Annotated in this window: 55 protein-coding genes and 1 other annotated feature (1 of these 56 running past the window's edge); of the genes, 15 read left to right on the forward strand and 40 right to left on the reverse strand. The window is 33.5% G+C overall.

Going from position 1 to position 57,671, the window contains the following annotated elements; genetic code table 11:
- Nucleotides 1–192: 192 nt before the first annotated feature.
- Together IAI10_RS16860 and IAI10_RS16865 are read right to left on the reverse strand one after the other, a co-directional pair.
- A complete protein-coding gene (locus IAI10_RS16860; RefSeq protein ID WP_315674472.1) occupies nt 193–1,464 on the reverse strand; it encodes a dockerin type I repeat-containing protein in 1,272 nt (423 codons plus the stop codon).
- A 74-nt stretch (nt 1,465–1,538) separates the two neighbouring features.
- The gene (locus IAI10_RS16865) at nt 1,539–2,795 is read right to left on the reverse strand and encodes a X2-like carbohydrate binding domain-containing protein (protein ID WP_315674473.1); all 1,257 of its coding nucleotides are present in this window, start codon (nt 2,793–2,795) and stop codon (nt 1,539–1,541) included.
- 299 nt (nt 2,796–3,094) lie between these two features.
- Between IAI10_RS16865 and IAI10_RS16870 the strand changes: the two genes are divergently transcribed.
- Nucleotides 3,095–3,574, forward strand: a complete 480-nt coding sequence (locus tag IAI10_RS16870) for an S-ribosylhomocysteine lyase (RefSeq protein ID WP_315674474.1) — start codon at nt 3,095–3,097, stop codon at nt 3,572–3,574.
- A 104-nt stretch (nt 3,575–3,678) separates the two neighbouring features.
- On the opposite strand, the gene IAI10_RS16875 is transcribed toward IAI10_RS16870, so the two are convergent.
- From IAI10_RS16875 to IAI10_RS16895, 5 genes are all read right to left on the reverse strand, one after another.
- Nucleotides 3,679–4,242: a zinc dependent phospholipase C family protein gene (locus IAI10_RS16875; RefSeq protein ID WP_315674475.1), complete on the reverse strand. Its 564-nt coding sequence runs from the start codon at nt 4,240–4,242 to the stop codon at nt 3,679–3,681.
- Nucleotides 4,243–4,370: 128 nt separating this feature from the next.
- Nucleotides 4,371–5,720, reverse strand: a complete 1,350-nt coding sequence (locus IAI10_RS16880) for a radical SAM protein (RefSeq protein WP_315674476.1) — start codon at nt 5,718–5,720, stop codon at nt 4,371–4,373.
- A gap of 129 nt (nt 5,721–5,849) precedes the next feature.
- The gene (locus IAI10_RS16885) at nt 5,850–6,644 is read right to left on the reverse strand and encodes an EFR1 family ferrodoxin (RefSeq protein WP_315674477.1); all 795 of its coding nucleotides are present in this window, start codon (nt 6,642–6,644) and stop codon (nt 5,850–5,852) included.
- A gap of 309 nt (nt 6,645–6,953) precedes the next feature.
- Nucleotides 6,954–9,662 (reverse strand): glycoside hydrolase family 48 protein, encoded by a 2,709-nt coding sequence (locus tag IAI10_RS16890; RefSeq protein WP_315674478.1) that lies wholly within the window; start codon nt 9,660–9,662, stop codon nt 6,954–6,956.
- A gap of 66 nt (nt 9,663–9,728) precedes the next feature.
- Entirely contained in the window at nt 9,729–12,443 is a 2,715-nt protein-coding gene (locus tag IAI10_RS16895; RefSeq protein WP_315674479.1) for a glycoside hydrolase family 9 protein, read from the reverse strand.
- 188 nt (nt 12,444–12,631) lie between these two features.
- On the opposite strand from IAI10_RS16895, the gene IAI10_RS16900 reads away from it, so the two are divergent.
- From IAI10_RS16900 to IAI10_RS16920, 5 genes are all read left to right on the forward strand, one after another.
- Nucleotides 12,632–12,940: a hypothetical protein gene (locus IAI10_RS16900; RefSeq protein WP_315674480.1), complete on the forward strand. Its 309-nt coding sequence runs from the start codon at nt 12,632–12,634 to the stop codon at nt 12,938–12,940.
- A gap of 62 nt (nt 12,941–13,002) precedes the next feature.
- Nucleotides 13,003–13,875: a hypothetical protein gene (locus IAI10_RS16905; protein ID WP_315674481.1), complete on the forward strand. Its 873-nt coding sequence runs from the start codon at nt 13,003–13,005 to the stop codon at nt 13,873–13,875.
- Nucleotides 13,876–14,025: 150 nt separating this feature from the next.
- Nucleotides 14,026–14,553, forward strand: coding sequence for a hypothetical protein (locus IAI10_RS16910; RefSeq protein ID WP_315674482.1), 528 nt, complete (start codon nt 14,026–14,028; stop codon nt 14,551–14,553).
- A 36-nt stretch (nt 14,554–14,589) separates the two neighbouring features.
- Nucleotides 14,590–15,240 (forward strand): class D sortase, encoded by a 651-nt coding sequence (locus IAI10_RS16915; RefSeq protein ID WP_315674483.1) that lies wholly within the window; start codon nt 14,590–14,592, stop codon nt 15,238–15,240.
- 25 nt (nt 15,241–15,265) lie between these two features.
- Entirely contained in the window at nt 15,266–16,147 is an 882-nt protein-coding gene (locus tag IAI10_RS16920; protein WP_315674484.1) for a hypothetical protein, read from the forward strand.
- 113 nt (nt 16,148–16,260) lie between these two features.
- On the opposite strand, the gene IAI10_RS16925 is transcribed toward IAI10_RS16920, so the two are convergent.
- From IAI10_RS16925 to IAI10_RS16945, 5 genes are all read right to left on the reverse strand, one after another.
- Entirely contained in the window at nt 16,261–18,060 is a 1,800-nt protein-coding gene (locus IAI10_RS16925; protein ID WP_315674485.1) for an ABC transporter ATP-binding protein, read from the reverse strand.
- The gene (locus IAI10_RS16930) at nt 18,060–19,802 is read right to left on the reverse strand and encodes an ABC transporter ATP-binding protein (RefSeq protein WP_315674486.1); all 1,743 of its coding nucleotides are present in this window, start codon (nt 19,800–19,802) and stop codon (nt 18,060–18,062) included. The genes IAI10_RS16925 and IAI10_RS16930 overlap by 1 nt, the downstream gene beginning before the upstream one ends.
- Before the next feature lie 277 nt (nt 19,803–20,079).
- Nucleotides 20,080–21,075, reverse strand: coding sequence for a serine hydrolase (locus IAI10_RS16935; protein WP_315674487.1), 996 nt, complete (start codon nt 21,073–21,075; stop codon nt 20,080–20,082).
- Between the two features lie 10 nt (nt 21,076–21,085).
- Nucleotides 21,086–21,802 carry a hypothetical protein gene (locus IAI10_RS16940; RefSeq protein WP_315674488.1) on the reverse strand — a complete coding sequence of 239 codons (717 nt, stop codon included), beginning with the start codon at nt 21,800–21,802 and terminating at the stop codon, nt 21,086–21,088.
- A 127-nt stretch (nt 21,803–21,929) separates the two neighbouring features.
- A complete protein-coding gene (locus IAI10_RS16945) occupies nt 21,930–22,196 on the reverse strand; it encodes a CD3324 family protein (RefSeq protein WP_315674489.1) in 267 nt (88 codons plus the stop codon).
- 333 nt (nt 22,197–22,529) lie between these two features.
- Here IAI10_RS16945 and IAI10_RS16950 point away from each other — a divergent pair, with 333 nt between their 5' ends.
- The 4 genes from IAI10_RS16950 to IAI10_RS16965 all read left to right on the forward strand — a co-directional run bounded on the left by IAI10_RS16950 (nt 22,530) and on the right by IAI10_RS16965 (nt 27,455).
- Nucleotides 22,530–22,889, forward strand: coding sequence for a VOC family protein (locus tag IAI10_RS16950; RefSeq protein ID WP_315674490.1), 360 nt, complete (start codon nt 22,530–22,532; stop codon nt 22,887–22,889).
- Between the two features lie 135 nt (nt 22,890–23,024).
- Nucleotides 23,025–23,906, forward strand: a complete 882-nt coding sequence (locus IAI10_RS16955; protein ID WP_315674491.1) for a hypothetical protein — start codon at nt 23,025–23,027, stop codon at nt 23,904–23,906.
- A gap of 94 nt (nt 23,907–24,000) precedes the next feature.
- The gene (locus IAI10_RS16960; protein ID WP_315674492.1) at nt 24,001–25,731 is read left to right on the forward strand and encodes an ABC transporter ATP-binding protein; all 1,731 of its coding nucleotides are present in this window, start codon (nt 24,001–24,003) and stop codon (nt 25,729–25,731) included.
- Nucleotides 25,728–27,455: an ABC transporter ATP-binding protein gene (locus tag IAI10_RS16965; protein WP_315674493.1), complete on the forward strand. Its 1,728-nt coding sequence runs from the start codon at nt 25,728–25,730 to the stop codon at nt 27,453–27,455. Before IAI10_RS16960 ends, IAI10_RS16965 begins: the two co-directional genes overlap by 4 nt.
- Before the next feature lie 76 nt (nt 27,456–27,531).
- Here IAI10_RS16965 and IAI10_RS16970 read toward each other — a convergent pair whose 3' ends face one another.
- From IAI10_RS16970 to IAI10_RS17085, 24 genes are all read right to left on the reverse strand, one after another.
- Nucleotides 27,532–28,332 carry a sugar nucleotide-binding protein gene (locus tag IAI10_RS16970; RefSeq protein WP_315674494.1) on the reverse strand — a complete coding sequence of 267 codons (801 nt, stop codon included), beginning with the start codon at nt 28,330–28,332 and terminating at the stop codon, nt 27,532–27,534.
- 28 nt (nt 28,333–28,360) lie between these two features.
- A complete protein-coding gene (locus IAI10_RS16975) occupies nt 28,361–28,921 on the reverse strand; it encodes a hypothetical protein (protein WP_315674495.1) in 561 nt (186 codons plus the stop codon).
- 12 nt (nt 28,922–28,933) lie between these two features.
- On the reverse strand, nt 28,934–29,404 hold the full coding sequence (locus IAI10_RS16980; RefSeq protein WP_315674496.1) for a flavodoxin domain-containing protein: 471 nt from the start codon (nt 29,402–29,404) through the stop codon (nt 28,934–28,936).
- Nucleotides 29,405–29,704: 300 nt separating this feature from the next.
- Nucleotides 29,705–30,340 (reverse strand): TetR/AcrR family transcriptional regulator, encoded by a 636-nt coding sequence (locus tag IAI10_RS16985; protein WP_315674497.1) that lies wholly within the window; start codon nt 30,338–30,340, stop codon nt 29,705–29,707.
- A gap of 206 nt (nt 30,341–30,546) precedes the next feature.
- Nucleotides 30,547–31,377 (reverse strand): energy-coupling factor transporter transmembrane component T, encoded by an 831-nt coding sequence (locus IAI10_RS16990; protein ID WP_315674498.1) that lies wholly within the window; start codon nt 31,375–31,377, stop codon nt 30,547–30,549.
- Entirely contained in the window at nt 31,374–33,077 is a 1,704-nt protein-coding gene (locus IAI10_RS16995) for an ABC transporter ATP-binding protein (protein WP_315674499.1), read from the reverse strand. The genes IAI10_RS16990 and IAI10_RS16995 overlap by 4 nt, the downstream gene beginning before the upstream one ends.
- A gap of 127 nt (nt 33,078–33,204) precedes the next feature.
- Nucleotides 33,205–33,759 carry an ECF-type riboflavin transporter substrate-binding protein gene (locus IAI10_RS17000; protein WP_396334405.1) on the reverse strand — a complete coding sequence of 185 codons (555 nt, stop codon included), beginning with the start codon at nt 33,757–33,759 and terminating at the stop codon, nt 33,205–33,207.
- A gap of 189 nt (nt 33,760–33,948) precedes the next feature.
- Nucleotides 33,949–34,500, reverse strand: a complete 552-nt coding sequence (locus tag IAI10_RS17005) for a hypothetical protein (protein ID WP_315674500.1) — start codon at nt 34,498–34,500, stop codon at nt 33,949–33,951.
- Between the two features lie 14 nt (nt 34,501–34,514).
- Nucleotides 34,515–35,438 (reverse strand): DUF4097 family beta strand repeat-containing protein, encoded by a 924-nt coding sequence (locus tag IAI10_RS17010; RefSeq protein WP_315674501.1) that lies wholly within the window; start codon nt 35,436–35,438, stop codon nt 34,515–34,517.
- Between the two features lie 5 nt (nt 35,439–35,443).
- Complete coding sequence (locus IAI10_RS17015) at nt 35,444–36,100, reverse strand: permease prefix domain 1-containing protein (protein WP_315674502.1); 657 nt, start codon at nt 36,098–36,100, stop codon at nt 35,444–35,446.
- A gap of 1 nt (nt 36,101) precedes the next feature.
- Entirely contained in the window at nt 36,102–36,434 is a 333-nt protein-coding gene (locus tag IAI10_RS17020; protein ID WP_315674503.1) for a PadR family transcriptional regulator, read from the reverse strand.
- Nucleotides 36,435–36,714: 280 nt separating this feature from the next.
- Nucleotides 36,715–37,890, reverse strand: a complete 1,176-nt coding sequence (locus tag IAI10_RS17025; protein WP_315674504.1) for a cation:proton antiporter — start codon at nt 37,888–37,890, stop codon at nt 36,715–36,717.
- Between the two features lie 46 nt (nt 37,891–37,936).
- Nucleotides 37,937–37,995, reverse strand: a sequence feature (sodium ion sensor (DUF1646 type); this cis-regulatory element may regulate processes involved in with the transportation of sodium ions).
- 57 nt (nt 37,996–38,052) lie between these two features.
- Complete coding sequence (locus IAI10_RS17030; RefSeq protein WP_315674505.1) at nt 38,053–38,616, reverse strand: GNAT family N-acetyltransferase; 564 nt, start codon at nt 38,614–38,616, stop codon at nt 38,053–38,055.
- Nucleotides 38,617–38,807: 191 nt separating this feature from the next.
- A complete protein-coding gene (locus IAI10_RS17035; RefSeq protein ID WP_315674506.1) occupies nt 38,808–39,707 on the reverse strand; it encodes a GNAT family N-acetyltransferase in 900 nt (299 codons plus the stop codon).
- A gap of 14 nt (nt 39,708–39,721) precedes the next feature.
- Complete coding sequence (locus IAI10_RS17040) at nt 39,722–40,564, reverse strand: hypothetical protein (protein ID WP_315674507.1); 843 nt, start codon at nt 40,562–40,564, stop codon at nt 39,722–39,724.
- A gap of 89 nt (nt 40,565–40,653) precedes the next feature.
- Nucleotides 40,654–41,217: a phosphotransferase gene (locus tag IAI10_RS17045; RefSeq protein ID WP_315674508.1), complete on the reverse strand. Its 564-nt coding sequence runs from the start codon at nt 41,215–41,217 to the stop codon at nt 40,654–40,656.
- Between the two features lie 215 nt (nt 41,218–41,432).
- Nucleotides 41,433–42,356: a haloacid dehalogenase-like hydrolase gene (locus tag IAI10_RS17050; RefSeq protein WP_315674509.1), complete on the reverse strand. Its 924-nt coding sequence runs from the start codon at nt 42,354–42,356 to the stop codon at nt 41,433–41,435.
- A gap of 40 nt (nt 42,357–42,396) precedes the next feature.
- Complete coding sequence (locus IAI10_RS17055; RefSeq protein WP_315674510.1) at nt 42,397–42,609, reverse strand: hypothetical protein; 213 nt, start codon at nt 42,607–42,609, stop codon at nt 42,397–42,399.
- A gap of 48 nt (nt 42,610–42,657) precedes the next feature.
- Nucleotides 42,658–42,948 carry a putative quinol monooxygenase gene (locus IAI10_RS17060; protein ID WP_315674511.1) on the reverse strand — a complete coding sequence of 97 codons (291 nt, stop codon included), beginning with the start codon at nt 42,946–42,948 and terminating at the stop codon, nt 42,658–42,660.
- A gap of 51 nt (nt 42,949–42,999) precedes the next feature.
- Nucleotides 43,000–43,506, reverse strand: coding sequence for a nitroreductase family protein (locus IAI10_RS17065; RefSeq protein ID WP_315674512.1), 507 nt, complete (start codon nt 43,504–43,506; stop codon nt 43,000–43,002).
- 24 nt (nt 43,507–43,530) lie between these two features.
- Nucleotides 43,531–43,959 carry a MarR family winged helix-turn-helix transcriptional regulator gene (locus IAI10_RS17070; RefSeq protein WP_315674513.1) on the reverse strand — a complete coding sequence of 143 codons (429 nt, stop codon included), beginning with the start codon at nt 43,957–43,959 and terminating at the stop codon, nt 43,531–43,533.
- A 230-nt stretch (nt 43,960–44,189) separates the two neighbouring features.
- Nucleotides 44,190–45,353: an iron-containing alcohol dehydrogenase gene (locus IAI10_RS17075; protein ID WP_315674514.1), complete on the reverse strand. Its 1,164-nt coding sequence runs from the start codon at nt 45,351–45,353 to the stop codon at nt 44,190–44,192.
- 108 nt (nt 45,354–45,461) lie between these two features.
- Nucleotides 45,462–47,333 carry a ribosomal protection-like ABC-F family protein gene (gene abc-f / locus IAI10_RS17080; RefSeq protein ID WP_315674515.1) on the reverse strand — a complete coding sequence of 624 codons (1,872 nt, stop codon included), beginning with the start codon at nt 47,331–47,333 and terminating at the stop codon, nt 45,462–45,464.
- Nucleotides 47,334–47,561: 228 nt separating this feature from the next.
- Nucleotides 47,562–47,708 (reverse strand): hypothetical protein, encoded by a 147-nt coding sequence (locus IAI10_RS17085; RefSeq protein ID WP_315674516.1) that lies wholly within the window; start codon nt 47,706–47,708, stop codon nt 47,562–47,564.
- Between the two features lie 240 nt (nt 47,709–47,948).
- Here IAI10_RS17085 and IAI10_RS17090 point away from each other — a divergent pair, with 240 nt between their 5' ends.
- From IAI10_RS17090 to IAI10_RS17105, 4 genes are all read left to right on the forward strand, one after another.
- Nucleotides 47,949–48,326 (forward strand): hypothetical protein, encoded by a 378-nt coding sequence (locus IAI10_RS17090; protein WP_315674517.1) that lies wholly within the window; start codon nt 47,949–47,951, stop codon nt 48,324–48,326.
- Between the two features lie 70 nt (nt 48,327–48,396).
- Nucleotides 48,397–49,458, forward strand: a complete 1,062-nt coding sequence (locus IAI10_RS17095) for an ABC transporter permease (RefSeq protein ID WP_315674518.1) — start codon at nt 48,397–48,399, stop codon at nt 49,456–49,458.
- 11 nt (nt 49,459–49,469) lie between these two features.
- On the forward strand, nt 49,470–50,729 hold the full coding sequence (locus IAI10_RS17100; RefSeq protein WP_315674519.1) for an ABC transporter permease: 1,260 nt from the start codon (nt 49,470–49,472) through the stop codon (nt 50,727–50,729).
- Nucleotides 50,729–51,394 (forward strand): ABC transporter ATP-binding protein, encoded by a 666-nt coding sequence (locus IAI10_RS17105; protein WP_315674520.1) that lies wholly within the window; start codon nt 50,729–50,731, stop codon nt 51,392–51,394. The genes IAI10_RS17100 and IAI10_RS17105 overlap by 1 nt, the downstream gene beginning before the upstream one ends.
- Nucleotides 51,395–51,440: 46 nt before the next feature.
- Here IAI10_RS17105 and IAI10_RS17110 read toward each other — a convergent pair whose 3' ends face one another.
- The 3 genes from IAI10_RS17110 to IAI10_RS17120 all read right to left on the reverse strand — a co-directional run bounded on the left by IAI10_RS17110 (nt 51,441) and on the right by IAI10_RS17120 (nt 53,774).
- Nucleotides 51,441–52,043, reverse strand: coding sequence for an NUDIX hydrolase (locus tag IAI10_RS17110; protein WP_315674521.1), 603 nt, complete (start codon nt 52,041–52,043; stop codon nt 51,441–51,443).
- 32 nt (nt 52,044–52,075) lie between these two features.
- Nucleotides 52,076–52,918 (reverse strand): AraC family transcriptional regulator, encoded by an 843-nt coding sequence (locus IAI10_RS17115; protein ID WP_315674522.1) that lies wholly within the window; start codon nt 52,916–52,918, stop codon nt 52,076–52,078.
- 292 nt (nt 52,919–53,210) lie between these two features.
- Nucleotides 53,211–53,774, reverse strand: coding sequence for a putative ABC transporter permease (locus IAI10_RS17120; protein ID WP_315674523.1), 564 nt, complete (start codon nt 53,772–53,774; stop codon nt 53,211–53,213).
- Between the two features lie 106 nt (nt 53,775–53,880).
- On the opposite strand from IAI10_RS17120, the gene IAI10_RS17125 reads away from it, so the two are divergent.
- Nucleotides 53,881–55,659: a M3 family oligoendopeptidase gene (locus tag IAI10_RS17125; RefSeq protein WP_315674524.1), complete on the forward strand. Its 1,779-nt coding sequence runs from the start codon at nt 53,881–53,883 to the stop codon at nt 55,657–55,659.
- Between the two features lie 142 nt (nt 55,660–55,801).
- Here IAI10_RS17125 and IAI10_RS17130 read toward each other — a convergent pair whose 3' ends face one another.
- Nucleotides 55,802–57,671 carry the 3' portion of an SNF2 helicase associated domain-containing protein gene (locus IAI10_RS17130; protein WP_315674525.1) on the reverse strand. The gene runs 1,382 nt beyond the window's last position, so the window shows 1,870 of its 3,252 coding nt (coding positions 1,383–3,252); the start codon falls outside the window, past its right edge; the stop codon is at nt 55,802–55,804.

Below are 57,671 nucleotides of genomic sequence, written 5' to 3' on the forward strand. Positions count from 1 at the left end.
AGAAAAAGGGAAGAGCACGAAATATTTTACTAAATCGTGAAATGCTTCGTGCTCTATTTAGCATTTAGCTAAATTCTTCATGAAAAAGCGAAGCTTTTTCAGTGGCCTCGGTTTGGCAGGCTATGTTTTTAAAAAGCTGTATCCCAAATATTTATCATATTTGAGATACAGCTCATTATACACTCACTTTATTTAACTATTTGCAATAGACTTTTCAAGCAAAATATAATCCTGAACATTAACCTTACCATCATTATTCATATCCAAAACAGTAGTATCATAGTTTTGTGAAGGATTCAAAATATATTGCTTTAAAAGAGAAACATCCGAAGCATCTACCTTGCCATCACCATTTAAATCACCTTTTAAAGAGTTGCTTCCAGGCTTATCTATATTAAGTTCTGGATGTGCCTTCTTAAAGTTGTCAAAATCCGGAGTAGTTTTACCTACACAATTTGTATTGCTATCAGTCCAAGCCCAGAGCAAATACCCGCTATAACCATTCTTAACAAGACCCTCCAGCACCTGCTGATGAGACATTTTTAAGGAGGAATTCATAGTATCAGGCATCATCTCTCCTATAATTACAGGCTTGTCCAATTTAAGCGAAGATACTGGAGTAGTCAGCGGATTAAACCAAGGAGTTGCCCAATCATACCAATGAAAATCATAAAAATCTAATCCTAACCCTGACCAGAAGTTATACTGTGCACCAATCCACTTCATGCTTGCACTTCCAACACTCACAGGCTGTTTAGCATATTTATGAATGGTATCCACCATATCTTTAACAAAGGATCTTACAGTGCTAAGAGGGAAACCAACTATGCTTTCTCCAGGGCTTCCACCATCTGCGCTAGCTATCATCCACTCTGGTTCATTGACAACATCCCAGCCCATTACACCTGGATTTGTTCCAAGTGCTTGTACAACAGGAACTACCGCATTATCTATAAAGCTTTTACGTACAGTAGGATCATCTATAATACTGCCATGGTACCAAGAATTGTTTGTCTTAGCAACATCAAAACTTGTGAAGGTAAAATAAATCTTCATATTCTTTGAATTTGCATAATCTGCAGCCTGTTTCATGTGAGTTACCCAATTAGTAGGCAATCCGGTACATAATCCTTTACCATCTGTGCTTGAGAAAAGCGGTGATGCCCACATATTGCAGTAAACCCACCATCTAACAGCATGTACTCCTTGTGAACTCATCTGATCAAAGGTTGATTTTATAGTAGTAAATCTTGAATCCCAACCGTTATCGCTAAAATCATAATCCCAATCCTGCCAAGCATAATTAGCTCCCAATGGAAAATAATTAGTATTATTCATCCAATTTATTCCTGGTTTGCTGGCAGTAGTAGTACTAGTATCTGCTTTAGTATTTAATTTGTTTTGACAAACTAAGCTGCCTAAAAGAAATGCAGATACAAAAATAGCTAGCATCTTTTTTTTCATAATCTTCACTCCCTATAAAATTTATTTACAAGATTTCTTTATCACTACAGGCTATGTTTTAAAATATAGCCAATTTATTTAGTTATAGTAACAGATCCATCAGCTGTAGTGGCACTTATGGCATCAGCATTTATATCTGCTACCGTTTCATCAGCTACTGTTACTGGCACTTTTACAGCTGAAGTTCCTTTAATGTTAAAAGTAAGATTAGCAAAGACCCCATTACTAGTTATAAGATTACTTCCAAAGCTTTCGTCACAAAATAGTATATTAACTCTTCCAGCTACTGAAGTGTCATAGGAAAAATTAACAGAAGCATTCTTTACTATATCCCCACTAGCTACAGAAGCTAATTCCAATTGGGCTGAATCATAGCTTATGGATAAATTTGCTCCTAGAATACTCTTGTTTATACTTCCAAAGTTAATTGGAACTAAAACGTTTCCAGTGCTGCCCTGGACATTTCCTACAGTTATATTCATGCTAAGTAACGGTTTAACTGATATATTTAGTAAAGCATCTGAACCAGCACTGAATTTAAATGTAAGATTACTACTTCCATCCGGAAGAGAAGAAAGGTATGCTTTTCCTATAGTAACCGTGCTTCCGTTTAATGTATAATCAATTCCTGATTGTAAAACAGAAGTCCCATTATCTATTTCTTTAAGTATATTCCCATTAAAGGTTATATTGGCTTCTAAATCTGCAGGAGAATTTTTGTCAAAGCTCAAACTTGAATGGCTTATAGTTGAATTAATCACAGCTGTAGGTGAAGGCTCCACACCATAAACAAGTGCTCCGTTTATGTATGCTGTGATTTTACTCCAATCTACATAATTAGCAGCTGCAGTGTTAAAAGAATAATCATTAGTCTGTGTATAATTACTCCAATCTGATTTAGCTACTCTGATTTGCAATTCTAAAGTTCCGTTAGCGGGTAAAACATCTTTAGAAAAAGAAATCTGAAAATAGCTGTCAGCAGTTGAGGTTGGATTGGATAGTTTTCCGAAGTCTGCACTTACATTCTTAGTTTCATCTGAATAGCCTGAGCTATAAGTCATGGATGCATAGTCACACCAAAAACTTTGAGTCTGGCTTCCCTCCGATGTATAATAATATCTAAGTTTTAAATCTGAAAGATTTATAGAACTTGTCCCATTATTAATTATTTTAATTTTAGGATTTATGGTGTTTGTACTGGAAGCTGTACCCACATTATACATTTGTACGTTCAAACCTGTTGTATCCGCTGAAACTTTATGCCAGCTTGAAAAGCCTAGAGCCATTATAATCATTAGTACCAAGGACAATACTTTCTTTTTAATATTCATTTAATATCTCCTCCCTAATTTAATGCTGTGCTTTAAGCTGCTATACAAATCACCCCCCTAGTGCAATTTGCAGTAAACGTATACTTAAGCATTTCATTTTTAGTAAAGTAAAATATCTTATTTACATTAAATATAGCATTATCCATACACCGTGTCAATATATTATTCCATATTTTACAATATATTGTTTTACATTTTTATTCTATTCTTGACTATTAATATATCAAATGCTAAAATACAATTAAATCTATTGGAATAGTAAAAAACGGCTGTATGCCTTAAAATTGGGGGTTTTTATAATGGAAAAGATCGCAAGTTTCACCATCAATCATTTAGAGCTTGTTCCTGGAATTTACGTTTCAAGAAAAGATAAATTTGGAGATACTGTTCTCACTACTTTTGATTTAAGAATGACAAGACCAAATTGCGAACCTGTAATGAATACTGCAGAGGTTCATGCAATAGAACATTTAGGTGCTACCTTTTTAAGAAATCACAAGGAGTATGCTTCAAAGACAGTATACTTTGGACCGATGGGATGCAGAACTGGCTTCTACCTAATTCTTGGAGGAGATTACGAGTCAAAGGATATAGTTTCTCTTATAACAGAACTATATACCTTCATAGCAAATTATGAGGGCGATATACCTGGAGCTTCTGCTAAAGACTGCGGAAATTATCTAGATATGAATTTACCTATGGCAAAATATCTTGCAAACAAATATCTCAATGAAGTTCTTCTTAAAATCACTGACAAAAATCTTTATTATCCTGATTAATAGGAAAGGCTATACTCTAGAAATATTTTTTTCTAAGGTACAGCCTTCTTCACAATCCTTGATGATCAAAGTTTTTATCAACATTCTTTTAAATCATAGCTTTATTATAAAGCTTGAGCATCCTCTTCAGCTTTTCTGTAATAGACGGCAGATTCTACACTCCAAATTGCCGCTTCTAATGCATTATTTATATCTCTTGTAAAACTAGGTATTTCCTTAAAATATCTTTCTCTCATCACTGAAATTATAGTTTCAATATCATGATAGGGAAGATTCTTAAATTTAGTTATTTTAATCTTTCCTCCAAGCAATCTAGCTATAAAAACCATATGAAGCCTTATCTCATATAAGGTGTGAACAAAAGAATTTTTTTTAACATATTCTTTTGTATGAAAAATACAAAAGAAATCACATATATAGTGACACATCATTCCTAGAATTAATGAAAACTCCCTATTTTCAAGTTCTCCGCTTGTTAGCTTAGCATAATATACTTTAACAATATCCGCACTGTCTTCTACTGAATGCTCATTCTGCTTACATTCTTTTGAAATGTCTGGCTTTATATTTCCATACATGAACACTCCTCTATTCAGCTTTATATTTAATTTGTTTGTGCAGTATTCATAAATAATTTTAGAGAATAATATATGTGAACCTGAAATCATTATCAATCCCGCTTTCATGAATTATTTCTACTTATATATTAAGCATTATTGACAATTCACGAAACCTTAATAACGTTAATTTTTGTTTAAGTATTAGCTATTTTAAATATATGCTTATGCAAGGTTAATCACTTAAAATTCTTCCAAGCTTTATCAGCTTCATAAAAGAAATCATTAGCTATCTCATCAAGTTTCTTTTGAAATTCTTTATCTTCTATCATTTTTCTTCCGCCTTCATCTGTAGGCTTAGCACCTGTTTTAGCTACTATTTCTCTTATTTGATTAGTATTATCAATCATCATACAAGGCATCAATAAATTATTGTTATATGGTTGTCTGCTTCTAATTTCTTTAAAAAAATCAGAGTTAAAAGCCTCTATAAAGCTTTTATTTTTTAAATTCTCTGCTGAAAAGTGAGAAAATATGCAGGGTTCTAATTCTTCCTTAGAATTAATGTGGCAATATTCTTTTCCAGCAATGCATCCTCCTACATAAGGTGCATCATTAAAAAAGTCTATAGCAAAATAAGGTTTATTAGCCCTTATTTGCCCCACTCTTTCCCCTAAATGAATTCTCTGTTTAGGAGAAAGCATGAGATTTACTTCAGGATTTTTTCCTACTGGCATAAATATAAAATACCAGCTTATTCTTGAGCCCTTTTCTACAAGCATATCTATAAAGCTATCCGAAACTACAGTATCTATATTGTTTTTACTTACAGCAGTCGATACTCCAAACATAACTCCTCTTTCCTTTAGGAGCTCCATACCCTTCATAACCTTCTGAAATACTCCTTTTCCCCTTCTTGCATCCGTGTCTTTTTCAAAGCCTTCAAGAGAGAACATAGGAACAACATTGGCAAGCTTTACTAGCTTATCAGAAAGCTTTTCATCAAAAAGAGTACCATTTGTGAAAGGAACAAATATGCAGTCATTAAACTTTTCATAAAGCTTCAGCAGATCATATCTGAAAAATGGTTCTCCTCCAAGTATTATAAAAAAGTATAAACCTAAATCTCTTGCCTCGCTGACTATTCTCTCTAATTCCTCATAAGGTATATCCTCCTCTTTGCTATAGCTAGATGCATAACAGCCAGTACATTTTAAATTGCACCTCATAGATGGGCTTATCAAAATCACAAAAGGAGTATTAAGTCCTTTTTCAGCAGCAAGCTTATCTCTTTTAGGAATACCATACCAAATATTATTAGCAAGAAAATTGCTAAAAAAGGTTTGAAGGCATTTCTTATCCGTTTCCTTAAGCATATCTATAATATATTTATGAGTTGCCTCATTGTTATGATATACATCCCTTACCACCTGTACTTTTTTTAAATTCTCTTCATCCTTTCCAATGGCTTTTTCCACCAAATCAAAAAGCTTCTCAAAATTTTCTTCCGGGGATTTGCTTAACAAAGCCACAGCATTTTTTACCATAGTTTCCTTAGCTGATTTTTCAAGCAACTCTATAGCCTTCATAATAGCTACACCTTCCTACATTAAATGCAAAATTACTATATTTATATAATATGTATTTGAATATCCTAATTAGAACAAAAAAAGCGGCTTATGCCGCTAATTAAATACAATAGTTAATATAAGTATCTATTATTTTATAATTTTTAACTCTTCAAGGCTTATATTAGGATTCCTATATCTTCCTTTACTTTCTGTATTTTTTCCATACTGAATTGCTTTAGCAGGACATAAATTTATACAGGCCAGACACTGCAGGCACTTATCACCCCAAACTGGCTTTTTATCTACTTTTATAGTACCGGAATTACATACTTTTTCACAGAGACCACAGCCAGTACATTTATCAGTTACATAAAACTTTTTAGTGTTGATAGCTTTGTTAAATAGAGGATTTATTATTGCTGTAGTTACCCAAGGTAAATGCCCTTTTTCTACATCATACATTCCTTTCACTCTCTTACTTATTGCTTCGTTTATATCTTTTAATTCTATTTCTACTGATGATAATTTTTTATTTTGAGCTTCTTCGGATTCAACATTTCCCATTATTATGTAGTTGCTTGGCATAGCTACAGAAAAGGCACTATTGAGTTCTATGCCTTTACCCTCTAAAGCTTTTTCTATAGTTTTTACAGTGTTTCCTACATTCGCTCCGCAAGTTGCTATTGTAAATGTATAATTTTCCTTGTAATTTTTTAGATTCAGCTTTTTAATAAATTCTATAACCATCTTTGGAGGTGCCCAAGCATATATTGGATAAACAAAACCCACAACTTCATCTTCATCTTCATCTAAAGTATATTCATAGCTTGCCTTATTTTCGCGCACCAAAGCAGAAATAGAAATTATTTTTTCATTACTATTCCTTGCCACATCCTTTGCCACATATAAAGAATTTCCTGTACCTGAAAAATAAAATATCATATATTTCTCCCCCTAAAAAGTAAAATAAATAATTTTACGCATTTTCGCAACTTTATATTACTTTTATTCCATTAATTACCATTATATTAAAAATTCGTTTTTTTGTCTACCTTTATTGAAATTAATTTGTTCTTAGTAAAATTCTAAACCTAATTATACATCAAATTTTAATGAGTAAACATTAAAACCTTCATTGTTAACGATTTATTAAAGAATGCTTACATTTAAAGCCATTTAAAACAAATCCTAAAGTAAAAGCTGCTGCACAGCTAACTTATTTATAAGCTGTACAGCAGCACTTATAGATTTTTAAGCTTCTACTCCACTAACCAGTATACCTTTAATATATACTGTAATCTTGGTAGATGCATTGTAATTGGAGGATGCAGCATCAAAAGAATAATCATTAGTTTGAGTGTAATTAGACCAGTCACTCTTAGCGAACCTTAATGCCATTTCAGCATTTTGACCTGGCTGAAGAGTCCCTGCTCCTGTTATAAATCCTACCTCCACATAATAATCTGCATTAGGCTTCACTGTAGAAAGTTTTACAAACTTACCCGTTACATTGCCAGAACCTATATTAGCCCAATCGCACCATAAAGTTTGAGACTTCTCTCCGTCTATAGTATAGAAATATCTAATAGTAACATCAGACAGGGCTATATTGGTAGCGCCTGTATTAGTTATCTTAATTTTAGGTGAAATAGAGTTTGTTGTTGATGATACATTGGCATTAAAGGCAACTAAGGATAAATTTCCACTTGGTAAAATCTTTATAGGCAGTTTAACCTTTATATTGACTTTACTTGATACAGCGACTAATCCATTAGCATCTGTAGCTTTTGCTGTAAGTACCATATTTTCAATACCATCTGAGTTCTGCGTATAGCCGCTAGGAGTCCACTGCACTGTATATGGGCTTGTATCAGCCTCTCCAACCTTGTTATCATTAACAAAGAATTCAACCTTGCTTATAGTTCCACCGTCCTCCGCAGCATTAGCAGTTAATGAAATAGGAGAATAAACTGCGCTATCATCAAAAGCTTGTCCTTCTATGGGAGAGGTTATTGAAACTGCAATATTATTAACTGGTTGGGGCACATTTTCAAATAATATGCCATACATGGCATTAGCTATAGCTATATCACACTGAGCCCAGAATCTATGATAATTAAATACTGGAGCTTCTCCTTTGTCATAGGCAGCTTTAACCTTAGCATAATCAGGATCAGCTTCATACTTTGTACGTATATCTATAAATTTTATGCCTGGTTTTATGACATCTCCATTAGGCATCTTTCCATTGAAGGTACTTGGTACATATACTTCCTGATCGAACATTCTATGATAATCGCTCCTGGCTTCTGACACTGATAATCCCTGATTATCTTTATATAGTGTCCACATTCTATCCAATAATTCCTTAGCCAGCGCTCTGGCATCATCATCCGCATTACTAGGCGTATATTTGGTGGTAGCAGCACTATAGAACAAAAGTGCATTGGATAAGGAAGCTGTAACTCCTAAATCTGTAGAATAATTTACTACTATCACGTGAAGGTTTGGATTTCCAGTATAAGTTCCCGTCCAAGTATCTGGCTGACCATTCCAATCCAAGGTAGATGGAACTTGAAAGGTTCCATCAGAGTTCAATTTAACTACTGATTTTACCCACTTTGCCCATTTATCCAATATATTCTTAGCTCTTGTATCTCCTGAATTATAATAATACTCTGCCATACGCTGCATGGACCATGCCTGCATACCAAACCAAGTGTTGCTTCCTGGGTCAGCATAAACGGGATTTTCTTGGTATGCCATTCCATAGAATGTGGCGGTACCTGCTGGATACTTTTCATATCTTCCATTATAAGAATTTGTTGCACCTCCAGCTATAGCACCCTCTGCAGATTGCAGCCATTGATAGAACTCTAGCTGCCTATCAAGGCTCTTTCCCCAGTCTCTCGCTCCATTTGCTGATTTAGGCTTCATATCTGTATCTGTAGATAAAACCCAAGCTGCTGACGGATTTTGGTATCCAAAATGGCAGTGACTGCAGCCTATTATCCAAGCCCAGTTAGCGCCTAAGCCTCCACCCCACGCATAATACCAAGATAGCAGATAATGGGCTGCATCATATCCAGTTCCTCCCGCACTATTAACATCTTGACAGCCTATCTTTTTAAAGTATTTATCAAAGAATACATATCTTTCATAATCTCCTAATTTAGATGCCTTGCTCACCAGATCTGATACATCACTTCCCTGAGCTTTAGCCCATTGCTTTGCCCAGTACACAGCCTGTATTGCACGAGCATCAGCATCTGGGGCTTCTGTATATTTCCACTGTTTTGAGTAAGAACTATCCTTAGTGAACAAGTCTAAATATCCATTTGGCCCGCCATACTTAAAATTCTCATAGCAAGGCTGAGGTATTGTTTCCCAAACAGATTCTTGTTCTCCTCTCTGGAAGGTATTTATATAAGCTGGAGCTGTTACACCATCTTCTTTAGCTCCATAGCCATACCAATTGTCAACATCAAGAAGCCAATGCATTCCGTATAATTCGCTAGTACCATAGGCGCTCTTTAATTCTTGAAATAAGGGGTCACTTCCCACTGGTACAGAGGTCATAAGCTGACTTGGATATTGATCCGGTGTTTCATATTCCCCTGCATATGTAGCAGGTTTTGAAGGATTATATGCTCCTATAGTAGGCTGATCAGTTGTACCTGGAATAATATATTTTTCCATTGCACTCCAAGCAGTTCTAAGTGGTGCCCAATCTCCTGTAAATCTTCCATGTACTGCTTCAAGCCATGCATAATAGCTAAAAGCTTCACTGGTAGTTTCATGCCCATAATCTGGTGCCTCGCACATAAGAGTTTCAATAGAATGATATGGGATACCTTTTGCATTAAAATATCCGTTGGCAGAATCATGAATTTTGTTGTACATCTCAGTAAATCTTGCTTGATATTGGCTTGTGGCAGCACTACTGACTTGTTTCTCCATTTAAAAAATCCCCTTTCAAATTTAAATTTGCTTATAGCATAATCTTATTTAGTCTTAATGCTTTTCCTAAGAAGGTTCCACGCCTGAAATCAAATTGCCAGAGACATAACTAGTAATTAACTTAGAGTCAGCATAGGAGGTATCTTTTGCATCAAAAGAGTAGTCATTTGTCTGAGTATAATTGGACCAATCAGATTTAGCAAATCTAATGGTAAGCTCTGTGCTCTGTCCAGGTGCCAATGTTCCAGCACTGCTTGTAAAGCCTATTTGAAAATAATAATCCGCAGTAGCGGTAGGACTTTGCATCTTAACAAAGCTCCCTGTAACATTAGAAGCTCCTGCAGTAGCCCAATCACACCAAAAGCTTTGTGATTTTTCTCCGTCTATAGTGTAATAATATCTTAAGTTAACATCTGATAGGTTTATGGCGTTGGTACTATTGTTAGTGATTTTTAATTTTGGATATATTGAATTGGTTATATTTTGTGTGTTGCCATTAAAAGCTTGCACAGAAATATTAGCAGCTGGTGCTGGTTTTATTGGAAGTTTTACTTTTATAGTTACTGGAGCTGAAATTTGAGAATTTCCATCAGCATCAGTAGCTTTTGCAGTTATAGAATATGTTTCTATTCCATCAGTTTTGGTACTGCTCTGTGGAGGTGTCCAGTCATATTCATAAGGAGCTGAAACTGCTTCCCCTACTTTTGCATTGTTAACAAAGAATTCTAGCTTGCTTATGCTGCCAGCGCTTACAGAAGCATCTGCTTTTATGGCTATAGGTGTGTTCACTGAGGTATTATCCAATACTGCCCCATCCTGAGGCGAGGTAATCGCAGTTTTTACCACGACTCCTTCGCTAGGTTCATTGCCGTATACTTTTACTCCCGCATCATACACAGGTATATTATTTGCTTTTACCACTGTGCTGTTAGAAGATATCCCCTGGAAGGAGAAATCATTAGTATTATCCCATACTACTCCTGAAGGAGCAGCCATTCTAAACTGTACCTCTTTCTTGTAAGCAGATTGACCTCCGGGATAGATTTTAGTGCCTGAAAAATCTACAAGCACATAATATAAATTTTTAGCTTTATCTGCTGCTATTGGCTTAGAGACAGTGGCACCTTGATTGTAATTAGTACTTATAGTTATATCATCTGCTGTATATCCTGCCTTTATGACTTCAGATAAATCGATGTAGTATCTGAAGGATAATTTATCTGTAACTCTTGCAGGCCATCCAGTTTTATTGTTTATATCTGCTTTAATCTCAACAAAATTTGTGCCTGAAGCATTTATTCCAGCTTCTACATAGAATTCATCATTAGTCTTTTGCTCTACAGCGTTAAAATTAGCTATAGGATCTCCGCCATAATCTTCATAAAGCTCTGCTAAAGCTCCAGTGTATCCAGCATTATAATCACAGGCTACTTCATTGTTAGTATAATTGCTTATAACATCTTGATAGCTATCGTCTGCTCCGGGTCCACCTACTAAGGCCCCATATAATACATGTCTTTCATTTACTGGATCAGAAATATTGTCACTCCAAGAGCTATGAGCAGTTCTGTGATGAGGATGCTGAGGAGAACTTGTTCCAAAGCCTACTACGAAGCTTCTTCCAGTGCTCCCTAGAGCGTAATCTATTTGTGACTTTGCAAAATTTAAGTAAATACTAGTTTTACTTTGCGTACAGCCTGTCCATTTTGCATATACGCTGGCTAAAAAGGCAGTAGTAGTAGCATATCTTAGTGAACCCCAATCAGAAAGCCAAGCTAATCCTTGTGGAGTGTACTTAACTTTTTCTCCGTTATAGCCTGTAGTCCAGTAGTCTAAATATCTTTCCATGCTATCCTTATATATGGATTTGTTTGTAATCTGTGCCAGCATAAGCTGTGCACCATAATGTACATCATCCCAGCATTGAGTCCATTTATATGATAGGGTGCTGCTTTGAGGTTCTGTTCCCCAATTCGGCACGTAGGCTTCTGCCTTATTTAAATATGCGGAATCGTTGGTAGCCAGATATAACCATACAGCTGCCCATGAAAGATCATCATAAAAACTTGAGGAATTATAAAAACCGCTTGCGGCAGTGTAACCCTTATCACTTTTAGCTGTGTCAGCAAAGTTAAATAAATCCTTTGCATGTTTTAAATAGACTGCAGCAGTGTCAGGGTCCGTGTCTTTTAGCACTACATAAGCTGATGCCAGTGAAGCTGCAGTTTCTGCAGTTACTGATGACCCGGGATTATTTATATCCAGCTTATAGGAAGGCCTGTTCATTTGCATAACTTCTGCAGGTCCCCACCAGCTGTGATCCGTTCCTCCATCTCCAACCTGATAGTAATAAACATTGGGTGAAGGATTACACTTAACAAAATAATCATTAGCCCATTTAATATCATTCATCATATAGGTAAGTTGTCCACTTTTTACATATGCATCTTTTGATTCATAGAGACTCCAGGCTAACATAGCAGCTGAATAGGACATTGGAAGATTAAATTTCACATGATCACCGGCATCATACCAGCCTCCCGTAAGATCTAATCCAGAATCTTGTCCATCTTGCATGCCAGAATCGCCTCGCCAGTTATCTCTTTTATCATTGGGAAGTTTGCCTGACCTTTGAAGTTCATAGAAAAGTAAAGATTTTTGAAGAGCCTCTCCATAGTTGTAATTGGCTTGATTTGCTGCTGCAGAAACAGAAATCTTAACAGGTGCAGTAACAGTGCCTGCAACAGCTAATGTTAAAACTAAGCTGAGGATTTTTTTCATTTTTTCCATCTCCTTCTCTAATTTTAACTAGCCTCTATTTTCTGTACAGTTATATTGTAGCACTATTTACATTATTTGTAAACGTTTTTGGTAAAAATTTCTTCTTACTTTTTTTATGTTTATAAAAAATAATATTTGGAAAACTAAAATTATAAATAAAAGTATGATTTGAAAGGGATGATATTGTTTTGTACTTAAATGAATCAATAATTTGTCCAAAATGTAAAAGTAAGAATTTATCAATAAAAAGAGAAGCTACTTATTTATATACCTACCAAATAAGCCAAAATAAAAAAGAAAGCTCTAACAAAGATGAAGCTCTGCCATTTTTATTTGATAATAGAGCTAAAATAGATTCTAAGGAATACTTACAATGTGAAAGCTGCGGTGGAAAATATCCCTGCAAATTAGATGAGTTCAGTGGAAAAATTGATTTTACAATACTTCAGAAGGCAATAAGAGCAGATAATCAAGAAACTCCTGAATTTCTAGGATAAAGATATATTTAAAATCAGCATTTATTTAAAGCAGATTTAAATGATAAATGGAGGTGGCAATATTGAAGGCATTAAAATTTATATTCTCACTTTCTGTGAGTCTTTGTCTTACATTAGGACTATTTATTGTACAATTCTCATTTTTTACACATATGAAATTGCTTAAACCTGAGCTTTATACTAATAGGCTTGAAAGTTTGACACTATATTCTGCCATAGATGCTTCCATAAAAAGTGATCTTGCAGCTATAGCAAAAAGCTGTAATTTCCCTAAGGATATTTTTAATGATATTGTTTCATATAACTGGGTAAGAGATCAAATAGTTGCTTCCACTTACCAAACTATAGATTATATGAGTTTTAAAAAAGCTTCTGTTCCTAAAGTGGATACCAGCTATGTTAGTGAAAAGCTTATATCAAATATAAACAATTATTTAATATCTTCTAATATACCAGTTAATGAAACTGCAAAAAAAGACTTAGATGAGCTTAATAGAGAAATTCAAACCTCTATTAAAAATAATATAAATGCTTTTAGTGTTAATAAACTCTCAAATTCAGGTTATTTTCAAAATTTCAGACTGCACGCTTACTGGCTGTATGCTTATAAAACTTCAATTATAATTGCTAACTTGTTTTTAATTTTAATATTGCTAATTATAAACATTAGAAGCTTTAGTTTATTTGCTTCTTGGTGCGGATACTGCTTTATAGCAGCTGGTCTTTTAGCATTGCTTCCTTCACTAGTTTTCATAATATCCAAATCAACTGACCGCATATTTTTTTCTTCAAATATATTAAAGCTGCTGGCTGTGCCTACTATTCTGGATTATATAAACTTTTTTGTATATACAGGTATTGGTTTTATTTCAATAGGAGCTCTTCTCATACTTTTGTATGGTCTATTGGAAGCAAGAAAAAGGAATGTAAAATGACTTAATAATTTATTACAATAAGTAATAAATCAATTACCATTTATGATATAAAACCGTTTATTCCAGTGAAATACCATTGCATTGCCTGCTTTTTATGTGCTATACTTTAATTTGATAATAATATTAATTTAAGTAAGGGGGATATTAAGTATGAAATTAAGAAAAGGTCTATTTAGCGCTGCTACAGCTGCTGCACTAATTCTTGGAACTTCACTACCAGCATTTGCTGCTACTAACTCAGATGTAATAACAGCTTTAAACAATACTGGTGCTGCTCAAAGCTATGTAAGTGAAGCTCAAACTTATTTAAATCAGCATTCAGTTAGTGCTGCTACTCTGGACACAGTTGTTAGCAACATTAATGCTGCTGCACCAAAGATAAAGGCTGCAGGTGGAGATTTATCCAAATTATCTGCTGCTGATAAGGCTTCAGTTAAATCAAATATTTTAGCTGCTGCTAGTGCTCTTGGTCTTACTGCTAATTTTGAAGGTGGCAACAAAGTAGTATTAAAAGATTCTACTGGTGCTACTGTTTTCAGTACTGATTCTTCACAGCCTACAGGAACTAGTATGGCTCAGACAGCTACAAACTATGGCAATCTAATTGCTATAGGAGCATTCCTAATAGTTGCAGCTGCAGGATCTACAGTATTAATGAAAAAGAAAAGTTTAGCATAAACTTTTCTTTAAAAACTTACTTAAGGAGTTTTTAACATGGTAAAAAATGATTTTATTCATAAAAACCATAATGCAAAAACTTCTAGTAGAAGAAAAAAGGGAATTCTTTTTGGAATTCCTCTTCTTCTTTTTTTATGCGGTTTTGCATTAATTAGTTATGCTAGTTTAGGTTTACTAAAAGAGGCTTATTTTTGGGGAAGCATATTCATTAATAAACCTGCCCAACAAGTAGGTTATAGTAAATTTGCTGTGCAAGATAAGAAATTTCAATATCCACAAATCGATAGTAATATAGGAACCATAGTTATTCCTTCGATTTCCGCGGATATACCTATTATCCAAGGTGTTAGTAATGCTGACTTAGCTGAAGGGGTAGGGCACCATATAAACACTGCACTTCCTGGACAAAATGGCAACGTAGTTCTTGCTGGTCATAGAGATACCTCCTTCATAAAATTAGGTGATACTAAGATAGGAGATATCATTACCCTTAAAACCTACTATGGTACTTTTAATTATAAAGTTAGGGGTTTTAGAATCGTAAATGCCGATGATAAAACAGTAGTAGTGCCTAGCGATAAAGAAATGTTAACTATATATACCTGCTATCCTTTTACCTTTATAGGACATGCCCCTAAAAGATACGTAGTATTGGCTGATTTTGTAGATTCTACTTTAAATAAATAACCATAGGAGGAGTGAAATAGCTGTTATGAAAATTATTAAAGCCATTTTAACCTTTATCGTGAGTTTATGTTTAGTATTAACTTTATTTGTGGCACAATTTTCACTTTTCACTGTAAACAAACTTTTTGATTCTGATCTTTATATTAATAAATTTGAAAGTGCTGGGCTTTATCCATATATTGAAACATCCTTAAATAAAGATTTTGCAACTATTGCCAGAACATGCAATTTTCCTAAAAGTGTTTTTGATGGTGTTATTCAGACTAATTGGATAAAATCACAAGTTATTGATTCCACTAGAAAAACTATTGACTACATGAACTATACAAGTGATTCGTTACCTCAAATAGACACTACTAGTATAGGTAATAACTTTAGTGCAAATTTAGATAAGTTTATAAATTCTTCCAACTCTACTGTTGGAAGTGCCAGTGATTTAGCTGAGTTAAAAACCGACGTACAGAGTACAATTAATAACGATATAAATCTAGTAAGTTTCAATAAAATAAGTAAATTATCCTTTTTTCAAAAGTTTAGACATGCTCTTAATTTACTTTACAAATATAACAGTATAATAATGTTATCAATTTTACTTTTAATATTAATTTTATTTTTTATTCAATATAAGGATTTATCCTATCTTGTTGCTTGGCTTGGTTGTTCCTTTGTAGCTGGAGGTTTGTTGACTTTTATCCCATCTATTGTTGGAATTTTATCTAAGTTTACACAAAATATAGCTATAGGTGTTCCTATGCTAAAAACATTGACAGGATCCATTATAAATGAATATATAAGTTTTTTTGCCTATACCGGAGGAACTTTAATATTTACAGGTATTATTCTATTAATACTCTATTCTAAATTTGGAGCAAAAAAAGAAACACATAGGCATAGACACAGTCATTAAAAAAAATTAATTAGTATAATTTTATATTTTTATCTATATAGAAAAATAAGTTTTAAATAAGTGCAGCTTTTTACACTTATTTAAAACTTTTATACTTTAATTATAAATTGTATTTATCCCCAAATAGCCTGCAGCTCATCGCAGCTTTCAAGAAGCTCTTCAAGGCTTCCCTTAGCATAAATTTTGCCGTCCTTCATAACAATTATTTGATCTGCCTGCTTTAGAGCAGTTTTTTTATTAGATACTACTAAACAGGTAGCTTTACTCTTTTCAAAGATTCTTGACCACAGCTTATTTTCTGTTGCAACATCTAAAGCACTGGATATATCATCAAATACCATTAAATCAGCTTTTCTAAGGAACATTCGAGCTGCTGCTACTCTCTGTATCTGACCTCCGGAAAGCTTCATGCCCTTAGGTCCTATAATGGTATCCATGCCATTTTCCAATTCTTTAATATCCTCATCCATTACTGAAGAGTATATCGCCTCCTGCAGCTTCTCAGCATTTTCCTCCAAGCCAAAAAGTATATTATTTTTTATGCTATCGCTTACCAAATTAGGAATTTGAGGGGTATAAGCACTGTGAGGAGAGGCAAAAAAGTCCTGTGGCTTTTCTACCAGTTTCCCGTTCCAATACACTCCTCCGCTATCAGTAGTCAATAGTCCGATGATAGCCTTTATCAAAGTGGATTTGCCAGAACCTACTCTTCCTGTTATCACTGTGAAGGAGCCTTTTTTCATGGAAAAATTTATATTATCTATCCCATTATCCGAGGAATTATATTTATAACTAAGATTTTTTATTTCCATAGACTCTAAAGGTTCATAATTAGCATTTTCTTTGTCCTCTTTTTTCATATTTTCAGCATAAATATACAGCGGATTATGCTTAACCACCTCTTCAGCTTTAGGCTTTTGCATCAAATCTGCCATTCTTTTAAAGGCAATCTTAGCTTGACGGTTATGTGCTATAAATTCCCCAAAGAAGCTGGTAAAATCAGCTACAAAATTCAGATAGTATATAAATAATGATAGTTCTCCTACGGTCAAAGCTCCATTTCTCATAAGTGCTGCTGCCAAAAGCAATATAAAGCCTGTGCCTAAACTTACAGTGTTATAAAAAATAGAATCCAAAAGCTGCATTAAGAGCTTATCCTTAACCATAAATTTATGTCTGTTTTTATTTAAACCATCTATATAGTTAATTACATTTCCTTCTTCACCTGCTACTTTTATAGCCTGTACAGAAGAAAATATTTCTCCCATAGCTCCTGTTACAAGTCCTGTAGCTTCTCTTGCATCTCTCCTATATTTTTGCAGCTTTGAACTAAGCATTTGTACCACAGCCACCACCGCTACAAGAGGAGTGAATACCACTAAGGTTATTCTCACATTTATACTCATAAGTATGAAAATAGCCACTAATGCAAAAACTACATTGCCTATAAAATCTAGAGTCCAGCTTATAGAATCCTCTATCATTTCTGCATCATCCCTAAAGGAGTTCAGTGCCTCTCCTGAGGAGCAGGGTATCGCCTGCGCCCCTGGCTTTTCCAGTATGCTCTCAAAAATATTTCTTCTAATAAGCCCGCTCATTATGAATCTGTGAAGATTGTCTACTTTTGCACCTACGTATATATTAGCCACTCTCATTACAGCATATAAAAGCATGCCCAATACTACCTCAGAAAGATTAAAAGCAAATTTTTCTCCATGGTTTAAAACATCAAAGAATTCTTTAAACAAAACCCCTAACAGCAGTGGTTCTACGTGTATGAGAATCCATAAAAAGCAGTTCCAGGCATATAAGCCTTTTTTGTATGTCATCATTGACCAGAAAAGCTTAAGTACACTGATCTTTTCTTCCTTATTCTCTTTATTTATTATATTTTTATTTAAACTGGTTTCCATTACGCCATCACTTCTTCCATACCATACTTTAATAATTCATTAAATTTAGAATCTTTTTTCTCTATAAGCCCCTTCCTATTTCCATATTCCAGCACTGATCCATTCTGAAGTATCAATATATCATCAGCTCTTTCAATGGTAGCTAATCTATGGGCAATTATAATGCAGGAACGTCCTTCTATAAGCTTATTTAATGCTTTATCTACAAGTTTTTCTGTTACAGGATCCAGTCTAGAGGAGGCCTCGTCTAAAATTATAAGCTTAGGAGCTTTTAAAAACACTCTAACCAATGAAAGCAGCTGAGCTTCACCGGAAGACATGCCTGTACCTCCTGGGTTTACTGTGGTATCTAACCCGTCGCCTAATTTTTCATACCACTCTTCAAGTCCCATATCATAAATAGTATTTAGTATTGTTTCATCCTTAATATTTTCATTAAAAAAGGTGATGTTATCCCTTACAGATGCATTAAATAACTGAACATCCTGAGTAACATAAGCTATATTTTTTCTCAAAGCTCTTATTGAAAGAGTTTTTAAATCTTTATCATTAATATAAATATTTCCTGAATTCACATCATAAAATCTCACTAGAAGTCTCGATAAGGTAGTTTTTCCGCTGCCTGTACGTCCCAATACACCTAAAATCTTTCCATGCTTAAGATGAAAGGATACATCATTGAGCACCGGAGTATCCTCAACATACTGAAAATCAACATTTTTAACCTTTAAATCCAAAACATCAAATATGTTTTCCTCTGTTCCATCCTGAAGCTTTGATTTAGTATTAAATAATTCCTCAATACGTACTATGCTGGCAGTAGATTTTTGCATGTCCTGAAGCTGATTTCTAAGCTGTCCCAGAGGTTTTTCCAAAAGTTGAATATAATTAACCATAAGATAAACTATACCAAGGCTTATCTTGCCCTTATACCACAGTATTCCACCTAAAGCAAATACCGCAGCATCGCCAATACCAAACACTACCTCTAAGGTCATCCAAATTCTATAGCCGGATAAATTTGCTTTCAAGGCTATGGGAAGCCATTTCTGAAGAAGTGCATAAAATTTGTTCATCACATATTTTTTAGCGCCATTAGCTCTGATGTCCTCAGTACTTCCTATGTGCTCTCCTAAAAAGCCATAAAATTTTGCGGTTATTTCTCTATTCTTTTTAAAATTCCCCACAGCCTCTCCCTGAGCTTTCCAAATAGCTATAAAGGAGAACACCAAAAATACAGCAAATGCTAAGCCTATTATTATATTTTGGAAGGCTAAAATCACTACTATTCCTGCTACTAAAAGTCCATTATTTATTAAACTTATAAGCAGCTGAGAAAAAAAGTTAAATAGTGCATTCACATCTCCATCTATCCTTTCTACTAATTCACCAGATTGATGTTCCTTGAAAAAAGTCATATCCAGTCCTATGCAGTGCTTAATAAGATCCAGTCTTAATGCGTTAGTTGCACTCCAACCTATATTTTGACTTAAATAGGTTGAAAGCAGTGCCAAAAGCTGCTGTGCAAAGGCAGCAATTATAAATACTATTGCTGCTATAATTAAATCTTTTACAGCTTTTTTGCTTTGTACCCCATCTATAAAATAGCTAACAATGGTTGGATTTATAAGCTGAATAGCTATACTTATTCCCATGACTAAAGCAAGACCAGCTATTTTTAATCTGCTTTGCTTTAAATACTTTGACAAAAGCTTTATATATTTTTTTGTATTAGAATTCATTTCTTTCACCCCTTGCTTAAAACATGACCAAAAAAGGCGCAGATTTATGCTCTGCGCCTAAAAAATAAAAATAATTAAAAAAGCCGCAGGTATAACACAACCTGCAGCTTGAAGTTTCTTTTATACTTTAAGGTTCAATCGCTCCTGCTAGGACGGTCATGTTAAATGTTGTATTAATTTCTGATTGTTTGTTTAAAATAGTATTTCTCATATTATGACCTCCTTCCGCTTTCATTTTTTACTTACTTTGCTAGTATAACATGTATTTTACTATTTTTCAATAGGCTATATTTCTATTGTACTTCCATACATTGCAATTCTCATTGCTCATTATAACTGCTTTTATATTACTAGCTTCCTCTACAAAAGAATTGAAGCTGACTCCAGGATCCGAACCCATAAGATAATATATGTATCCATCCTGCTTATTCTTCTTAAGCCACACTCCATACCCATATAAACTGCTGTCGTCTCCAGCTTTAGGCGAAAGCATTTCCTTTGTAGTTTCTTTTGATAATAATTTATATTCTAAAAGGCACTGCCAGAAGCTCATCATATCATCAACCGTGGAAAAAGCCCCACCAGCTCCTGTTCCCTTTACATCCACACTATAGATATTAGTTCTGAAGCTGTCTTCAGTCTTATCATATATATAGCTATTAGCACAGTTTCCAGGCATTCTATCAAATTCAAAATATCCGCTGCCTAGCATATTACAAGGCTTAAATATATTTTCCTGTACGTACTCATCAAAGGCCCTTCCGCTTATTTTCTCTATTATAAGTCCAAGCATAACATATCCTGAATTGTTGTACTTGAACTTGCTTCCTCTTCCATATTGCATAGGTTTATCAATAAAAAGCGGCATAATTGCAGAAGACTTTCTAATTTTGTACATAGGATAATCTACCCAAAGCTCATCATACTCTTCCATAATTTCCTCATTAAAATAATCAGGAATACCTGAGGTATGATTTAAAAGCTGGTGTACTGTAATATTGTCATCAATTAGGTTAAGATTAAAATCTACTATGTCCCCTAAAGCACTATCCAGTGACAATAATCCTTTTTCCACTAACTGAAGTATGGAAACGGCGGTAAACACCTTGCTGCCAGAAGCCATAGCAAAGCTTGTATTAATTTTATTAGTTATTTTGTTGCTTTTATCTGCATAGCCATAGGCTTTTTTATATACTTCTTTATCAGCTTTTCTTATAGCTATAACCCCGCTGAAATTTTTGTCCACTATATCATCAAATTTCTCATATTCCATAGTTATCATCTCATTTCTGATTCTTTAAGTAATCTTGACAGCGGCTAATCCAAAGTTTCTCATGCTCAGCACTGCTCACTATTCTATTTTCCAAGTCTTTAATGCTAAATATATTTTCTTCTTCACACCAATTTATACAGTTTCTGAAAAAATCCATATCTCCATCCTTATCTAAAAAAACATAAACATATTTAAAGCCTTTTTTATAAGCCGCCATAAGCCTAGAATAACCATCAATGCACACCACTCGGTCATCTATCCTGATGCAGCATATCACTATATCCTTTGGCTCTTTTATCCAAGAGCTTGCCATAAGAAACTTATCTTCTTCCACCGTCAACTGTTCTACCTTTATGTCTTCTATATTTATTTTAAATACATCTAAAGCATCCTTAACTTCAAATACCCATTTACTTTCTCTTACAAATCCATACCCAATTAGGTATTTTTCTTGAATAAAATTATTTAATTCATCATAAAAAATTTTTTTAAGGTATGGATTCCAATATTTTATTTCATCCAATAATCCTTTAAAGATCTCATTACCTTTTGAGGTTTCAAATAATCTAAAGTTGATTATTTCTGCCTCCTCCACATTTTTAATATCATATTCTAAAACTCCACATATTTGTTTATCATCATCAGCTAATATGCAGGTATTGTGCTGAAAGCTTTCCTCATACTTTATATATTTAGAATCATAACGTTTTGCTCTGTAGAAATCCATTTTTCAGTATTCTCCTAAATCATTGATTGTCATTTATAATATTAAAGCTTTATAATTTATTTATAAAGTTAATAATTAATTCTATATTGTTTTTTACATAAAAAGCTGCCTACTTAGGCAGCTTCACTTATTTCTTACAATATACAATTTTCTTAATGCTTTCCACAGATAGAAAATACTCCTCTGCAAGATAGCATATTTTATATCCATTCTGATATTTATTTCTAATATCTTCATTTCTCTTTTTTATATATTCACGGTTCCCTGACTTCTCTCCCCACTTCTTTCTCTCAGCAGGTCCTGCAGGTATATATACATATTCTCCCTGAATATATTTTTGAATTTCTTTCACCAGACTTTCTGGCAAAACATTTTCTACTCTAACATATTTCACAACGCTCAGCTCCTTAAATTCATACTTCAAATTAAGGAAGCAAAGCCTGTTTATAGTTAAGGCGACTTAGATTCTATCTCTGTGCAAATTGCCGCCTAAAGTCATATATACAGACTTTGCACAGAGTACATCATTCATTGCAGAATTCACTAATAGCTTTCTCATAGTTCATCCCTCCCACATATTCTCATTGCTACTTTATTACTTTTAAATATATCATGTACTAGATTATTTTGCAATAAAAGTAAATTACAATTTGTTTTTATGACATGCAGCTGTCATATTAAATAAGTTATCATTAATAATAAACTTAAGTGAAATGAGGTAGATAAAATGAATTTTGAAATTAAATTAGATTCCTTGTATGTATGCGTTAAAGACATGGAGAGAGCCATTAATTTTTATGAGCAGCTTTTTAACCATAAGGTTTATATAAAGGATGAAGTCTTCAGTGTTTTTCAGGTGGGAAGCTTCAGATTTTGTTTATTTGATAACAGCAAGGTAAAGGAACAGGTAACTTGGGGTGACAATTGCCTTCCCAGCTTTCAGGTTAATGATATGAATATTCTGCTTAATAAATTAAAAGAACTGGCATGTGAGATTGTCTTTCCGCTTACAAAAATAAAGGACAATTGGGTTTTGGAGTTTAAAGACAGCGAAGGTAATGACATAGAAGCCTATTGCCATCTTTAGCCGCAGACAAATTTCAAATCACTCAGTAACATATACTGCCAGTATTGTTGGAATATATATTTTTATGTTATATAATAAGTCTATGCTTTAAAAGAATGTTGATAAAGGCTGTACTAAAAAAGGACGGTGATACTTATGATAAATAATCCATACAACAGTGATGGTATGTGGCTAAAGGGTAATCTTCATACTCATACGGAAAATAGTCCCTGCGGACATTATCCTCTTGAAAAAGTTATAGACATGTATACTTCTTTTAAGATGAAATATGATTTTCTGGCTATAACAGACCACTATGTTCTTACAGAATTAGATAAATTCAAGAACAATGAAGAAATAATTCTTTTCAGCGGAGTAGAATATAAAAAACGTGATCTTCAAACTTTGGGCATAAACATAAGCAGTTATTCTGACGATAAGGATGAGCTTACCAATCATCAGCAGCTTTTCAAAGAGGTTGAAGCTGAAGGCGGAATAAACATAATATGCCATCCCCATGCCTTTGAAGATGATTACTGGCCCTTTGAAAAGCTTACTGAGCTTGAAAATTACACAGGTATAGAGATTTACAACAATAACATAAAGTTTGACAATAAGGGAAGAGCTGTAGCCACAGACTTATGGGATAAGCTTCTTTCCAGCGGTAAAAGGGTTTGGGGCTTTGCCAATGATGATATGCACGTATTCCAGCGCTGCGGAGGCGCTTTTAATATGGTGCTTTCAAAAGAGAAAAGCTCTCACGCCATTATTGGGGCAATAAAAAATGGAAGCTTTTACGCCTCTTCTGGAATATTTTTAGATTCTATAGCTATAAAGGATTCCTCAATAGAAATTAAACTCAGACATCCAAATATTCCTGTGGAGTTTGCTTTCATAGGTGATGGCGGTAAAGTTCTCAAGCAATACACTGGTAATGAGGGTAGCTATGAAATCCAAGGAAATGAAAAATATGTGAGAGCCTTTATGAGGAGAGAGGATGGAACCATGGCGTGGACTCAGCCATTTTGGATATGTTAATTCACAGCTTGACATACATATAGTGTGAAAATCGCTATAAACATCAATTCTGATTCAACACAAGGTTTTTAACAAAAGGGGGTACTATTTATCTATGCATAATTTAATAGCTGTAACAAAAAAAGCAAGAATACCTAGGAGACTTCTAGCAGTATCACTTACACTCATGGGAGCCTTAGGGATAATATATGTAATAGAAAGTATTTATTTCGGTAAGGTTATAGATGCTGCCAGCGGAAACATGAAGGCAGTCATACCTACTATAATGGTAATAATACTCATCACCATCGGTGAATATATATTAGGCATAATAACCAAATATACTGTGCCAAGAGCTTCAGAAATAGGGCTTTATAATCTGAGAAATTCTTTAAGCAAGAAAATATGTCATCTGAAATACAAGGTTTTTGACGAAACCTCTACTGGAGACATTCTTTCAAGAACCATGAGCGATTTAAATGGTGTCGGTACGTTCTGGTCCGACACCTTTATAAATGCTTTTCAAGGTGCCTTTATATTCTTAACGGGACTTTGCGTGTGCATATATATAAGCTGGCAGCTTACACTGATAGGCTTTATATTTATACCTATTGTTTCTTATGTAGTGTTTAGGACAAGTTTTATGGTAGAAAAAGCTTCCTTTGAATCTAAAACCTTTTCTGGGAAAATGAATGCTTTGGCTCACAATATACTTACGGGTATGATGACATTAAAGTCCTTTACCCTGGAAGATATATTAACTAAAAAATTTATACAAACCTCAAGAGAATTTGTAAAAGCTGAAAAAAGAGTAGGAAAAGCCAGTGCAAAGGTATATGCTCTAGGTGCTCTGATTGATTACGGTCCTAATATAGCAGTAATAATTTTTGCGGGCATAATGAGTCTGCGTAACCAGCTTACTTCCGGCGAATATCTTTCCTTCACCTTCACCTTTGGCTTTGTATCCAGTGTACTTTATGACTGCCAAAAATATATAATTTCCCTAAGAAGCAGTGAAGCCATGGCTAAGAGGCTTATGGATGTTTATGAATATGCTGAAGAAAAGCAGTTTGATATAAAAAACATTAAAGCTTCAAAGGAAAATATGATAGAAATATCAAAGCTTAACTTCTCCTATGACGGAACTAGCACTGTGCTAAAAAATATAAATCTTAATGTTAGAAAAGGTGAGGTTGTGGCTTTTGTAGGCTCCAGCGGCTGCGGAAAGAGCACTCTAGTTAAGCTTATTTCAGGAATGTATGATTTGGAAGAAGGCTCCGTCACCGTAGCAGGTTTTAATCTTAGGGAAGAAAATCTTCCTTCCTTAAGGAGCAATATAGCTATAGTGGCTCAGGAATCCTTTTTATTTCCTGGGACCATACTTCAAAATATCCGCTATGGCAATCCAAAAGCTTCTGAGGAAGACATTTATGAAGCCTGTAAAAAAGCAGATATTCATGATTTTATAATGCAGCAGCCAGATAAATATCTCACTGTGGTTGGAGAAAAAGGACTTTACATGTCTGGAGGTCAACGTCAGAGACTTGCCATTGCCAGAGCTTTTCTTAAGAATGCTGATATTTTGATTTTAGATGAACCAACCTCCGCTCTTGATTCGGAAGCTGAAAAAAATATTCAGGAAACTTTGGATAAGCTTATGGTAGGGAAGACTGTTATAGTTGTAGCTCACAGACTATCTACCATAAGAAATGCCAATGTGATATATGTATTTGATAAGGGCAGTATAGTAGAAAGCGGTACTCATGAAGAACTAGTAGCAAAAAAAAGCTTCTACTATAAGCTCTATGAGAAGCAATTTGAGGAAAACAAGGGGGTGTCCGCATGAAAAATCAGATAAAAATGCTTAGATGGATGTTTTCTTTTACTAAAGGCTTTCGTATATCCTGGGGCTTTAGCAGACTATCTCCACTGATATTCAACTTTTTTGAGAAGCTCTTTGAAGCCTTATCCTTCAAGCAGCTGTTCGTATGCTTCATAAGCAAAAATATTCATGATTTATACTTAACCCTAATCTACTATTTAATTGCCCTGGCAATTAACATGATTGGAAAAAGCATAACCACCTATGCCACTACCTACTCTAATGCAATATTAAGAGCCACTGTTAAAGGAAAATTTGTGGACAAATCCTGCAGATTAAAGGTTGCCGAAGACGAGGAGCACAGCGGAAGAATGCTGGCTCGCTTAAATCAAGATGCTGACATGGCTTGTGATGTACTAAACAGTGCCATGGATAATGTGCTGATACCTTTCCTGCAGGGACTTTCCTACTTGATTTTAGTATTTTCAGTGAGCTGGCAAATAGGCTGCTTTTATGTTATAACCCTAACCCCTATTTGCTTTCTAAATATTTTATTTACTGAACGTTTCCACTCAGTGGGCAGAAGAATTCAGGCTAAGCTGGCAGTGTTAAACGAAAAATTTCAGGACACCTTGGCAGGAGCTATGGTCATAAAGTTATTTATGCTGGAAAATATTATGGAAAATGAAGTTAAAGGACTATCCTCAGAAGTTTTAGCTGCTAAAAAGGATGAGCAGGTGCTTCGTTTCAAGTATTTATCCATAGTGAATGTTTTTTCTCATGCATTTTCAACCTTCCCTATAATCCTAGGCTGCTACCTAGTATCCATAGGTTTGATGGCTCTGCCAAATGTTATGTTTGTAAGCAGATATACCTATGCTATAAGATTTTTGGCCAACAGTCTTATAACTTCAGCTACAGATATCCCTAGGCAGATTTCAGGTATTGAACGTATATATGAAATCTTTAATAGAAAGTCTCACGCCTCTGAATATGGAAAACTAAAGCCTTCAGGTGACAGCCAAGTTATGATAGCCTTCAAGGATATAAAGGTACACTATAGAGGAAAAAATGTGGTGGATGGCTTCAATTTTCAAGTAGAAAAAGGCAAAACCATTGCGCTGGTAGGTCCAAGCGGTTCTGGAAAGTCCACTGTAGTAAAAACTGTAATGCAGTTTGTTAACTACTCTGGAGACATGGAAATTCTAGGAAGATCCGTAAGAGATTATGATTTGATAGAGCTAAGAAAACTTATCTCCTATGTGCCTCAGGAAAGCATGCTTTTTGACTGCTCCATATATGAAAATATATTGTATGGAAATATGAATGCTACCAAGGAGCAGGTTATTGAAGCTGCAAAAAGAGCCTATGCTCATGATTTCATTCTGGCTCTTCCTAATGGTTACGACACCCTGGTTGGTGAAGATGGTTCAAGATTGTCTGGAGGTCAAAGGCAGCGAATTTCCATCGCTAGAGCCTTTCTTAAAAATTCTCCTATATTGCTTTTAGATGAAGCTACCTCCGCTCTAGATTTAAAATCAGAAGCAGAGATTCAAAAGGCAATAGATGAACTAATGAAAGGAAAGACCATACTCGTAGTAGCCCACAGATTGTCCACTATAATCAATGCAGACACAATTGTGGTTATGGAGGATGGAAAAATAATTGAAACAGGCAGCCATGAAGAGCTTTTAAGCAAGGACGGAGTATATAAAAAATTATACGATATTCAAAATGTAGCAAGCTGATTCTAATAACAAATTTTATTGCTATAAGCAAAAAGAGAGTTTTGTGCATATATAACAAAACCCTCTTTTAATATATTCACTTGCAAAGATGTTCTATAATCTCCTCATTGCTTATCTCCAGCTCTTTCGGCCATTCTCCCATTTCAGGAAGAACCGCTAAATAATACTTATCTCCTTCAAGTATTTCTTCATCATACTCCGCATTTCTGTAGCCTAATTTTTCAGCTATAGCCTTTATAAATTCATAATGATTTATAACCTCACTGCTGCCCGTATGAAATACTCCAGATAAATCATTATCCATTGCATAGGCAATTTGCTTTGCCAGCATTATATCAGTGTTATTATTAAAATACCCATTAGAATAAACTTTAACTTTGTTATTGTTTTTCAAATCAGCTGCAAGCTTATCCATCCTAGGAGAGGCTTTCCCCCATATCATTGGGAGCCTAAAAATCGCTGATTTATTCTTCCATTCATTTAACAGCATATCTTCGCTCTGAATTTTAAATTTTCCATATTCACTTTCTGCTGCAGCTTTTTCATTTCTAAAATGAGCTGTTGAAAAAACTCCATCAAAAACATTCCCTGTGGAACAGAGATATAGCCATGCATCGGCTTCCTTGGCGTAGCTTAAAACTTCCTTCCAAGCTTTTAGCTGCATCTGAAAATCTCCTCTCAGGCAATTTATGATTCTGGAAGGCTTTAGCTCATTTAAAATTTCACTTATGCTGTCCTCTTCCACTTGAAACCTTATGGCAGCCTCCTGCGTTTGATTGCTGCTGTAGGTACCATAAACCTTATAGTTTTTAGCTAGCTCCTTAGAAAGAGCTTTTCCGACTAGGCCGCTGGCACCAAGTATCAATACAGTCTCCATATACATTATCTCCTTAATACCATGATAATTAATTTGCCAATTTCATTCCAAATTCATATGCTTTATCTTCTACATTTTTATCTTTATTACAAAACTTCATCTTTTCACTGACGGGGTTGCTTTTAAAAAGCTTAGCCATTTCATCTAACTCCGGAGCTTCTTCCAGCCCGCCGGCAGCATATATCTCGATTTTTGCATCTCCAAAATTTTCAATACTTTTTATATAATCTCCTAAAACCTTAGAATATGATCCCATATAAACAGCAGAACCGAAAACAACTATTGAATATTCTTTTAAATTAGTGCTTAAGAATGTACCAGGATAATTTATATCTACCTCATAACCATCCTCACTGATGCCTTTAGCTACTTTACCAGCTATATTCTTACAATAGTTTGTTCTTCCAGGTTCGTAGACTAACAGCGCCTTTTTCCCATTTGAATTAGCAGTTTTCACCTTTACTAAGTTGCTGGAATGCTTCACATTATTTGCACTCACTTCCCAATAAACAAAACCTATGCCTAAAACAAAAGCTGCTAATAAAATTAACATAAATCTCTTCAATGCCTTTTTTATTCTTTTACCCATAATTGTTTCCTCTTAAACTCCCATTTTCTCAACAAACCTATTTATGCTTTCTTCTGAAAGCTTTGAAATATTCTTATCCGTTTTAGCTATTTTCTTTATTATAAGTTTTTCAAAAAAACTCATATTTTGAAAAATGAATTCTCCTCCAAAGCATTCCCTTGCCTCTGCCTTTTCTAATATTTCTTTTGGATAAGAGGCTGTAAGCTCTTTTTCAATGTCATCGCTCATGCCGCATATGAATACTCCAAGCTTTTTGTTAAGTAATGACTTAGAATTCTCCTTGCAGAAGCTGGTCACTTCTTTTTGAATCTTCCCCATATATACAGCTCCACCTATAATAACCTTATCATAAGCTGATAAATCCACTTCCTTTGAGCCTTTTAAATCTATCAATGTAGTTTTTCCAGAAAGCTTTTCCCCTAGAAGCTTTGCGCATTTTTCTGTGGTTCCGTGCTTAGTTGAATACAATATAACATTATTCACAATACCCATCTCCTTATCTTATTATTAGGTTCTGTTTTAAATCAGTGTTGATTTTTACACTGATTTAAAACTTCCTTCAGTTCGGGAGGCTATGTTTTAAAATGTTGATATTATCGTTTGAGTTCTAGGAACTCTTAGGGATTGCGACTTATAATTGGCGTAATTTTGCCCAGGACGGGCAAAGCAATTTTAGCGCCACGGAGGGCGCATTAAAATTGGTAGTCAATTATAACAAAGCAGCCCTTAGAGTTCATCCCATGGGTTCTGAAAGAAACCATGCCATTACGAAAAATGCCTTTATCAACATTCTTTTAAAACATAGCCTATTATTAATCCATTAAAAAGAATATCAAAATGATGATTTATCAGTCTCTCCTTTTGCTCTTCTTCTATGTGTGTTTCCATTATCAATCTTGATATAAGTCCGTGTGTTGATGTCCAAATAATTTGTGCCGTAAGTTCTGCATCAACATTTCTAAATATCCTTTTGTCTACCATATTCTGTATCATTTCAGCAAGCTGAAATATAGTTCCCCTCTCCTTTGCTACCCCCTTATGCAATATGTTTAAATTGTTTTGTTCCTCTCCGATGTCACTAATAAGAAGCATTTTAAAATGATTAGGTCTTTGAAGCATAAAATCAATATATGCTCTAAGCCTTTTTCTTATTGTCTCTTCAGGACTACTAATATCTTCAGGTACTGAGCTTATAGCAGCTAAAATGTCTTCATAGCCTTCCTTTATCACCTGCTTTAAGATGTCATTTTTGTCCTGAAAATAGTGATATATTATCCCTGGTGAGTATTCTATTTCCGATGCAATCTTTCTAATAGATAATTTTTCATAACCTTCTCTTACCAATATATCACTGGCCGCCTTGATTATCTTGTCCATTATTGCTTTTTTTTCTGCTTCTCTTCTCTCATTTATCCCCATAGAGCCTCCATTATTAAACGTCGTTATTTTATTAAACACTGTTCAATAAAATGATAACACTTATTTTCTTTGTTGTAAATATAAAGCTATGCTTTAAAAGAATGTTGATATAAACTTATGATCGTCTGTGCATGGTTTCTCTCGGAACCCATGGAATAAACTCCAAAGATAATATCAAAATCTTAAAACATAGCCAAATATATTTATTATTTAAAAGGATTATAAAATCTTCCCCTATTATATATCATTAAAAATGCTGAAGTGGCTAAGATCACTACAGCTAAAAAAATAGCTAAGTAATCTTTCTTTTCAAATTTTCTATAGTTATACCAGGTTCTTTTCTTTTTGTTACCAAAGCCTCTAAGCTCCATGGCACAGCTTATGGTTTCAATTCTTTGGAGAGTGGAGAATATAAGCGGCATCAATATTGCTGCAGAATTTTTTATACGCCTTGTAAATTTCTCATTTCTTGACATATCGATTCCTCTGGATTGCTGTGCAAAGGATATATCTATATAGTCGTTTTGCACATCTGGAATATATCTTAGGGTTATAGAAACTGCATAGGCAATTCTGTAACTAACTCCTAATTTATTTAGTGAAGCTGCAAATTCACTTGGATCAGTGGTAACTATAAATAAAAGTGCTACAGGTATTACCGTAAGGTACTTTACGATTATATTAAATTGGTAGAAAAGCTGTTCCTTAGTGAAGAAATATGCCCCGGCTATATGCAGCAAATCATGTCTTGTCCCATATACAGCTGTCCCTTGATAAGGCGCTAGTATAAAAATAGCTATATTATTTAAAAGCATAAAAGCAACTATGAAATAAAATATAAAGGAAATAGATCTAAATTCCACCGTGGAAATTTTAAATATTGTTACTCCCAAAACTAATAATATTACTAACAATCTAGTATCATAGGTTATCATGGAGGCTACGGACCATAATATGAAAAATAGCATTTTAGAAGCCCCAGTTAAATTATGTATAGGTGAATCTATTTTTGAATATCCTAAAATTCTTGCGCTCATGCCCTCATCCTCCTGTCGTAATCTATAAATTTACTCACAAACTCTCTCGGATTATCCAAATTAGCCTTTTTAGCTAACTCATAGAGAGAAGTTTCCTTAAGATTAGCTTTTTCAATTATATTTTCATCCGTTAATATATTAGCTGAGGTATCGTCTCCAACTTTTATTCCATCGGAAAGCACCACTGCTCTATTGGAATATTCCAGCATAAGGTGCATGTCATGAGTAATCATTATAATTGTTTTTCCCTGCTTATTTAATTTGAGAAGAAATTCCATTATTTCATTGTAGTGTCTAAAATCCTGACCGGCTGTAGGCTCGTCCAAAATAATTATTTCTGGATTTAATACGAGGATTGATGCTATGGTTACTCTCTTCTTTTGACCAAAGCTTAGGGCAGAAATGGGCCAGTTTCTATATTCATATAGCCCGCATATCTTAAGAGTTTCAAAAACTCTATTTTTTATTTCTTCTTCTCTCACACCTCTAACTATCAGTCCCAAGGCAACTTCATCAAATATCATATTTTTTGATATCATTTGGTTAGGATTTTGCATTACCATTCCTATATTGGTGCTTCTCTCCTTAATACTGGCTTTAATAATGTTCTTTCCCGCTAGCAGTATTTCTCCGGAATTAGGCTTGTAAAATCCGCAGATAAGCTTAGCTATAGTTGATTTTCCTGCTCCATTTTTTCCAACTATGCTTAGCATATCTCCTTTGTTCACATGAAAAGATAGCTTATGCAAAACTTCTTTATCTCTGGTATATCCAAAGCATATATCTCTAAATTCTAATAATTTTTCACTATTTCTATTTTTTTCATCTCTTGTGAGCTCTTGATGCCACTTTGATAGTTTCTCCTTGCAGCTAGCTATGTCTAGCGTATCTAAGCTTCTAGGATGGATAGACGCTGTAATTTTACACCCTGCATATTTTAATGCAGTTATATATAAGGGCTCCCTGATACCACACTTAGTTAAAATTTCAGAGGACAAAATTTCATCCGCATTTAAATCAGCCTCCACCTTGCCATTATTTATTAAAATTATTCTGTCCACATCCCTATAGAGAGCATCCTCCAATCTATGCTCTATTATTATAATTGTTTTATTAGTTTTCTTTTTTATATCATCAATAAGCTTAATAGCAGTTTTTCCTGTAGCAGGATCTAAATTTGCAAGAGGTTCATCAAAAATAAGAATATCAGAATCATCTATCATTGCTCCTGCAATTGTAACTCTTTGTTTTTCACCGCCAGACAGCTTATGAGGCTGTGAACCCAAATGCTCATTTATTCCCACCAATTCTGAATATATGTTAACTTTATCTCTCATTTCCTGCTGTGCTACACAATTATTTTCTAATTTAAAGGCTATATCCTCTGCTACTGTGAGCCCTATGAACTGACTATCAGGATTCTGCATCACAGTACCTACCATTTTTGAAATTTCAAATATGCTTAGGTCTTTAGTTTCTTTGCCTAAAATAGTTAGGCTTCCTGCTATTTCTCCTTCATAAAAAAAAGGCACTAATCCATTTATGGCATTAACCAATGTACTTTTACCAGATCCAGAGGCTCCAACTATTAATATTTTTTCGCCTTCATATATATTTAAATTAATATTCTCCAGAGTAGGATTAGCTTGACTCCTATATTTAAAGCTAAAGTTTTCAAATTTTATTATGGGTTCCTTCATGAAATAAATTCTCCTTAATTTTAACTTTGCAAAAATCTATGCACAATTATTATAATTCATACTATACCTAAAATTCAAATAGCCAGAGATTCCCTCTGGCTATTTGAATTTATATTTTAGCTCTGTTTTATTGTTCTTTTGTTAAGCTGCCCTTTTGTGTTATAGTTTTGCCATAAGCCACTAACAATATGGAAGTAATAACTCCAACTGTAATAATATCAGCAATTCCTGCAGTTATCCCCTGTAAATAAACCTTGTTTGCAGGCTCTGCATATATTAAGATATCAAGAGTTGGAGCAACTAAAAACCAGGTTATAGCATTAGCTACTACTTGAACTATGTTAAAAGCAACAATTTTTTTCACTCCTACTTTTCCTTCTTGGATGTTAAGCTTTTTAGCAGCCAGACCTACAAGAAGTCCAAAGATTCCTGAAGCAATAACCCAGCTAAACCAAGGTGATCCATACATTATAGAATCTTTTATAGTATGTCCAATAAGTCCAATAAGAAGTCCTGCAACTGGCCCAAATAAAAGTGACATTAAGGCTAAAAATGGATAAGAAGTTTCTATAGTTACATTAGGTACAAAGGTTGGAATAGATCCAAATCTTCCTAGAATAATAAACACTGCCGCTCCTATTCCAATAGCAACAATGGTTTTAATAGATAATTTTTTCAAAATGATCCCCCCGTTTATAATTAAATTATAAGTACAAGCTTTATCTAAGTTGTATCACCTAGAATTTTCACTGTCAATATTTCAGCATAAATAAGGAGATTTATTACAACTGTCATAATTTACATAGTCAAAATTAATAATATATGTTTTTTTAAGCTAATTTTTTATAAAAAAATATAAATCTATGAATTATTAATTTTCTGCACGCAATCTATTGCTTTTTCTAATGTCACCAATTATATATAGAATAAATTCCCCTGAAATAACAACAAAAATATTAATAATTAATGATAAGGTATCTATAGGTTTATTTAAGCTGCTGTCTGCAATATAATTTACTCCCATTTCCAATACCAGCAAAATAATAAGTGCCAGCCTAGCTATATTTAATTTGTTAAATTTTGTAAAATCCGTGAGGAATATAATCACAGCCACACATATTAATGAGAAGGCAGTTATCGGCACAGCCAACGAGTAAAACCAACTTCCTCCAGTAAGACTTTCAATAAACCATAGATATGGAAATATTGTTAAAGCCACAGCCGCTAAGATAACGGTAAGCTTACGGCTTTTAGGTATTATAAATGCACTTAGTATCATCCAGGCAAAAATAATTGATGTTAATGGATAATATGCCCAGGTTATCTTAGAATCCACAGCGTAATTCACTGTAATGCATATTCCAGCGCTTAAAAACAAAACAAAGGTTAAAATTAAAATTGAAATTTTCTTAATTTTATTCATTTATATTCTCCTTTCTATTTATCTAAATCTATCCTAATACTGCCAGAGCTTGTTGATGCCCTTAGATTCTTATATGGTGAATTTCCTACTTTGGCTTCAGCTTTGTTTTTTCTGTATCCTTGAAAATTCATATCAATATTTCCATTTATACTTCCCGAGGTGCACTGCCCTTGGAAGTCAAAGTTTATTTCTTGAGATAAGTTAAGCTTTATGGAGCCTGAAGTAGCTTCCACATTGGAATATTCATCGATGGACTTATAATCTACATCTATTGAGCCGGAGGAGCTTTTCACATCTCCTGACCCGGAAAGCTTACCTAATTTTATTTCTCCAGAGGTAACTTTTATATCATATTTTTTACATTCTAAAGCTTGTAATTCTATGCTTCCTGAGGATGCATCAATATAGAATTCATTAGCTGTTATCTTATCAACCGCCTTAAAAGAACCTGATGTATGATAGCATTTTAAGTTATATAACACCATAGCTTCTTCGAACCTTATGCTTCCTGAAGTAGAATTTATGGTTAAATCCTTACTGTAACTTTTAGGTATATACACCTCTATACTTTTTCCAAAGGAAAGGTTAAATATATTGATAAAGCTATGATGACTTACATTTTCCTTGTCTCCATCCTTTATATCTAAACTATTTCCTTCTTTTAAAACAACAAATTTCTCTTGCTCCGTAAGCTTACTACTTGATTTTTCTACTACTTTAAGCTGATTATCATCTGTACTATAAATTTTTATATCTGCTGAGGTAAAATCCAAATTTATATTTGAATAATTTCCAACAGATTCCTTAGCTTCCTTTTGAATAGTTGATGTGCCTAGAGATACGCCATTATTTATAATTAAATAGCAAAGCATGGCTATCATAATTATCACCATAAGGCTAAAAAAAGCTATGAGTACTTTTATTCTTCTTTTATACACCATCATCACCTTCTTAATGCCAAAGCTAAAACGGTTATTCTATCTAAGGCAAAGCCTATTATAAATATTATCCAGGAAAAGGCCCAGGAATTAAACGCAAAGCTTATTATAAAATATACTGCCAAAATAAGAGCGGCTATTATAATATGCAAGGATCTCATAAAATCCACTTCTGCTTTAGTGGTATATTTCCACTCTTTAAATTCCTCTACTATGGAGTCATCTCTTTTTTTATATTTAGGACGCGAGGCAAATTGATAAACTAACATACAGCTAGCGATAGTATCCATGGTGAGCATTATGCAAGTTACTAATATGGCATCAATGCTTAAAAAACTTATTCCAAAAATCTCCACCACTACGCTCATTATATAGATTCCTATGCAGATAGATAACATGAAAGCTCTTTTTTCTCTGTCCTTCTGAAGCATTTCATAATCAATGCTTTGTTCTTCTCTTAATCCTGCCAGCAATTCATCAATATCACCTACTCCTCCCATAACTATAGAAACTGCTTCATCCTCACTTCTTCCATTTCTCACAAGCTCATCGTACTTTTCTATAAGATTCCCGAAAAGTTCTTCCTTAAGATCATTTACTTTCTTAGTCCTAGGTGCATTTTCGAAAAGCCTGTCTACGCTTCTTCGCAATTTTTCATACATTTTATATACCCCCACTTATTAGATTATCAATTATTTCTTTAGCCTCCTGCCAATCAAGCCTGTTTTTATCTAAAGTCTCACGTCCTAATGCAGTTATAGAGTAATATCTTCTTCTTGCTCCAGTAGTTTCATCTCCCCAATAGGAAGTTATCATATACGCCTGTTCCAGTCTTCTGAAAGCAGAGTATAAAGTGGCTTCCTTTAGCTCATATTTGTTGTTCGTTCTCTCTTGTATAAATTTATTTATCTCGTAACCATAGCTATCTTTTTCTGATAATATTGATAAGATTATTGTCTCTGTATGTCCACGTATTATATCTGAAGTTATAGACATCTTTATCACCTTTTTTCTCTATTGTAATATTATGCATGTATATATTATAAAAATATATACTTCGCCTGTCAAGGTATATATTTTATTGATGTATATATATTTTTTTCAAATAAGTGTATGATTTGCCTTGGAAGTAACACTGAAGTAGACAGCTTAGTAAAAGAATACTTAATTCAAAGAAATGTGCTGCAAAATTGATAATTCTGTAAAAGGCTGTACTAAAATAATAATATATTTTGGTACAGCCTTTTACAGATTGGAATTAATTTTCACAAAAATATTATTTGATACTCTTCCCTATCTTATGAGAAAAGGCTAGTTTAAGTAGAACAGGAGTTATGATAGTAGTTAATATTACCACGATCAAAGTAGGGAGAAAAATTTCCTGGGATATTATATTTTTTTGAAGTCCTATATTAGCAGTGATTATAGCCACCTCACCTCTTGAGATCATTCCAGTTCCTATTTGAATTGCTTCTCCCTTGCTGAACTTAATTAATCTTGCAGCTCCGCCGCAGCCAACTACCTTTCCAACTACCGCTATCACCAGCATAATTAAAGTAATAAGTATTACTTCTCGGTTTATGCCCTTCAAATTAGCTTCTATGCCAACACTTGCAAAGAAGATTAAAGACAAAAATCCTGAAGAAATAGCCTTAATATTTCTCTCTAGATATTCTTTATGCGTAAGAGAGGATAACATAAGTCCGCATATATAAGCCCCCGTAATAGCGGCTATGCCCAAGCTTTCAGCTATATATGCAATGAGTAAAGCAAAGGCTATAGAAAATGTGACCAGCTCTCTGCTAGGTTTGGTGTAATTAGAAAATTTATTTATATACTTTGGCACATATATTACGCCTACTATGGAAGCTGCACAGAATAAAATTATTTTTATCAATACATATACTATTGATAATACTCCTGCAGTTTCAGAACCTGAAGTTTGAGCCACAGCAAGAACTATAGAAATAAGAATTAGCCCTAAAATATCATCAATTACGGCAGCTCCAAGTATATTTATGCCAGCTCTGGTATTAAGCTTTCCAAGCTCCTTAAGAGTTTCCACAGTAATACTTACACTAGTGGCGGTTAATATAACTCCTACAAATACATTTTCCACTAAATCATGAAAAAACAAAGCTGCTCCCAAGGTTCCCAAAACAAGCGGAAGCACTATGCCCGCTGCTGCAATTATAAAGGAAGATAAACCTGCCTTTTTAAATTCCTCCACATTGGTTTCAAGGCCGGCAAGAAACATAAGCATTATTACTCCTAGATTTGAAAGCAGTTCTATATTCTCATCGTATTGAACCAGGTTTAATACCACAGGTCCTAAGATAACTCCAGCCAGCAGTGCCCCTAAAACCTCAGGCATTTTTACCTTTCTGCTTAATATTCCGCCTATTTTAGTAAATATCAGAATTAAAACAATGCTTAATAATGTTTTTTCCATAGTTTCAACCTCCTTAAAAACAAAAAAATAGAAAGCCCCCCTAAAGGACTTTCCACCCCAAAAGTCAAACTCTCTTGAAATCAAATAAAATTTATTTGTTCAACCGAAGACTTCCATATACATTTTTTATTAATTATAACATACTTGAAAATGATTTTCAAACTATTTATCCCTATAGCTGCATGGAAACGTCTGCCACTCTTCTTCAAGAATTCCATACTCATAGCCATCCCACCAAATAGGCTTGCCATCTTCAGTCTTTTTAAAGGTAGCAGATTTCAAATAATGGCCTTCCCGTCTCATACTAAGCCTTTCCATGAGTCTCCAGGATTTTGTATTCTCTGGATTGCAATCAGCCACTATTCTATGGGCATTAAGTCTTTCAAAGGCATATTGAAGAAGAGCCTTGCAAGCTTCCGTTGCATATCCATTCCCCTGATATTTAGGATTGAATATATATCCTAATTCCCAAGTCATAAAATCTTCTGGCTCGGTCTTATTAAAATATATATGCCCTACCATCTTGCTGCTTTTCTTAAGTTCAACAGCCCAAAATACATTTCCTTCTGAAAATCTATCTACAGACTTTTTTACTGCTTCATCAGAAGTATCCCATTCTCTTTCGAATTCATATATCTCCTTCTGAAGTAAATAGTCCTGTAAATCCTTCCAATCCTCTGCTTTAAAATTCCTTACTAATAGTCTTTCAGTTTCAATAATAATCATATACAATCTCCATTCCTCAAATTTATGGAGGAATAGATTAAACTTCTATTTCCCCCTGACTAATTAAAAAAACACCTCTTAAATTTGCTCATGATAATCTCCCCTTTCAGAATAAATCAACAACATTTATTGTTCATATGAATTATAACATAAATTTACATAGTTAGAAACATTTAATATAGAATGCTTTATTATGTATGAGATAACACTGGAAACATAAATTTACTACTTTCAAATGGTTTCTCATTTTCTCTCATGACAAACAATGTAGTCCCCCTATTGTCTAATGCTTTTTCCAAATATCCCTCTGTATTCTCAGGGGTAAAATCTAGCACTACTTTATTTATTTTATTATAAGCAAGCTCTTCAATAATTTCGTCCAAATCCAGCTTTGAATTAGAAAATATATCCTGAAGATATAATGTATCTTCTACAAACTCAGCTACTGCAATTGAATCACTTTTTTTCAAATAATAAATATTATCCTTCATGAAGCCCGTACAATAAAACATGGCTATATCTATATTCTTAAGCATAGATATTTTAGATATAGATACTGCTGCCTCTATTCTTTCTTCTAACATATCTCTAACTTCCTTTAAAGTCATATCCATCTTTTGTGCAGAAGTAAATTCATTAGCATTATTAATTTTTTTATAATATTGATACTGTGAAGCCTCTTTGAATCCAAACTTAGGGTAAAAATTTAATACACTATCATTGGCAAATAGATATATCATATCACATTTACTCTTCCATTCCATTATTACCTGCTCCATAAGATATCTTGATAATCCTTTATTTCTATAGAATAAATCAGTCATAACTGTTCCTATTTGCACATAACTTTTTCTTTCACTCATTACCCAAAAATCAATATTGCTAGCGGAAACATTAGCTATGATTTTATCATCCTTCATAAGAGAATAAGGTACATAAGTATTTCTCCAATACCCTAGCTGATACCACTGTTCAAAATCAAAGCCATAGGTTTTCATTGCTAATTCATTAAAGCTTTTTCTGATCCTATCATCATCCTTATAACCCTTTATAAAATTATACTTATTCCCATCAATAATTACTTCCTTCATATATTATCCCTTCTCTAATATAGCCTTTCTACGATTATGACTATTTTGTTTTCAAGTAAATTCACGTCAAACTCAGAATTATCTATCCTATACTTATTTAACTTAATAGCTTCATAAATTCCTTCCTCTAATTTTCTTCTTGCCTCCAGTACTTTTATAACTCCCTCTAAGCCGCTTAAATTATTTGCTAATCCATAGCCTTGTTTTGTATAATACCCTGTAAACCCTTGAAACCACTCTTTTGGTCTTGTATTTACTGCATTAATAAAAGCTGTTTTTATATTTCTTTGATTCACATATATTAACACCGGCTCTAAAGGAAGGATTATATCAGCTAACTCCATTATATAATTCTTAGTAAATTCTTTATCCGCATTGTTTCTAATCATGCTTACTGTTACAGGATTTTGTATAAAGCAGCATTCAAATATCACTACTTTATCCTTATTAGCATATTCCCTTACAAACTCTTTCCACCTGCTTAATATCAAGCTTTTGTGCATCTCTAAAGGCAATTCATATATATCATGTTTGATAATTTCCTTATACAATTCTTCCACGAAACATATTTTCTGCTGTTCTATCAATTTTCTATATTGGATTATATATCCCTCTTCATATTCAATTTTTATCTCCTCTAACAGCTTATCACTTTTTGAGTAAAAGTGTTTTAACTCAATAAATTCTTCTTTTGTAAAATAAGCTGCTCCATCAAAATCTGCAGGATGATCCACATTTCCCTCTGAATATAGCTCCGCATTAATTCCTCTGTTCTTAAGAATATTATATAAAGCTTCAGCAGTGGTGGATTTTCCTGATCCAGGCAGACCCTCTACAATAATTAATTTAGTAGTCATATACTATACCTCGTGAATTATTTTATTTATTTGATTAGTAAATTCTAAATAAAATTTTTCATTTGTTTTCCTCCTTTTTACGCACCAGCCTATTCTACTAAAAAAGGTCTATCCACATCATGCAGCTTATTAAGATAGTTTTCAAAAATCTTATTACATAAGTCTATTTTTTTATCTTCCATTACTTTCTTGCAAAATGCTAGGTTATCGTTATATTTTTCTTTTAGATTATTTATATAAACACTTGGATTGTCAATCTCTCCCTCTATATCTATATCGCCATATTTTTTTAATGTTATACTATGAATTTTAGCTAAGCTCTGTCCCATTTGATAAGCTAAATCCTTATTGATTTCTCCAGTCAAAGGTTTTCCATCTATATATGATATCAGCATTGCTGATGGAATTTCATCATCACCATCGTAAAAATTTATTATCTCTGGAACAGAAACCTTACCTTTTAATAATGTTAAAGCTTTCTTCTCTCTCTGAAGCTTTTGAACATTAAAAGGGATTTTTAGAACCACTTTTTCACCATTTTTTAAGGTCAGAATATAAACTTCTGAACTATTAGATTCGGTGGCGACATTTACCTTAACCACCTTCAAATCAAAAATCTCAAAATATTTACTAATTCTATCTCTATTTATCATATTCTCACCTTTATATATTGTTTATATCTTTTCTATAGCTAAAATTGATTCCTAAAACCTTCATAAATCTCACACCTTCTTCTATAGAATTTGAAGTTTTCCTAAAGGCAATTATAGCATTAATTTCTATATATTGAAAAAACTATAGAGTTATTTTACTAAAAGCAAATGCTATGTCCTCGAACATAGCATTATTAGTCATTTGCAATTTATATTTAAGTGAGATGCCTTGGTGCCTGAGATATGCTCTTGGCAAGATCTTCTTCATGCTCTCTATAAATCTCATCAGCTATTCTTTTAACTTCATTTGTGAGCCACATATGGGTAAGAGTATCTTTTCTATAATCGGTCTCACCAAACATATCAACTCTTCCATCTCGTCTCAATCTATCTACTTGTACAAGTTCCTCATAGTTTCCTCTAGTATATACTGCAAAGGTGCTACCTCCATCATTTTTTACTACTGAAAAAACCGGCACATCACTAGGTCCATCTGCTATATATATCATGTTTCTTATAGGAACTCTTCTGTTTTTATCCGGAACCTTTGAGTTAACATCTATCTCTTCAAAAATATTAACTCCTTTATTGATTTCAAAAACAGCTCTGGTTTTAGAGGTGTTATCTATAGCATAAGCTATCTGATTTAACACATTAACTGCTTCTCCTGCTTCATTATTTACAGTTTCCTCTATAAATTCACAGCCCCATATTCCATCTACATAATCAGCTATCTTAGACCCCTTTATCATCTGGGTAAGGCCTGTACTTACTATATAGTGCTCAAGTTTAATATTGTACTTCTGATAACGCTTATCCCCAACAACTTCACACTTTAATTCATCGAAAAATTCTGGAAGGCCATCACAAAATTCAAGCTTAGTTCCTAATTGCAGCAATATATTGTTATTCAAATATTTGAATTTATTTTCAGCCACATACTTCAAAAAATGATTTAAATAATAGGTATCATTATTAACTCTTACACCGTGCTGTCTAAGATCTTCACAGGCTGCAGCTACTTCTGCCCAAAACTCTTTTCCATCTATGCCGTACATATCAAATATAGGCTGCTGCATATATCCTTTTATAAGGGTTTTATCAAAATCCCATATCATTGCTATAATGTTCTGTTCCATATTATCATCCCTCCAATTAACACTGTGCTTAGGAATATATTTAGTTGAGTATATCTTGTATTTTTTCAGAGGCTGCTTCGATAAATGAGGCCATTTCTTTCTCTGTAAGGTATATAAAATCTTCTTTTGTTTCTTCATTTTCTCCCAAATAAAATCCATTTAAATATTTCACCTGCTTCTTAAATGCTCCTTTTGGAAAATAACCGAGATAATAATAATTTATCATAATAAATAAAAAAAATATATATCTCAAAAGAAATTCTCATAAAAAAAACTGGCGGACTAGAATTCCGCCAGCTGACTATTTAACTTTATTATACATATTAGTTTCCCCAGGTTTCTCAGAGAATTGAGAAAGCATTGGAACTATCCTAGTGAAATGCTCGGATTGGGAATGTTTTTTCAAAGCCTCTCCATTTTCCCAGGTTTCTAGCATGGTTAGAATCCCTTTATTTTGTAAGTCCTGATATAATTCATAGCTTATGCAGCCTTCATCATTTTTTCTAGTGATTTCAATTAATTCTTCTGCAAGCTTTAAAAATTCTTCTATCTTTTCTTCTTTAACGTAGTTTTTAGCTACTACCTTAATCATATAAACACCACCTTTAGTATTATTATCACCTATGCAAGTTTTTTATATAATTTATTTCCATGCATTAAGATGAATTCTACTTTCATCATATCTATCTACAAATTTATTTTCTTGTCCATCTGGATATCCCACAGCAATTACGCAGAATGGTAATATATTATCTGGTAATTTAAAAAAGTCCTTTACATATTCAGAAACAGGTTCTGATGTAGAAACTCCCATCCAAACAGCTCCAAGCCCTAAATCTGCTGCCTGCAGTAATATGTTTTCAGCTGCAGCTCCCATATCCTGATGCCAAGCTGTGTCTACCTTAAATCTATCACTATTTGCTAACAATACAATGGACACTGCAGAACCTGCTACAGGTTTTGCATATGGACTCATTTGAGATAATTTATTTAACAGATTTCTGTCATCCACCACAATGAATTCCCAAGGCTGCTGATTTACAGCTGAGGGAGCCTGCATTCCCGCCCTAAGTAGTTTTTCAACTTTTTCCTTCTCTAAAGGTTTATCCTGATACTTTCTGATACTTCTTCTATTAAAAATTGCTTCCATATGAATACCTCCCTATAAATAATTTTACTTCATCTTTGAGCAAGCATTATTGATTGTTTCAGTAAGCTTTACATACTCTTCATGACCAAGTAACTCTTCATATCTAGTATGCAGGTTACTCCAAGCTTTATTTATATCTCCCTGTCTCTCTTTCCCTTTTTCAGTTGTATATATGTAAGAATTTTTCCCTTCAACTTTTCTTTCCAAATATCCATTGAGCTCCATCTTATCAATAAATCTAGTTATGGTAGATGGTGCTATATGAAGAACTTCTCCTATTTCCTTCTGACTTATGCCTTCTCTTTCATTTACCACGCTAAGAAGAAAAGCGTAAGCTGTTGACATTCCAGTTATTCGAAATTCTTCCTCTGCTATTTTATTGATAATCCTGCATAACTTATTAGAAGAAAAATACAAACAATCATCTAATATTTCATTTATATCTAACATCATTAATTTCCTTTCTAAAAATAGAGTATGATTTTCATTAATATACTTCGTATTTTGCTATTAACAATTATAACATTTACTCTATTTTAGTGCACAGATTTTAACTAGCTAGACTAAATCTTGCCAATTGTTGTTTGTACATACAACTATATGCTTTTAAAAATTATTTGTCAACATAAACATAATAAAAGGCCGTGACTCTCAAGCCCCGACCTTTTTAAAATTTGTAATTATTACAGTGCTGATTTTAGTATTTTAAGCACATCCTCCTCATTAAGCTCTTTTATGCCGCCTATATTCCCGTATCTTACAGCACCTTTAGCCATTTGAGAAAGTTTTTCTTCTCCTATGCCTATTTCTCTTAAAGTGGATGGTATTCCTAGGGATATGAAGAACTTTCTTGTTCTTTCTATAGCTTTATTAGCTATTTCAAATTCGTCTTCCTCCTTGTTGATTCCCCAAACATTTACTCCATACTCAACAAATTTATCTACAGTATCTTCGTCAAGAATGTATTTCATCCATACAGGAGTCAAAACTGCAAGACCAACTCCATGAGTGATGTCATAATATGCACTCAGCTCATGTTCTATAGGATGCACGCACCAGTTGGATGATTTTCCGTAGCCTAAAAGTCCATTTAAAGCGAGACTTGAAGCCCACATAAGATTAGCTCTTGCTTCATAGTTATCAGGCTGTTCATAGGCTATCTTACCATATTTTATGCAGGTTTTTAATAAAGCTTCTGCCATTCTGTCCTGAACAAAAGCACCCTTAGTACCTGCAAAATATTCTTCGAAAATATGGCTCATTATATCAGCTGTTCCTGCTGCTGTCTGATTCTTAGGAACGGTAAAAGTGTATTCTGGATCTAAGATTGAAAACTTAGGTGCCATATCTGGGTGTCCTGTTCCAAGCTTTTCATTGGTATCTAAATTAGTTATAACTGCAAAAGTGTCCATTTCTGAACCTGTGGCAGCTAAGGTTAATATGCTTGCTAAAGGAAGTACTTTTTCTATTTTTCCAGGTCTTTGTACAATTTCCCAAGCATCACCTTTGTGATAAAAGCCTGCTGCTACTACCTTGGCACAATCTATGGCGCTTCCGCCTCCAACTGCAAGTATTATATCTACACTGTTCTCTCTGCAGATTTCTACACCTTTTCTTACGGTGGTTATTCTAGGATTAGGTTCCACTCCTGCAAGTTCAAAATATTCTATAGAATTATCCTTAAATAGTTTTACCACACTATCATATAAACCATTTTTCTTTATACTTCCTCCTCCGTACACTAAAAGAACCTTTGAACCGTATTCTTTTATTTTACTTGGAAGTACTGCTAACTGCCCTTTTCCAAAGTATATTTTTGTAGGTATGGAATAATTAAAATTCTCCACACTAATCACCTCTTTCTAAAATTCTCTTATTATATTATATCATAATTTTAATATAAGCTTTGTTTTAGGTAAGTATTATTTTTAACACTCATCTAAAACTTAGCCAAGCTATAATTTAAAATACTGATCCATTAGCCCCTCTAGGCTTGCTTCAGCCATCTCTTTTTCATCATATAACTCTCTTAGCTTATCATAATTATTGCCACTCGCATTTATTTTATATTCTAGTGCTTTAATTTTTTCTTCCAAGTCTGATATATTTTTTTCTAAAGATGCCTCTATTTTTTCTTTACTTGGCTCCTTTGGCTTATCAATATTCTTTTGTTTTTTCTCCTCCTTGTGTAAAACTTGAGCTTTCTTATTTCCAAAAGCCTTCTCCTTATAATATTCGTAGTTTCCTTGGTAAGAATTTAATTTTCCACCGGAAAGCTCCACTACTCTATCAGCAATAGTGTTTATAAAATATCTATCATGCGACACGAAGAATATTGTACCTTGAAAGTCTTTTAAAAAGCTTTCTAATTCCTGCCTTGAATCTATATCTAAATGATTGGTTGGTTCATCCAATATTAAAAGATTTATTTCATGATACATTAAGCTTGCCAGCATAAGCCTGCTTCTCTCTCCCCCTGATAAGCTTCCAACTTTTTTAAATACTGCTTCTCCAAAAAACATATACTTGGCTAGATATTCTCTTGCTTTGCCTTCTGTAATAACAATATCTTCTCTAAAACATTCCAGTATGGACTTACTCTCATCCTTAAACTTTATATTTTGTGCAAGATATCCAAGTTTTATTGAGCTTCCTAGTTTAGCAACGCCATTATCTGCCTTGGCTTCCTCTAACAATATATTTATTAGTGTGGATTTACCTGAACCGTTTGCTCCAATCAAGGCTACTCTTTCACCCTTTCTAATAAGCATATTGGCTTCCTTAAAAAGAATTTTTTTCTCATAGCTTTTATCTAAATCTTTAACAATAATTACATCATTGCCAGAACGCTCTGAGGCTGCATAAGCTATATTTATTTTCTTTTTCTCTGTCACTGGTTTATTTATTCTCTGAATTTTATCTAATGCCTTCTGCATGCTGTTAGCTCTCTTAAAGAATTTTTCATTGTCTCCTCTGCTTCCCCAATCTCTAAGTCTCGCTATGGCACTTTCCATGGATTTTATCTCCTTTTGCTGCTCTAAAAACTGATGCAGCAAAAGTTCAAGTCTTCTTTCTTTCTCCTCCTCATAGGCTGTATAATTTCCATCATAACTTTCGCTCTCTCCGCTCTCTATCTCCACAATTTTTGAAACTACATTGTCTAAAAAATATCTGTCGTGGGATACTATAATCACTTCTCCTTTGTAATCCTTAAGATATGCCTCCAGCCATTCCATGGACTCTAGATCCAAATGATTTGAAGGCTCATCCAGCAGTAATATATCTGGATTCTGAAGAAGAATTTTCCCTAGTACTACTGTGGTCTTTTCTCCTCCGCTGAGCTTTAAAAATAATTTTTCTTTAAAGCTTTCCTCCATTTTAAGTCCTGTACATACCTTGCTTAGTTTTTCTTCTTTTTCATATCCTCCCAGGCTCTCATAAAGCTGCTGAAGCTTAGAATATTTATTTAAAGCTTCCTCATAGTTGTTTTCATCTGCATAGGAAAGTTTATCCTCTAGGATTTTTAGTTCATTGCCGACAGAATCCAATTCCTCAAATGCTGTATTTAATACATCAAAAACAGTATATTCTGCAGGATAACTTGGCATCTGCTCCAGATATCCTAAAGACGCTCCCTTTCTTATGGAAAGCATACCTTTTTCATAATTTTCAATGCCCATAAGAATTTTTAGAAGAGTGCTTTTCCCACAGCCATTTTCTCCTACTATCCCTACCTTTTCATTAGTTTTCACTTCAAAGGTTATGTCCTCTAAAATTAAATTTGCTCCATAATATTTTTGTAGTTTACTTAATGCTAATTCTATCATTTTCAATACCTCCAATAATAATTTTTTGCAAAGAAAAATAAGCCCCTGCCAAATTGAGTTTTACTAGAACTTGGCAAATACATGCGTAAGTACATGTATAAAAAGGCTTATTTGAGAGAAGTTATGTTCATCTTTAGTCTGCATTTTGGAATGAGTATGAAAAAAAGACCCAAGGCATTAAACCCTGAGTCTTCTATTTCAACCTGCAAAATTCAGTTGAGAATAGAATCATGATTCATACCTATAGTTAGCAACTATTCTAAAAATGGACGCACTTCTCCCGTAAGAAGCTGAAATTGCGCTTTTCATTACGGAGCTGCTGAATTTCCATTGCTTGTTTAAGGTGAATTTTGCATTGCTAACTATCTTCTCCATGAATCTATCCTCCTTTTCTAATAATAAGTTTAATTATATCTGAAACTTAATTTTAATACAATAAATTTAGGAATTATTTTATGCAGTTTTATTATCATGATAGTTAAGTTCGTGTTAACAATGTTAATAATCACCAATATATATATATATATATATATATTGGTTTATTATACAATTATTATGTAATATTACATTTTAAGGTGCATGCATTTTCTTATATTAAAAGGAGGACTTTTTATTATGAAAAAAATACTAATTAAACTTGTTCCATTACTATTCGCTTCATCAGTCATACTTCCTAGCGCAGCTACTGTACAGGCTAATTCTTGGACCTACAATCAATATGCTCATTGGACCGGTTCAGGTGGCAAAGCCTACGTATATGCTTTTACTCAAACTTCTGATCCTTCAGATGCTTACATAGGAGTTGAAGATGGCTTTAATGATGGAGAGGATTCTGGTTACTATTCAAAAGAGGTTAATTTAAACGGTGGTTCTGATTCTATTAGTAAAACATTTTATAGTTCAAGAGCAGTAACATCTGCTTGGGCTGACCACTCCTATTCAAATGCTGAAGATTCATCTTGGATTCCTATAAACAACATAACAATTAGATAATTAGATATATGTAAGCAATGATCCAACTTCATTGCTTACATATCATACCTTATAGAAAGGAGTTGTTTTTTTGTTTTTTTTACTAAAGGATATACGAAATAATAAGCTGATATTTTTTATACTTTTCTTGGGTTTTTTCTTCTCAATATTTTCCATATCCATATGTATATCTACTAAAAATTATTTTGAGGAAAAAAGCTTTGAAAGTGTAAACGGTAAATTTAATTATTATTATAATCTAAATTTAAAATTCCAAGATAACTTAGACTTATCCAAACTTCAAGAACTTACTAAAAAAAGCTTTAAAACGTCAAGTGTTATAAGTGAAAAATATACTCCAATTGATAATTTCAACAATAGCTCAATAGTTCTGCTTTTAAATTATAATTGGCAGCCTCCTTTGGTAAAAGGAAGAAATATAAAGGAAAATGAAAATAAATCTGTTATCTTAGGCGATTCTATTGTTTCTTCTCTAAGGAAAATAACTATTGGGGAAAATTCCTATACTATAGCTGGTATAGCAGGAGACGGAAGTGACTCAGATTATAGTCATAAAATCTTTATGCCTGCCTCTTCTGTAAATTCAGAAATAAAACAAAAGTTTTTATCCTCAAAGGTATTATATTTAACCGTAAGAAGCAATAGTGAACCTAAAAGTGAAATAGATAATTTTCTTTTAAATTTAAAAAATATGGATAAAACCTTAGAATTTCAGCTTTCTAAAATTGACAATTCAAACTTACCTCATTATAGAATAAGTGAAATTATAGAATTTCCATTAAAATTATTTATTATTTCCACAGTAAATCAAATTATTATAAGCTATTTATGGATCTACAAGAGAAAAAAGGATTTTTCATTAATGAAAGCGTTAGGGGCAGGCAATCTAAGTATCATGGTATTTGTTTTTTGGGAAACCTTTATATGTTCCCTAGCAGCTTTTATAGCAACCTCTTTGCTGCAAACTATACTTAACTCAATTGGCCTTACAGCATATAATATAATTTTAAACGCATCCTATTCAAGCTTTTTCGTATCATTTCTAATTACTCTAGTAATAACTACAATAACTTTATTAATCCCGGTAATAAAAATCTTCAAATTGTCAGCAGCTAAGGCACTTAAGGAATAGGAGGAGTAATTTTGTATAGAATAATTGATGCTTTTAATTCACTATTTAAGAGGAAACTTTTAAGTATTCTTATTATAACTCAGCTTTTTTTGAGCATATCCTGTTTAACCATGACTATTAATACCTTCAAAAATTTATTGTATTTGAATAAAAGTAATAACTGTTTATTAGATTTTAATACACCTATATATACCTTAAACACTGACAAAAGTAATACACTAAAAACACCCACAGATGACCTTATAGCTGAAAGCAAAGCAGTATATAATGAATTATCTAATGATGCTAATCTATCTGGTTTTGGTAGCTATACCATAGAGGCTATGCCATTTGAAAATTCTTCAAAAAAAATTGATACAGCTTTTTTATCGAATTTTAAAAATCCTTTTGCTAATGTAGGCACTACCATGATAGATACTCTAAATATTGATTATGGATTTTATAGTATTTCTAATATAGAAGTTTCTTCTGGGAGAGTATTTTCAAAAGAAGATTTTTCAAGCACTAATGATAAAAAAATCAATATAATTTTAGGTGACAGTTTTAAAAATTATCTCTCATTAGGGGATGTAATAAATAATAAATATAAAATAATCGGATTTTTAAAAGAAGGTATATTTTCTTTACAGAACAACGCTGCATCTGACTATCTTAATTTAGATAAATGTATAATTATCCCATGTACTTTTTCTGACGATTTGCAAAGGTACTTTAACTTATATCAATCAACTATAATCAAGCTAAAGGATTCTTCAAAGCTTAAGCCTGTGAATGAAGCTATAGCATTAAAAGGTAAAACCTTGTCCTTGAAAGCATCAAGTCTAAAATCTATGTTCCAAAAAAACTATGATACTATATTGACTCAAGAAAAACCGAATTTGACCATTGAAGCCTGTTTTTTATTTTTCTCAATAATAGGAATCGTAATTGTTACTGTAGTATCAATACTTTTAAGAAAGAGAGATATTGGTATAAGACTTGCTGTAGGGGATAGCATATACGGAATATGGTTTCAAACATTTTTAGAAAATCTTATTTTAGGAATCTCAGCCTTGATATTATCTATAATATATTTTTTTACAAGATTTAATAATTATATGAATTTCTTAAAATATGTGTCTAGTATATCAGCTGACAATATGCAGATGAATCCCCAAATTGTAACTGTGCTTTTTATTCTAATATTGTTTATATTATTTGCTGCAAATTCTATAGTATTTTTATTCTTAAAAAAACTTCAGCCAAAAGAAATGATTGGAGGCGTTGATTAATGAGCTATATTAAGCTTAAAAATATAAGCAAGATTTATGGGAAAAAACCAAATGAATTTTTTGCTTTAAATTCTATAAATTTAGAAATTCATGAAGGTGAAATGACTGCCATTATGGGACCTTCAGGCTCAGGTAAGAGCACTCTTTTGAATATGCTTGGCTGCATGGATGTTCCAACCTCTGGTGAATATATATTGAACGGAATAAATTTAACTAAAACACCCTCAAGCAGACTTAATAAAATGCGAAATGAATATATTGGTTTTGTTTTTCAATACTTTGCTTTAATTAAAGATTACTCAGCCATAGATAATGTAATGCTTCCTCTTAAATTCAGAAGAATGTCCTACAAAGAAAGAAAATCCAAAGCTTGCGAGTTTCTCGATAAGGTTGGATTATCCTCACATGCTAAAAAAACTCCTAAAGAGCTTTCTGGGGGTCAACAACAAAGAGTGGCTATTGCAAGGGCTCTTGTAACAAATCCTAAATTAATTCTAGCAGACGAGCCTACTGGGAACTTAGATTCAAACACAGGAAAAGAAATACTTGAATTAATGACCTCACTAAACCAAAGTGGACAAACTATAGTTATAGTAACTCACGATATAAGCGTAGCAAGTAAATGTCATAGCACTATAAATATAATAGATGGTCAAATCAAGTAGTCAAAGGCCTTGATGAATGTTTATCAAGGCTTTTACTTTTAGTCATCTAAAATAATTTTTCTCCAAGTTCCACGAAGGCTTGTAAAGTCAAAAATGCTCTCATGTCCAGTTTTTCTTCACTGGTAACCAACTTTTTAGCTTCCTCCTGGGAAAGCAAAAATGGCTCTATATCTTCATCTGCTTCCATATAATCCTTGGATATTTCTCCTTGGCAGCTGCAGAATACTATAGCTGCTGCTTCATCCGTCATTCCTGCTGAAGCATAAACATTTTCCTTTGTCTTCTCATGATTTATAGAAATAAGCTCTAACCCTGTTTCCTCTTTAAGCTCACGCTTAGCGGCAACTTCTATGCTTTCATCTCCATCTATGAGACCTGCTGGCAGCTCATAAACATAATCATTTAGTGGTATTCTAAACTGTCTTATGCAGACTATTTTCTTTGCTTCCTTATGCAGTGCAGCAATGATTACAGCATCTTGCTTTGCTTTCTTTCCTTCAAAGAATTGCTCCTTTAAAGTTTTTAAGTTTTTTCTTGAGGCAATGACCCAATGTCTGTCTTCACCTTTTCGATTTTTATATTCGGCATCGTAAAGTCCTAAAAATTTTGTTTCAACTAAAGCTGTAAGCTTTTTTATTCTATTATCCATAAAAACACCTTCAATCTATTTTTTTAATAATTCTATTTTGAATATCCTGCCTCTTTATGCATTTCTTCCTTGCTGATGCCCTGCTTCTTATAATGCAGTGGAGCTGCACCATATTTTTTCTTAAACATTTTTGAAAAATTAAATATGTCCTCATAGCCAGTACTAGCTGCTGCCTCGCTTGGAGAATATCCTTGTTCTAGGAGCAATCTTGCCGCTTTTTCAAGTCTTAAATCTATTATATATTTTTGAGGAGATTTTCCCAAATATTTTTTAAATATGCTGCAAAAATATCTTCTATCAATTCCTAAAAAATTAGATATGGCTTCTACACTTATCTTATTTACATATTGGGTGTCAATATAGTTCTTGGCTTTCATTACATAAGTATTAGGCAGGTCACACTGCTTAGATGATCTCTCACTGCCTTCCACAAGTATAGAAAATAATTCAAAAAGCTTTGAACTTAAAAACATTTCCTTGGAGAAATTTAGTTTTTCAGCTAAAAGCATGCTTCTAAAAATATTTTCACAAGTTTTTGAGGTTATAACATCATTTTTTAAAAAATCTAAACCAGAAAACACCTCAGCATTGCTGTCATAATCAAAGCCAATCCATATATATTCCCAGGGATCCTTAGAATCTGCTTCGTAATAAGTGATCTCCTGCGGGCGTATTATAAACATATCTCCTGAAGATAGCTTATAGCTTTTTTCTCTGATTGTAAATTTACCTTTACCTGATAATATGTAATGAATTAAATAATATTCCCTGGAAGCTGGCCCAAACCCATGATTTTTTTCACATTTTTCGTATCCGCATAAAAGTGGATTTATATCTTTAAGCCCCTTATTTATTAGAATTATATCCTTCTGCATTGTTTGTCCCCCTTAAAAATGTGACATAATAACAAACACTTAATTACATTATACAATGTTATTTATTTAAATGTAATGCTAAACTATTGTAGTGTAATCGATTTACATATATTTTTTATATTTAATGTAAGCGGTTACGATAAAAAATTTTAAACAGCGCTTCAGAAAAATTTTATATAAATACCTAAGGGGAATAGTCTATTAGATTATTCCCCTATCCCTTTATAAAGCAAGCCTTGGAGTTTAAAATCCCCCAAAGCCTATATCAAAGTTCACTTAAAACATAGCTTTATTAATCTGCAAAAGCCTTGCTCTTATGTGCTTTTATAACTGTAAATATTAAGTCAATAATAAATATTGGAATTATTATTGTTACTAAATATATAGCAGCTCCTGTATAGTTCATGTACAGCGAATTTATAACAGGATGTATTAGTGTTATAACTGATATTCCCAATATAGCCCAATAACAGGAAAATTCAAGACATACATATCCGAATATATTGTGCTTAAACTCCGAATAGTCCCAGTATACTTTATTAAAACGCATTTTTAAAATATATCCTGCAGAGTATTCCACCGCAGTTGGAATCAAAAAGCACAATATGGTAATGAACAGTATATTATCACCAAAAGCATCTTTACATAATAGCACTATACTCATGGCTATACCGTACATAGGTTTATAGGGTCCCTTCAGAAAACCTTCGGTTAGAAATCTTTTTTCTGTGCTTAAGCAGTATATATTTTCTACTATCCACCCCATGAAGGAATATATGAGAAAATAATATGCTGCTTCTATAAAATTGCTCATCTGCCTCACTGCCTTCACTATTATTATTAATATTATTGTCATAAAAAATCTGTTTATTCATTTGATGCATTGTTTTAAAAGCTGGACTTACTTATAATATATGTATAAATATAAATGATTGACAGAAATGAGGTGCAATGGTAATACTATGGATAATTCTTTAAAAATGTATTGGACTCTTGATGACCTATACTTAAGTTTTCAAGATGCAGCTTTTATAAGTGACATAGACTTACTTGATAAATTTATTGAGGATTTTAAAGCTTGGAGTGATTCCAATTTAAAAGATTTTAATAACCCTTCTCAAAAGCTTGAGAAATATTTGGAGCTTAAAATTTCTTTAGAGGAGCTTCTAGATAAGCTTTCTTCTTTTTCTTCACTTAGATTTTCTGCTAATGCAAAGGACAGCGAAGCTAAGAAGTTTAATGGAATAATTGATAAGAAGGTTACAGCTCTTACAGAAATAAATGTTAATTTTACAAAATGGTTATGTGAAATTGATAATTTACAGGGCCTTATAGATAATTCCAAGCTTCTAAAGGCACATGATTTTTATCTTAATGAGATTAAAGCCATGGGAAAATATTTGCTAAGTGACAAGGAAGAAGCACTCATTTCAAAAATGAGGCTTACCAGCTCAAAGGCTTGGGCTAATTTAAAGACTCAGTTAGCTTCAAATCTTACTGTTGATATTGAAATTGACGGAAAGTCTAAAGCGGTAGGAATTAATACCATTAAAAATGCTTATTTCTCTAATGATAAAGATTTTAGGGAAAAAGCTTTTTATGCGGAAAGAGAAAGCAATAATAAAATTGCTGATGGGGTAGCTGCTGCCTTGAATGGTATAAAAGGTGAAGTGCTTACTTTGTGTGAAGTAAAAGGCTATGCTTCTCCTCTTAATATGACTTTAGAAAATTCAAGAATGGATGAGCTTACTTTAAATACTATGCTTAAAGTCATGAAGGAAAGTCTGCCTGAATTCAGGAGATATCTATTAAAGAAAGCGGAAATCTTAGGTTATGAAGGTGCACTGCCTTATTACGATATAATGGCTCCTATTGGAGTAGGCAATATGAATTTCTCTTATTCTGAAGCAAAAGATTTCATTGTTACTCACTTCTCCTCCTTTTCTAAGGATATGGGACTTTTAGCTGATACTGCCTTTAAAGATGGATGGATAGATGCAGAAATGAGAGAAGGAAAAAGAAGTGGTGCTTTCTGCCATGGCCTTCATCCTATAAAACAGAGCCGAATTCTTTGCAGCTTTTCTGGCAGCTTTAAAAATGTGTGTACCTTAGCTCATGAGCTTGGTCATGCTTATCACGGCAGAATACTTGAAAATGAAAGTATACTAAATTGTGACTATCCTATGCCTCTAGCCGAAACTGCTTCTCTTTTTGCTGAGAACATAGTTAGAAATGCTGCTTTAAAGAATGCAGATAAAGATGATGCACTAGAAATACTAGGGACTGAGCTTGTTAACTGTACTAGTGTTGTAGTAGATATATATGCCAGATTCCTATTCGAGAAGGAATTTTTCTCTAGAAGGGAAAATGGAGAGGTGTCTCTTGAGGAAATAAAGGAGCTAATGCTTTGGGCTCAAAAGGAAGCCTATGGAGATGCTGTTCTGGAAGAAACTTTAGATCCTTACGCATGGATACATAAACCTCATTACTACTATGCGCAAAGGAATTTTTATAATTTTCCTTATGCTTTTGGAATGCTGTTTGCTAAGGGTTTATACAGCATATACTCAAAGGAAGGCAGTGAATTTATTCCTAAGTATAAAGAAATTCTAAAGCTTACAGGTCAGGCTGCTGTTTATGATGTGGCTAAACACGCTGGAATAGATCTTCATGATGAGGCCTTCTGGAAGGCTTCCATGAATATAGTGAAAGAGAATATAGATAAATTTTGTAATTATTAAAGCAATAAATAGTCGAAAACCATCAAAACATGCTGCATATTGTCAGCATTCCTTTGATGGTTTTTCTATTATGGGAGCATGTATTTATGTCACAAAACGTAGTAGATGGAAACTTTAAAAGTAAATTTTCAAAAATTATATTTTAAGAGAACAAGCTCTCTATATCCTCTTCACTCATTTGCATTATTATGTTATCTTCATTCATGTCCTTATTGATTATACTTTTTATCATATCTTTTTTCCTCTGCTGAAGATTATAAATCTTTTCCTCTATGGTTCCTTTAGCTATTAATTTAATTACCTCTACAGTCTTTTCCTGACCTATTCTGTGGGCTCTATCCGTTGCCTGGTCTTCTACAGCCGGATTCCACCAAGGATCAAAATGTATTACTACATCGGCTCCCGTAAGGTTCAATCCTGTACCTCCAGCTTTTAAGGATATTAAAAATACTGAAGCTTCACCTTGATTGAATTTCTTTACCATGCTTATTCTTTCCTCACTCTTGGTGCTTCCGTCCAAATACATATGACCTATTTGATTTTTTATAAGTCTCTTCTTAATATTCTTTAGTACAGAAGTAAATTGGGAGAACAGCAGTATTTTATGTCCTTGAGCAGTTACTTCCTCAAGCAAATCATCTAAAGCCATCATTTTTCCGCTTTCTGAAGAAAAATCTTCAATAAAAACAGCAGGATCGCAGCATATTTGTCTTAATCTTGTAAGCAAGGAAAGTATCTTTATTTTACTCTTGCCAAAGCCATTATTTTTTATTTCTGAATTAACAGTTTGTCTAGCTGTATCAAGATAAGCCGCATACAGCTTCTTTTGCTCTTCCGTCATTTCTACTATGAGCTTATGCTCTATTTTAGGAGGAAGTTCCTTTATAACATCCTTCTTCATCCTTCTTAGTATGAAAGGTTTTATATGATCATTCAGCTCCTTAAGAGCCTTCTTATTCTCGTCCTTTATTATTGGAGTCTCATATTTCTTACTAAACTTACTGTGGCTTAACAAGTATCCCGGCATAACAAAATCAAATATGGACCAAAGCTCGGTAAGTGAATTCTCTATAGGAGTTCCAGTAAGTGCAAAATACCCCTTTGCCTTCAATTGTTTAACTGAAGTAGCATTTTGAGAGGCTGGGTTTTTTATCTGCTGAGCTTCATCAATTATGCAGTAATTAAACCAAATTTGGCTGTACTCATCTATATCTCTTTTTATCAGTGGATAGGAGGTTATAACTACATCTACCTTTTCTATGTCTCCCATCATTTCTTCTCTCTTCTTCTTAGGCCCTGAAATTACCACAGTTTTAAGCTGCGGAGCAAACTTTTCTATTTCTTCCTGCCAATTATAAACCAAGGATGTTGGTGTCACAACTATAGATGGTTTATCCCCTCTTTCTGAAGCTAAGAAGGATATAGCCTGAAGTGTCTTTCCAAGTCCCATCTCATCTGCCAGTATTCCTCCGAAGCCGCAAGTAGACAGAGTCTTAAACCATTTATAGCCTATTTTTTGATAGCTTCTCATTATGGAGTTCATATCCTCTGAAACTTCATAGTCCATTTCCTTAACATCACGGATATTATTGGCTAGTTCTCTGAAATTCTTGCTTCTCTCAAGATAGTCCATATCGCTATCCTTAATCTTTTGATCAAGATAGACCGCATTAAACTTAGATAGTATTATTTTATCTTTTTCAAAGTCCTTGTCTTTTATATCGAGATAATCTACCATCTCTCCAAGCTCCTGCATGGCCTTGTCTTCTAAAGCTACAAAGCCGCCTTTTTTCAGCCTGAAATACTTTTTCTTTTCTCTTAGAGCATTAAATATATCCTTTAATTCAGATTTATCCACGCCATCTAATTCAAAATTGAACTCCAGCAGATCCTGATCATTAAGTCTTATTCCGCCCTTCATGCTTGATCTTCCGTAAATTCTTATTTCCTTAAAAGAATCGGAATAGTAAACTTCTCCAAGCTCCTGAAGCTTTGTAACACCTTCTGTTATA

The organism is Clostridium sp. 19966, from assembly GCF_032335695.1.
Lineage (GTDB): Bacteria > Bacillota > Clostridia > Clostridiales > Clostridiaceae > JACTOJ01.

Excerpts from the sequence above, each read along its gene's own strand:
- IAI10_RS16860 (WP_315674472.1), bottom strand. The coding sequence starts at position 1,464 with ATGAAAAAAAAGATGCTAGCTATTTTTGTATCTGCATTTCTTTTAGGC.
- IAI10_RS16865 (WP_315674473.1), bottom strand. The coding sequence starts at position 2,795 with ATGAATATTAAAAAGAAAGTATTGTCCTTGGTACTAATGATTATAATG.
- IAI10_RS16870 (WP_315674474.1), top strand. The coding sequence starts at position 3,095 with ATGGAAAAGATCGCAAGTTTCACCATCAATCATTTAGAGCTTGTTCCT.
- IAI10_RS16875 (WP_315674475.1), bottom strand. The coding sequence starts at position 4,242 with ATGATTTCAGGTTCACATATATTATTCTCTAAAATTATTTATGAATAC.
- IAI10_RS16880 (WP_315674476.1), bottom strand. The coding sequence starts at position 5,720 with ATGAAGGCTATAGAGTTGCTTGAAAAATCAGCTAAGGAAACTATGGTA.
- IAI10_RS16885 (WP_315674477.1), bottom strand. The coding sequence starts at position 6,644 with ATGATATTTTATTTTTCAGGTACAGGAAATTCTTTATATGTGGCAAAG.
- IAI10_RS16890 (WP_315674478.1), bottom strand. The coding sequence starts at position 9,662 with ATGGAGAAACAAGTCAGTAGTGCTGCCACAAGCCAATATCAAGCAAGA.
- IAI10_RS16895 (WP_315674479.1), bottom strand. The coding sequence starts at position 12,443 with ATGAAAAAAATCCTCAGCTTAGTTTTAACATTAGCTGTTGCAGGCACT.
- IAI10_RS16910 (WP_315674482.1), top strand. The coding sequence starts at position 14,026 with ATGAAATTAAGAAAAGGTCTATTTAGCGCTGCTACAGCTGCTGCACTA.
- IAI10_RS16915 (WP_315674483.1), top strand. The coding sequence starts at position 14,590 with ATGGTAAAAAATGATTTTATTCATAAAAACCATAATGCAAAAACTTCT.
- IAI10_RS16920 (WP_315674484.1), top strand. The coding sequence starts at position 15,266 with ATGAAAATTATTAAAGCCATTTTAACCTTTATCGTGAGTTTATGTTTA.
- IAI10_RS16925 (WP_315674485.1), bottom strand. The coding sequence starts at position 18,060 with ATGGAAACCAGTTTAAATAAAAATATAATAAATAAAGAGAATAAGGAA.
- IAI10_RS16930 (WP_315674486.1), bottom strand. The coding sequence starts at position 19,802 with ATGAATTCTAATACAAAAAAATATATAAAGCTTTTGTCAAAGTATTTA.
- IAI10_RS16935 (WP_315674487.1), bottom strand. The coding sequence starts at position 21,075 with ATGGAATATGAGAAATTTGATGATATAGTGGACAAAAATTTCAGCGGG.
- IAI10_RS16940 (WP_315674488.1), bottom strand. The coding sequence starts at position 21,802 with ATGGATTTCTACAGAGCAAAACGTTATGATTCTAAATATATAAAGTAT.
- IAI10_RS16950 (WP_315674490.1), top strand. The coding sequence starts at position 22,530 with ATGAATTTTGAAATTAAATTAGATTCCTTGTATGTATGCGTTAAAGAC.
- IAI10_RS16955 (WP_315674491.1), top strand. The coding sequence starts at position 23,025 with ATGATAAATAATCCATACAACAGTGATGGTATGTGGCTAAAGGGTAAT.
- IAI10_RS16960 (WP_315674492.1), top strand. The coding sequence starts at position 24,001 with ATGCATAATTTAATAGCTGTAACAAAAAAAGCAAGAATACCTAGGAGA.
- IAI10_RS16965 (WP_315674493.1), top strand. The coding sequence starts at position 25,728 with ATGAAAAATCAGATAAAAATGCTTAGATGGATGTTTTCTTTTACTAAA.
- IAI10_RS16970 (WP_315674494.1), bottom strand. The coding sequence starts at position 28,332 with ATGGAGACTGTATTGATACTTGGTGCCAGCGGCCTAGTCGGAAAAGCT.
- IAI10_RS16975 (WP_315674495.1), bottom strand. The coding sequence starts at position 28,921 with ATGGGTAAAAGAATAAAAAAGGCATTGAAGAGATTTATGTTAATTTTA.
- IAI10_RS16985 (WP_315674497.1), bottom strand. The coding sequence starts at position 30,340 with ATGGGGATAAATGAGAGAAGAGAAGCAGAAAAAAAAGCAATAATGGAC.
- IAI10_RS16990 (WP_315674498.1), bottom strand. The coding sequence starts at position 31,377 with ATGAGCGCAAGAATTTTAGGATATTCAAAAATAGATTCACCTATACAT.
- IAI10_RS16995 (WP_315674499.1), bottom strand. The coding sequence starts at position 33,077 with ATGAAGGAACCCATAATAAAATTTGAAAACTTTAGCTTTAAATATAGG.
- IAI10_RS17005 (WP_315674500.1), bottom strand. The coding sequence starts at position 34,500 with ATGAATAAAATTAAGAAAATTTCAATTTTAATTTTAACCTTTGTTTTG.
- IAI10_RS17015 (WP_315674502.1), bottom strand. The coding sequence starts at position 36,100 with ATGTATGAAAAATTGCGAAGAAGCGTAGACAGGCTTTTCGAAAATGCA.
- IAI10_RS17020 (WP_315674503.1), bottom strand. The coding sequence starts at position 36,434 with ATGTCTATAACTTCAGATATAATACGTGGACATACAGAGACAATAATC.
- IAI10_RS17025 (WP_315674504.1), bottom strand. The coding sequence starts at position 37,890 with ATGGAAAAAACATTATTAAGCATTGTTTTAATTCTGATATTTACTAAA.
- IAI10_RS17030 (WP_315674505.1), bottom strand. The coding sequence starts at position 38,616 with ATGATTATTATTGAAACTGAAAGACTATTAGTAAGGAATTTTAAAGCA.
- IAI10_RS17035 (WP_315674506.1), bottom strand. The coding sequence starts at position 39,707 with ATGAAGGAAGTAATTATTGATGGGAATAAGTATAATTTTATAAAGGGT.
- IAI10_RS17040 (WP_315674507.1), bottom strand. The coding sequence starts at position 40,564 with ATGACTACTAAATTAATTATTGTAGAGGGTCTGCCTGGATCAGGAAAA.
- IAI10_RS17045 (WP_315674508.1), bottom strand. The coding sequence starts at position 41,217 with ATGATAAATAGAGATAGAATTAGTAAATATTTTGAGATTTTTGATTTG.
- IAI10_RS17050 (WP_315674509.1), bottom strand. The coding sequence starts at position 42,356 with ATGGAACAGAACATTATAGCAATGATATGGGATTTTGATAAAACCCTT.
- IAI10_RS17060 (WP_315674511.1), bottom strand. The coding sequence starts at position 42,948 with ATGATTAAGGTAGTAGCTAAAAACTACGTTAAAGAAGAAAAGATAGAA.
- IAI10_RS17065 (WP_315674512.1), bottom strand. The coding sequence starts at position 43,506 with ATGGAAGCAATTTTTAATAGAAGAAGTATCAGAAAGTATCAGGATAAA.
- IAI10_RS17070 (WP_315674513.1), bottom strand. The coding sequence starts at position 43,959 with ATGATGTTAGATATAAATGAAATATTAGATGATTGTTTGTATTTTTCT.
- abc-f (WP_315674515.1), bottom strand. The coding sequence starts at position 47,333 with ATGATAGAATTAGCATTAAGTAAACTACAAAAATATTATGGAGCAAAT.
- IAI10_RS17085 (WP_315674516.1), bottom strand. The coding sequence starts at position 47,708 with ATGGAGAAGATAGTTAGCAATGCAAAATTCACCTTAAACAAGCAATGG.
- IAI10_RS17090 (WP_315674517.1), top strand. The coding sequence starts at position 47,949 with ATGAAAAAAATACTAATTAAACTTGTTCCATTACTATTCGCTTCATCA.
- IAI10_RS17105 (WP_315674520.1), top strand. The coding sequence starts at position 50,729 with ATGAGCTATATTAAGCTTAAAAATATAAGCAAGATTTATGGGAAAAAA.
- IAI10_RS17110 (WP_315674521.1), bottom strand. The coding sequence starts at position 52,043 with ATGGATAATAGAATAAAAAAGCTTACAGCTTTAGTTGAAACAAAATTT.
- IAI10_RS17115 (WP_315674522.1), bottom strand. The coding sequence starts at position 52,918 with ATGCAGAAGGATATAATTCTAATAAATAAGGGGCTTAAAGATATAAAT.
- IAI10_RS17120 (WP_315674523.1), bottom strand. The coding sequence starts at position 53,774 with ATGACAATAATATTAATAATAATAGTGAAGGCAGTGAGGCAGATGAGC.
- IAI10_RS17125 (WP_315674524.1), top strand. The coding sequence starts at position 53,881 with ATGGATAATTCTTTAAAAATGTATTGGACTCTTGATGACCTATACTTA.